General features: G+C 47.3%; 59 protein-coding genes and 2 pseudogenes (2 of these 61 running past the window's edge). 38 read left to right on the top strand and 23 right to left on the bottom strand.

Annotated features, from left to right (window positions below):
* Positions 1–246, bottom strand: partial view of a hypothetical protein gene (locus tag C1H71_RS18700; RefSeq protein ID WP_130107915.1) — the start only. 498 nt of this gene lie to the left of the window's left edge; only the first 246 of its 744 coding nucleotides appear in the window; the start codon lies at positions 244–246; the stop codon falls past the left edge of the window.
* Positions 247–1,087: 841 nt separating this feature from the next.
* Here C1H71_RS18700 and C1H71_RS22065 point away from each other — a divergent pair.
* From C1H71_RS22065 to C1H71_RS18690, 3 genes and pseudogenes are all read left to right on the top strand, one after another.
* Positions 1,088–1,162: pseudogene (locus tag C1H71_RS22065) on the top strand (hypothetical protein); the annotation flags it as partial.
* A 27-nt stretch (positions 1,163–1,189) separates the two neighbouring features.
* A complete protein-coding gene (locus tag C1H71_RS18695; RefSeq protein WP_262488329.1) occupies positions 1,190–1,414 on the top strand; it encodes a hypothetical protein in 225 nt (74 codons plus the stop codon).
* 82 nt (positions 1,415–1,496) lie between these two features.
* Positions 1,497–1,928: a hypothetical protein gene (locus tag C1H71_RS18690; protein WP_188053421.1), complete on the top strand. Its 432-nt coding sequence runs from the start codon at positions 1,497–1,499 to the stop codon at positions 1,926–1,928.
* 95 nt (positions 1,929–2,023) lie between these two features.
* On the opposite strand, the gene C1H71_RS22060 is transcribed toward C1H71_RS18690, so the two are convergent.
* Positions 2,024–2,314, bottom strand: a complete 291-nt coding sequence (locus C1H71_RS22060; protein WP_374704463.1) for an Rrf2 family transcriptional regulator — start codon at positions 2,312–2,314, stop codon at positions 2,024–2,026.
* A gap of 124 nt (positions 2,315–2,438) precedes the next feature.
* Between C1H71_RS22060 and C1H71_RS18680 the strand changes: the two genes are divergently transcribed.
* The 5 genes from C1H71_RS18680 (at position 2,439) to C1H71_RS18660 (ending at position 5,631) form a co-directional block, all read left to right on the top strand.
* Positions 2,439–2,813: a hemerythrin domain-containing protein gene (locus C1H71_RS18680; RefSeq protein WP_130107913.1), complete on the top strand. Its 375-nt coding sequence runs from the start codon at positions 2,439–2,441 to the stop codon at positions 2,811–2,813.
* An 11-nt stretch (positions 2,814–2,824) separates the two neighbouring features.
* Entirely contained in the window at positions 2,825–3,202 is a 378-nt protein-coding gene (locus tag C1H71_RS21140; protein WP_223145928.1) for a hypothetical protein, read from the top strand.
* Positions 3,203–3,285: 83 nt separating this feature from the next.
* Positions 3,286–3,498 (top strand): hypothetical protein, encoded by a 213-nt coding sequence (locus C1H71_RS18670; protein ID WP_130107912.1) that lies wholly within the window; start codon positions 3,286–3,288, stop codon positions 3,496–3,498.
* Between the two features lie 296 nt (positions 3,499–3,794).
* Positions 3,795–4,238, top strand: coding sequence for a hypothetical protein (locus C1H71_RS18665; protein WP_130107911.1), 444 nt, complete (start codon positions 3,795–3,797; stop codon positions 4,236–4,238).
* Between the two features lie 406 nt (positions 4,239–4,644).
* Complete coding sequence (locus tag C1H71_RS18660; RefSeq protein WP_130107910.1) at positions 4,645–5,631, top strand: catalase family peroxidase; 987 nt, start codon at positions 4,645–4,647, stop codon at positions 5,629–5,631.
* Between the two features lie 150 nt (positions 5,632–5,781).
* On the opposite strand, the gene C1H71_RS18655 is transcribed toward C1H71_RS18660, so the two are convergent.
* The 7 genes from C1H71_RS18655 to C1H71_RS18625 form a co-directional block, all read right to left on the bottom strand.
* Positions 5,782–6,618 carry a methyltransferase domain-containing protein gene (locus C1H71_RS18655; protein WP_188053419.1) on the bottom strand — a complete coding sequence of 279 codons (837 nt, stop codon included), beginning with the start codon at positions 6,616–6,618 and terminating at the stop codon, positions 5,782–5,784.
* A gap of 227 nt (positions 6,619–6,845) precedes the next feature.
* Positions 6,846–7,784 carry an isocyanide synthase family protein gene (locus C1H71_RS18650; RefSeq protein WP_130107908.1) on the bottom strand — a complete coding sequence of 313 codons (939 nt, stop codon included), beginning with the start codon at positions 7,782–7,784 and terminating at the stop codon, positions 6,846–6,848.
* Positions 7,781–9,031, bottom strand: coding sequence for a cytochrome P450 family protein (locus tag C1H71_RS18645; RefSeq protein WP_223145927.1), 1,251 nt, complete (start codon positions 9,029–9,031; stop codon positions 7,781–7,783). Before C1H71_RS18645 ends, C1H71_RS18650 begins: the two co-directional genes overlap by 4 nt.
* A gap of 913 nt (positions 9,032–9,944) precedes the next feature.
* The gene (locus C1H71_RS18640; RefSeq protein ID WP_130107907.1) at positions 9,945–11,600 is read right to left on the bottom strand and encodes a lactate permease LctP family transporter; all 1,656 of its coding nucleotides are present in this window, start codon (positions 11,598–11,600) and stop codon (positions 9,945–9,947) included.
* Between the two features lie 75 nt (positions 11,601–11,675).
* On the bottom strand, positions 11,676–12,326 hold the full coding sequence (locus tag C1H71_RS18635) for a LutC/YkgG family protein (RefSeq protein ID WP_130107906.1): 651 nt from the start codon (positions 12,324–12,326) through the stop codon (positions 11,676–11,678).
* On the bottom strand, positions 12,323–13,756 hold the full coding sequence (locus C1H71_RS18630) for a LutB/LldF family L-lactate oxidation iron-sulfur protein (RefSeq protein WP_130107905.1): 1,434 nt from the start codon (positions 13,754–13,756) through the stop codon (positions 12,323–12,325). The genes C1H71_RS18635 and C1H71_RS18630 overlap by 4 nt, the downstream gene beginning before the upstream one ends.
* Positions 13,753–14,517: a (Fe-S)-binding protein gene (locus tag C1H71_RS18625; protein ID WP_130107904.1), complete on the bottom strand. Its 765-nt coding sequence runs from the start codon at positions 14,515–14,517 to the stop codon at positions 13,753–13,755. The genes C1H71_RS18630 and C1H71_RS18625 overlap by 4 nt, the downstream gene beginning before the upstream one ends.
* Before the next feature lie 304 nt (positions 14,518–14,821).
* Between C1H71_RS18625 and C1H71_RS18620 the strand changes: the two genes are divergently transcribed.
* On the top strand, positions 14,822–15,556 hold the full coding sequence (locus C1H71_RS18620) for an FCD domain-containing protein (protein WP_223145926.1): 735 nt from the start codon (positions 14,822–14,824) through the stop codon (positions 15,554–15,556).
* A 388-nt stretch (positions 15,557–15,944) separates the two neighbouring features.
* Here the strand turns inward: C1H71_RS18620 and C1H71_RS18615 are convergent, their stop codons facing one another.
* The 9 genes from C1H71_RS18615 to trxB form a co-directional block, all read right to left on the bottom strand.
* A complete protein-coding gene (locus C1H71_RS18615) occupies positions 15,945–16,988 on the bottom strand; it encodes a bifunctional UDP-4-keto-pentose/UDP-xylose synthase (RefSeq protein WP_130107902.1) in 1,044 nt (347 codons plus the stop codon).
* Between the two features lie 18 nt (positions 16,989–17,006).
* On the bottom strand, positions 17,007–17,939 hold the full coding sequence (locus tag C1H71_RS18610; RefSeq protein WP_130107901.1) for a formyltransferase: 933 nt from the start codon (positions 17,937–17,939) through the stop codon (positions 17,007–17,009).
* Positions 17,936–18,892, bottom strand: a complete 957-nt coding sequence (locus tag C1H71_RS18605; RefSeq protein ID WP_130107900.1) for a glycosyltransferase — start codon at positions 18,890–18,892, stop codon at positions 17,936–17,938. Before C1H71_RS18605 ends, C1H71_RS18610 begins: the two co-directional genes overlap by 4 nt.
* A gap of 57 nt (positions 18,893–18,949) precedes the next feature.
* A complete protein-coding gene (locus tag C1H71_RS18600; RefSeq protein ID WP_130107899.1) occupies positions 18,950–20,080 on the bottom strand; it encodes a DegT/DnrJ/EryC1/StrS family aminotransferase in 1,131 nt (376 codons plus the stop codon).
* Complete coding sequence (locus tag C1H71_RS18595) at positions 20,077–20,439, bottom strand: VanZ family protein (protein WP_130107898.1); 363 nt, start codon at positions 20,437–20,439, stop codon at positions 20,077–20,079. Before C1H71_RS18595 ends, C1H71_RS18600 begins: the two co-directional genes overlap by 4 nt.
* Entirely contained in the window at positions 20,439–20,810 is a 372-nt protein-coding gene (locus tag C1H71_RS18590; protein WP_130107897.1) for an SMR family transporter, read from the bottom strand. The genes C1H71_RS18595 and C1H71_RS18590 overlap by 1 nt, the downstream gene beginning before the upstream one ends.
* Positions 20,807–22,456, bottom strand: a complete 1,650-nt coding sequence (locus C1H71_RS18585) for a phospholipid carrier-dependent glycosyltransferase (protein ID WP_130107896.1) — start codon at positions 22,454–22,456, stop codon at positions 20,807–20,809. The genes C1H71_RS18590 and C1H71_RS18585 overlap by 4 nt, the downstream gene beginning before the upstream one ends.
* 106 nt (positions 22,457–22,562) lie before the next feature.
* Entirely contained in the window at positions 22,563–23,171 is a 609-nt protein-coding gene (locus C1H71_RS18580) for a Smr/MutS family protein (protein ID WP_130107895.1), read from the bottom strand.
* A gap of 69 nt (positions 23,172–23,240) precedes the next feature.
* Positions 23,241–24,194: a thioredoxin-disulfide reductase gene (gene trxB / locus C1H71_RS18575; RefSeq protein ID WP_130107894.1), complete on the bottom strand. Its 954-nt coding sequence runs from the start codon at positions 24,192–24,194 to the stop codon at positions 23,241–23,243.
* Positions 24,195–24,722: 528 nt separating this feature from the next.
* On the opposite strand from trxB, the gene rpsB reads away from it, so the two are divergent.
* The 22 genes and pseudogenes from rpsB to C1H71_RS18475 all read left to right on the top strand — a co-directional run bounded on the left by rpsB (position 24,723) and on the right by C1H71_RS18475 (position 44,330).
* A complete protein-coding gene (rpsB, locus tag C1H71_RS18570) occupies positions 24,723–25,445 on the top strand; it encodes a 30S ribosomal protein S2 (RefSeq protein WP_130107893.1) in 723 nt (240 codons plus the stop codon).
* Between the two features lie 153 nt (positions 25,446–25,598).
* Positions 25,599–26,474 (top strand): translation elongation factor Ts, encoded by an 876-nt coding sequence (tsf, locus tag C1H71_RS18565; RefSeq protein ID WP_130107892.1) that lies wholly within the window; start codon positions 25,599–25,601, stop codon positions 26,472–26,474.
* Positions 26,475–26,608: 134 nt separating this feature from the next.
* Positions 26,609–27,328 (top strand): UMP kinase, encoded by a 720-nt coding sequence (gene pyrH, locus C1H71_RS18560; protein ID WP_125972516.1) that lies wholly within the window; start codon positions 26,609–26,611, stop codon positions 27,326–27,328.
* A gap of 168 nt (positions 27,329–27,496) precedes the next feature.
* Positions 27,497–28,054, top strand: coding sequence for a ribosome recycling factor (gene frr, locus C1H71_RS18555; protein ID WP_130107891.1), 558 nt, complete (start codon positions 27,497–27,499; stop codon positions 28,052–28,054).
* A 61-nt stretch (positions 28,055–28,115) separates the two neighbouring features.
* Positions 28,116–28,868: a polyprenyl diphosphate synthase gene (gene uppS, locus C1H71_RS18550; protein ID WP_223146090.1), complete on the top strand. Its 753-nt coding sequence runs from the start codon at positions 28,116–28,118 to the stop codon at positions 28,866–28,868.
* Positions 28,862–29,686: a phosphatidate cytidylyltransferase gene (locus tag C1H71_RS18545; protein WP_130107889.1), complete on the top strand. Its 825-nt coding sequence runs from the start codon at positions 28,862–28,864 to the stop codon at positions 29,684–29,686. Before uppS ends, C1H71_RS18545 begins: the two co-directional genes overlap by 7 nt.
* Positions 29,687–29,980: 294 nt before the next feature.
* A complete protein-coding gene (ispC, locus tag C1H71_RS18540; RefSeq protein WP_130107888.1) occupies positions 29,981–31,192 on the top strand; it encodes a 1-deoxy-D-xylulose-5-phosphate reductoisomerase in 1,212 nt (403 codons plus the stop codon).
* Positions 31,186–32,538 carry an RIP metalloprotease RseP gene (gene rseP, locus C1H71_RS18535; protein WP_130107887.1) on the top strand — a complete coding sequence of 451 codons (1,353 nt, stop codon included), beginning with the start codon at positions 31,186–31,188 and terminating at the stop codon, positions 32,536–32,538. The genes ispC and rseP overlap by 7 nt, the downstream gene beginning before the upstream one ends.
* A 141-nt stretch (positions 32,539–32,679) precedes the next feature.
* A complete protein-coding gene (gene bamA, locus C1H71_RS18530) occupies positions 32,680–34,968 on the top strand; it encodes an outer membrane protein assembly factor BamA (RefSeq protein ID WP_130107886.1) in 2,289 nt (762 codons plus the stop codon).
* A gap of 18 nt (positions 34,969–34,986) precedes the next feature.
* Positions 34,987–35,481 (top strand): OmpH family outer membrane protein, encoded by a 495-nt coding sequence (locus tag C1H71_RS18525; RefSeq protein ID WP_262488328.1) that lies wholly within the window; start codon positions 34,987–34,989, stop codon positions 35,479–35,481.
* 16 nt (positions 35,482–35,497) lie between these two features.
* Complete coding sequence (lpxD, locus tag C1H71_RS18520; RefSeq protein WP_308418294.1) at positions 35,498–36,520, top strand: UDP-3-O-(3-hydroxymyristoyl)glucosamine N-acyltransferase; 1,023 nt, start codon at positions 35,498–35,500, stop codon at positions 36,518–36,520.
* Between the two features lie 5 nt (positions 36,521–36,525).
* Positions 36,526–36,978 (top strand): 3-hydroxyacyl-ACP dehydratase FabZ, encoded by a 453-nt coding sequence (gene fabZ, locus C1H71_RS18515; protein ID WP_223145925.1) that lies wholly within the window; start codon positions 36,526–36,528, stop codon positions 36,976–36,978.
* 16 nt (positions 36,979–36,994) lie between these two features.
* On the top strand, positions 36,995–37,771 hold the full coding sequence (gene lpxA, locus C1H71_RS18510) for an acyl-ACP--UDP-N-acetylglucosamine O-acyltransferase (protein WP_130107884.1): 777 nt from the start codon (positions 36,995–36,997) through the stop codon (positions 37,769–37,771).
* Position 37,772: 1 nt separating this feature from the next.
* Positions 37,773–38,942 (top strand): lipid-A-disaccharide synthase, encoded by a 1,170-nt coding sequence (gene lpxB, locus C1H71_RS18505; RefSeq protein WP_130107883.1) that lies wholly within the window; start codon positions 37,773–37,775, stop codon positions 38,940–38,942.
* A gap of 2 nt (positions 38,943–38,944) precedes the next feature.
* A pseudogene (gene rnhB / locus C1H71_RS18500) lies at positions 38,945–39,519 on the top strand (ribonuclease HII).
* A 122-nt stretch (positions 39,520–39,641) separates the two neighbouring features.
* Positions 39,642–40,079 carry a motility-associated protein gene (locus C1H71_RS21670; RefSeq protein WP_262488327.1) on the top strand — a complete coding sequence of 146 codons (438 nt, stop codon included), beginning with the start codon at positions 39,642–39,644 and terminating at the stop codon, positions 40,077–40,079.
* Positions 40,061–40,501, top strand: coding sequence for a MotA/TolQ/ExbB proton channel family protein (locus C1H71_RS21665; RefSeq protein ID WP_262488326.1), 441 nt, complete (start codon positions 40,061–40,063; stop codon positions 40,499–40,501). The genes C1H71_RS21670 and C1H71_RS21665 overlap by 19 nt, the downstream gene beginning before the upstream one ends.
* 22 nt (positions 40,502–40,523) lie before the next feature.
* Positions 40,524–40,769 (top strand): flagellar motor protein MotB, encoded by a 246-nt coding sequence (locus tag C1H71_RS21835; RefSeq protein WP_308418293.1) that lies wholly within the window; start codon positions 40,524–40,526, stop codon positions 40,767–40,769.
* The gene (locus C1H71_RS18490) at positions 40,766–41,419 is read left to right on the top strand and encodes an OmpA family protein (protein ID WP_308418292.1); all 654 of its coding nucleotides are present in this window, start codon (positions 40,766–40,768) and stop codon (positions 41,417–41,419) included. The genes C1H71_RS21835 and C1H71_RS18490 overlap by 4 nt, the downstream gene beginning before the upstream one ends.
* Positions 41,416–42,135, top strand: a complete 720-nt coding sequence (locus C1H71_RS18485; protein WP_130107882.1) for a class I SAM-dependent methyltransferase — start codon at positions 41,416–41,418, stop codon at positions 42,133–42,135. The genes C1H71_RS18490 and C1H71_RS18485 overlap by 4 nt, the downstream gene beginning before the upstream one ends.
* Positions 42,123–43,535, top strand: coding sequence for an HDOD domain-containing protein (locus C1H71_RS18480; protein WP_130107881.1), 1,413 nt, complete (start codon positions 42,123–42,125; stop codon positions 43,533–43,535). The genes C1H71_RS18485 and C1H71_RS18480 overlap by 13 nt, the downstream gene beginning before the upstream one ends.
* An 18-nt stretch (positions 43,536–43,553) precedes the next feature.
* Positions 43,554–44,330, top strand: coding sequence for a TrmH family RNA methyltransferase (locus C1H71_RS18475; RefSeq protein WP_130107880.1), 777 nt, complete (start codon positions 43,554–43,556; stop codon positions 44,328–44,330).
* Between the two features lie 159 nt (positions 44,331–44,489).
* On the opposite strand, the gene C1H71_RS18470 is transcribed toward C1H71_RS18475, so the two are convergent.
* On the bottom strand, positions 44,490–45,488 hold the full coding sequence (locus C1H71_RS18470) for a carbonic anhydrase (RefSeq protein WP_130107879.1): 999 nt from the start codon (positions 45,486–45,488) through the stop codon (positions 44,490–44,492).
* A 140-nt stretch (positions 45,489–45,628) separates the two neighbouring features.
* Here C1H71_RS18470 and C1H71_RS18465 point away from each other — a divergent pair, with 140 nt between their 5' ends.
* The 6 genes from C1H71_RS18465 to C1H71_RS20815 all read left to right on the top strand — a co-directional run bounded on the left by C1H71_RS18465 (position 45,629) and on the right by C1H71_RS20815 (position 50,367).
* Positions 45,629–46,135, top strand: coding sequence for a PilZ domain-containing protein (locus C1H71_RS18465; protein ID WP_130107878.1), 507 nt, complete (start codon positions 45,629–45,631; stop codon positions 46,133–46,135).
* Positions 46,132–46,806, top strand: a complete 675-nt coding sequence (gene ung / locus C1H71_RS18460; RefSeq protein ID WP_130107877.1) for a uracil-DNA glycosylase — start codon at positions 46,132–46,134, stop codon at positions 46,804–46,806. The genes C1H71_RS18465 and ung overlap by 4 nt, the downstream gene beginning before the upstream one ends.
* Positions 46,807–47,271: 465 nt before the next feature.
* Complete coding sequence (locus tag C1H71_RS21660; protein WP_262488325.1) at positions 47,272–47,733, top strand: cellulase N-terminal Ig-like domain-containing protein; 462 nt, start codon at positions 47,272–47,274, stop codon at positions 47,731–47,733.
* A complete protein-coding gene (locus tag C1H71_RS18455) occupies positions 47,661–48,962 on the top strand; it encodes a glycoside hydrolase family 9 protein (RefSeq protein WP_308418291.1) in 1,302 nt (433 codons plus the stop codon). The genes C1H71_RS21660 and C1H71_RS18455 overlap by 73 nt, the downstream gene beginning before the upstream one ends.
* Before the next feature lie 74 nt (positions 48,963–49,036).
* Positions 49,037–50,032: an ADP-glyceromanno-heptose 6-epimerase gene (gene rfaD / locus C1H71_RS18450; protein ID WP_130107876.1), complete on the top strand. Its 996-nt coding sequence runs from the start codon at positions 49,037–49,039 to the stop codon at positions 50,030–50,032.
* Between the two features lie 179 nt (positions 50,033–50,211).
* Positions 50,212–50,367, top strand: coding sequence for a hypothetical protein (locus C1H71_RS20815; RefSeq protein WP_188053402.1), 156 nt, complete (start codon positions 50,212–50,214; stop codon positions 50,365–50,367).
* A gap of 232 nt (positions 50,368–50,599) precedes the next feature.
* On the opposite strand, the gene glpT is transcribed toward C1H71_RS20815, so the two are convergent.
* From glpT to C1H71_RS18430, 4 genes are all read right to left on the bottom strand, one after another.
* Positions 50,600–51,982: a glycerol-3-phosphate transporter gene (glpT, locus tag C1H71_RS18445; RefSeq protein WP_130107875.1), complete on the bottom strand. Its 1,383-nt coding sequence runs from the start codon at positions 51,980–51,982 to the stop codon at positions 50,600–50,602.
* A gap of 81 nt (positions 51,983–52,063) precedes the next feature.
* Positions 52,064–52,768, bottom strand: a complete 705-nt coding sequence (locus C1H71_RS18440) for an MIP/aquaporin family protein (protein WP_130107874.1) — start codon at positions 52,766–52,768, stop codon at positions 52,064–52,066.
* Positions 52,769–52,818: 50 nt separating this feature from the next.
* A complete protein-coding gene (gene glpK / locus C1H71_RS18435; protein ID WP_130107873.1) occupies positions 52,819–54,324 on the bottom strand; it encodes a glycerol kinase GlpK in 1,506 nt (501 codons plus the stop codon).
* A 532-nt stretch (positions 54,325–54,856) separates the two neighbouring features.
* Positions 54,857–55,636: a DeoR/GlpR family DNA-binding transcription regulator gene (locus C1H71_RS18430; protein WP_130107872.1), complete on the bottom strand. Its 780-nt coding sequence runs from the start codon at positions 55,634–55,636 to the stop codon at positions 54,857–54,859.
* A 223-nt stretch (positions 55,637–55,859) separates the two neighbouring features.
* Between C1H71_RS18430 and glpD the strand changes: the two genes are divergently transcribed.
* Positions 55,860–56,895, top strand: the 5' portion of a protein-coding gene (gene glpD / locus C1H71_RS18425; RefSeq protein WP_223145924.1) for a glycerol-3-phosphate dehydrogenase. 467 nt of this gene lie beyond the right edge of the window; the window shows 1,036 of its 1,503 coding nt (coding positions 1–1,036); the start codon lies at positions 55,860–55,862; its stop codon lies beyond the right edge, outside the window.

Here is a 56,895-nt window from a genome sequence, read left to right as displayed (position 1 = left end):
TGCTTTGGCGATGCCCTGCTGTGAGCCGCTGCGCTGTAAGCCCCATGCCCCGATCAGTGCAAAACCGAGGTTGGATAATACATCGCGTAGATTCGCGATGCCTAAGCCCGCACGTTGATCCGCAAAATCATGATAATGCGCCTGCTGAGCAATCGGGCCGTACCACAGCATGAGCAGAGCGAGAATGATAAAAAGGTAGAGTGCAGGCTTTAGAGCGGGCCAGCCAGTGTAAGAAGTGTGGGCCATATGGTTTCTTGTGAAAAATATAAAAGAGTACAAGGCTAACTGCCCGCCTTGTTTTGACTCGTAGGCCAGTTGGGCAATAAAACGTGCTCGCAAAGCTTGAATAAAAGGTAAGCGGCCATTACCTCCAATGCCCCGAGTATCAGGAGGGTTTTCCAAAGCTTTGAAAGCGTATTGCTAGCAACTTAGACGGTCGAAGCGAAAAATCGCATGGTCGAGACCGGATTTTGCCGGATTTGCAGCGCCAATAACGAGTTATTGGTCAAAAATCTGGTGAAATATAGGCCGATCAGGTGATTTTGCAGCTGACTGATGCGAAGTCCGACAGGCTGCTAGGATCTGTTGACGTTTTATACACGGCTGCGTTTGGCACTTTTTTGGGGGGGGCTGATCAAGGAGAAAATTGCAACATGGTACAAGTACCATGAGCGATTTTTAACTTTAGTTCCGCCCCCAAAGGGGCTAAACCGCGAGGGGCGGGGCCGGAAATGCGTGATGCTCCTCGACAATAACCCGTTATTGCCTTTGTTACATGCCTTGTGCCTGGCCGTTTCTCGGCTCAGCACTATTGTAAATGAAACGTCAACAGACCCTAGCTTGGCGATGGAAATTAAGCGTTGCTAGCTCAGTCATTGATAAAGTGGGCTAGGCGCAGATTTAAGTTAAACAAAGCTCCCCACAAGTGTTAGAGCCCTTATTTTACGCATAGGCACGTTGAATAGTTGCTGTTTCTCGTGCAGGGTATTTTTGCTATTAATAATGCTGAGTTGGGTGATGGCCATCGCGGGTTTGACGACGCTTTCGTATCTAAGCGTGGTACTCAACTCCTTAGGCGCTTACATTAAATGCGCAAAAAATAGATAACCAAGCGGGCCATATTCAGGCGGCGGATCTGACGGTTAAAACACCCAACCAACTGGATAATCGCCAAGGCACTTTGCAATGCGTGCAAAAGCTACAAAACAGCCAAGGAAAAATCGCCAGTGCCGCAGGCAAAGTCACGCTGAATATGCCCCTAAACAGCAAAAAATGCCCCTATGAAAGCTTGCACTATTTGCGGATTCCTTGTCGTTTATTGCAAGGTGCACAAGATTTACCATCAGAAGGATTGCGTAATATTATGATGATTTTTAGGGAGGATTACTGTTTGCAAAGCAGGCTAAATTTATAATAATTATGTCAAATGTAATACTTAATTTCTTAGGCTTAAGTTTGAAAGTTGGAAATGTACTACTTATTCAGGGAATGAAGCTATGGAAATAGATTACGAAAAAACTGTACGATATATAAATACAGATTTGGTGCTCACGGCTCCAGTCGATTTGACTTCACTCGCGGAAGTTATCTCTCCTGAAAGTGAATCTCCTGACACTGCGACTATTACTCGTTTGCATGTTGGCTATATTGATGGCATTGGTTATCAAGCTACTTTTGAAGCGTTTGATCAGTATGGTAATTTTAAAACGCCTGAAGAAAGTATCAATTGTTTACTTAATTGCATTGAGCAGCTTCCGGTAGCACTGCAATCACTGTGGCGAGCATGCTCTAAAAAAACATTAGATATTGGATACAGTAGCGGGGTTAGTCCGCGTTACGTTATTAATCCCATATCTATTCACACTCTTGCGCGTATGCAATCGTTAGGAGTTGATATTTCTATTACGATATATTCGATGACCGAATGAAATTTAGGAAGGAGAAATATGGGGCTAGGCCTTATATTTTGCACAAGATATAATTTATAGTGGTTTGCAAGGCTGATAAATTAATTACATTCATGTCAAATGCAAGACCTGACCCTATAGGTTTCAACCAAAGACAGATCATGCTCCATATGACGAACAACATTATCAACACCAATCTCATTTAGCGAACCTTCCAAAGGTAATCCGTCCCCCTTGCCACGCAGCCCCTCAACATAGCCATGACGGATTAATTGATTCACAACCTTCATCATATGGCTGCGTGAAACGTCAAATCTCGTCGATCTTTCATGGATCGTTGCTAAGCGATGCTGGTTCGCCACCAAGTAAATCAAAACCATCAGCACATAATCAGCATGTTGAGTAATGTGTGTCAGTACCTCAACTCATGACAAAGATATAAATACCATAACTAAAAGATGAATATATTTTGACTATTTTAAATATGTATTTTATAGTCACATTTAACAACTGAGACTTAAGGAGATCAAGATGCGACGTGATGAGAAACTAATCAAGCTTTCTCGCGAGCATTATGCCTCGCTAAAGCTGGCGAACAGCCTAGCTTCTGCCCCAGTGCATACCATCTCTGAAAGTCTTAGTCAGCAGGTTAAAACTGCAAGAATTGAACTGAGTGCGCATTTTAAGGAAGAGGAAGAAACCTTAATTCCTCAGTTATTAAGTTATGGCGAATTTGCACTTACAAACCGGCTGAAAATAGAACATCAGCAATTGCTTAGCCTGAGTGGAGATGAGACCAACTCAAATGCACTCAAACAATTTGGTTTGCTACTGAAAGCACATGTTCGCTTTGAAGAGCGTGAATTATTTACCGTTTTACAAGCGCATTGGGAAGCACAACCGTGAGGAGAAGAACCGTGACGACGAACGAAGACCTGCAACGAATTGGATTTCTGCCATTTGATACGGTGCGATCCGCTTTCAATCATCAATATGAAGTGAGCAAAATGAATGCAATCACCGCATGGCAAGGCGTAGAGCGCACGCAAAATTGGCAATTTATTTCAAATATCAAGCCGCAAACTGCGCTCAATCTAGGCCGCGCGATAATATCGCTCGCTATTTTTTGCATGCTGGCGGCGATTGCAATTGCTTATTTTTACGATGCATATTTCAGCATCAGCGAGCAAACCTGCGCCCATTTAACCGTGCTGATTTCAGCTGCTTTTTTTAAATTAGGCTATGTAGTTCGCTTAGCCGCCCACCATGCTCTGGGAAACTATAACGCAGGTTGATTGGGCTTTTACCAAAAATATGTACTTTTAATGAATATTAATACTTATTCCTAATTGTAAAAACACGAAACTCATAGTCTTCAATGGCGGATACCGTATATGGCTATACAGCAAATCTAAATCGATCTGAAATCGCCAAGCCTAACCTTAGCCGAATTGCACATAAGTACGCCAGCCTTGGTATTACATTAGGCCAGGACACGACCGTTGATTGTCACTCGATCGCCTCAATTGGTGAAGTGCTGGGTGAAGGAGTAAACAAAGAGGCTCTAGCCGCATGGAATGAGGCTTACTAGCTAATTGCAGCAGATTTAATAGCTCGCAAAAGCTGCGTCTATCACAGCACTTGGAAAACGGGGCAAGCATGGGAAAACATCATAGTGGTTGTTAAACAATTAGTCGTTCAAGCGCATCAAATTTGAGTCGGATGGATGGATGGACTTAGGGCCACTGAATACGCTTTTTGTTGTCGCCAATTATTGTTTATGCAGCCCACTCACACTCATGAAAGGACAACATCAGTGGCTAATTTTCGCAGGTGTGAGCCCAAAGTGGATCCGATACGAACCCTTTTTCACTGATGTATTTGGTGATGCATAAAGATATCACACGCGTAGCGATATTTTGTGCAGCCGCTCTACCGGCTGCTGCGTACTGGCATAGCCCAGCAGGGGGATTCCCCCTGGCCATTACGGTATTAATGTCAACAAGCCATCAAGTATCCTTTTACCGCAGCTTCAACGGTAAATTATTGGCTCATTTGTTATCCGCCATCGGGGAGGCCTTGCTGCTCTTTTTCATCACTCAAATGAAATTGACTCATTTTTACGAACAGACCTGCACCTGGATAATCGGATGTATTTTCTTACTCATTATTCAATCTTCATCAATACGCCATCCACCTGCACTCGCCACAGGCGGGGGTATCTTAGCGAGGGAGTCACTCATCGCCATTCTGTTAAGTTGCCTTTTTGCAGCATTAATTTTTGGCTTAGATCATGCCATATACAAACATTACAACCATAGGTCCAAATAAATGACAAATAGCCGCAATGTTAGAAACTATAAATGGCTCTGCCGAACTAGCTCAGGCTGACCATCAGGCTCTGTGGATAAGGAAGTGCCTATCGTGGTGCGGAAAATCAAGTATTTGAATAGCATTATTAATGCAATTCAGCGAATCACGCAGCCAATACTCACAGCATTTCACTCGGTGTAACGTGAGCTCGCTGGCATTAAGCAATACACACAATCTGCTAAGTGCAGAGGCTTCAGGATGAAGCCTAACCCACTACTGTTTGTCGACCAGCTTTGCACCTCGGCAGGAAAAATTCAACAAATTTTGAAATAGGGTGACAGGTCGACTTAGACTAAGCTTGTCCCCATGCAGTTAATGCGGCAGAACCAATTCACTTCATCAATAACATATAAGGAAAGTCATAATGAAATTCAAATCAACGATAGCCCTTGGTACGCTCACTAGCCTGTGTATAGGCGCTGCACTTGCCGACGAACCCAGCCCCGCAGCCTTGGTTGACGCATTGAATGGTGTGTTTGGCCGCCATGCCCATATGCGTGCCTCACATGCCAAGGGATTCTGTATCAGTGGCGAGTTTATTTCTAGTGGCGCTGGTGCTAAATTGTCTTCAGCCAAGCATCTGCAAGCTAATACCATTACCCCTATGATAGGCCGTTTTTCAATTGGTGGTGGCAACCCAAATGCGCCAGATAATGCCCGTAATTTGCGCGGCCTAACGCTTAGGTTCGACATTGCGGGTGGTGAGCGGCATGATCTCCTGATGATTTCATCACCGATGTTTTTTGCCCGCACGCCCAGCGAGTTTGTAGAATTCTTGGCGGTTCGCAAACCAGATCCAGCTACAGGCAAGCCCATCAAAGAAAAGTTGGATGCATTTAATGCAGCAAATCCGCATACATTGTTGCAAGCCAAGTATGTTGCCAGCCAGCCAGTTCCGGCCAGTTACGCAACCATACCCTATTGGGCAGTAAGTACTTTCTACCTGGAAAACAGCGCACACAAGAAAACAGCAATTCGCTGGCGCGCAGAGCCTGTGGCTAATCAACAGGGCTTGAGTGATGAAGAAGCCGCAGCACGCAGCAAGGCGTTCTTGGCAGATGAATTGACCAGCCGACTGGAAAATGGACCCGTCGAGTTCCAGTTGTATGCAATGCTTGCCCAAAAGGAAGACAACTTAATTGATCCAACAGAAGTCTGGCCTACAACACGCAAAGAAGTATTGGTGGGGAACATTCGCATCAAAGCGCAAACAGCCCAAGCTTGTGATACGACTACCTTCATTCCTACTGTCTTACCTGCGGGCATGCTGCCAAGCGCCGATCCAACACTACCAGTACGCGCGGCAGCCTATGCGACTTCATTGGGGCATCGCCTGAGTAGCCCCAAGTAAGCCTTCGTGCCTATGCTGAATTCAGAGGGAGCAACGGGGTCAGGCCTTACATTTTACGTCAGATAAAATGTACAGTAGTTTGTAAATCAGATTGAATTGATAGCTTCTCGTCAAATGTAAGCCATGACACTTTAGGTTCTATGTTAAGCGCTATAACGCGGATTGCTCATTGTGCACAGGCTTGAAGCCCCAGGTTTGGAACAAGAGGCTGTAGACAACGAAAGTATCGCGATGGCTCAGGTGATCGCTTAAGACGTGCATCAAGTCGGTGAGCTCGTCTTCCGTGCACAGCCTGTCCTCGATAATCTGCTCCTTGTGGATGCCAGCAAAGACGATGGGGAGGTTCTGATGCAGGTCGCCGGACCTCCATATTGGTGCGAACGCCTTCATCTGCACATCGACGAGTCCCAATTTGTGGAGCATACCCGGTACGCGGCGGCCGATGAAAACGTCGAGCCCACGTGCGCGTCGAACCGCTGTCAGTATCGAAATCAGCCGATCCCATTTCGGATGAGGTGGCTCGCACGTCCAGGAGATCCAATCGACATCCTGAATAGCGACCACGCCCCCCGGACGAACGAGTGCCGCCGTCTCGCGGAGCACCTCTTCGGGGTTCGGCACGTTGATAAGCACAAGGCGAGCGTGGGCAAAATCGAAGTATGACCTCGGAAGACCGCTTGAGGCCGCTTCCCCTAGCATTAGCTGCACATTCTGCAGACCGAGTTCGGCAACAGAATGTCGCCCCATCTCCAGCATGCGCGGCTCGTTGTCCAAACCTACGACCGCTCCACTCGGACCCACCCGATCAGAGAGGAGGTTGAGGATTCCAAGCGGTCCGCATCCAACGTCGACCGCGCGCCAGCCCGGTTGCACTCCGATTTGGTCCAGCAGCCAGACCGCCTCGGGTTCGTGCGCTGCACTCTGTCTGATTAACCGCTCACGTTCCGAATCACTAGAGCCTAGGATGTATTTCGGTTGTTCAGGCATGCGCGCTTTTGCGCAGCCCCTCTCCACTGACGGGTTATGCGGCATTTGGTGCACTATGCCTCATGCGAATTGCCATATGGACTGTGGTCAATTTTGTTACTCCGAAGGTGCCAGTTATTAATTGATTGGTTAATTGATTGCTTCATGTCAAATGTAAGACCTGACCTTGTAGGTTTTTTTAAGACTGACTCTGTAGGTTTTTTCTGGCCCCAGTTATTTTTAAAGCATCAACATCGATACTCATTTGGAATGACGTAGTGACTGGGCCGTCCATTCTCTCGGACCAGATTGCCAATCTGTTTCGCTTCGCGATGCTTCATCAACAAAGTACTATTGCCACTATCTACAAGCACTGCGTGCCATGGGGTTACCCAAGTATCGGTGGCGTTGAGCAGCATGATGCCTAATTTGGCCGAACCCGGCGGTTGCGGATGAATTGAAAGTCGCACGGTGCATGGGTGATGATGCGCAATTAAATTGCCCCACGCTTCCGAGCGCTGCATGACGGCCAGTGCTCGTGTCTTGCTAAGGCGTTGTAAGGCAGATTTGCTCATGCCGACTGATAAACACGCATCCTCCAGTAGGAATCGCGTTATGCCGCGGTACAGTTTGTTTTGGTACTCGTTAGATGTTACTTCCTCGCGCAGAACAGGAAGCGGTCGCGCCCATTCTTCGACAAGCAATGCGCGCTGCGTATCAAAATCAACTTGATGGTATACATGACCTAACTGGAATATGTCGATGCATGAAATCTGCTCTGTATTGATCATATCGATCAATCCAGCGGTGTAGCCATTAATCGTGGAATCATTCACTTGGATCAGATCACCAAAAACATGACCATCTGAACAGATCAACACACGAGCGCCAGCCACATAAACCTTTTCAATTTCATCGCACAGTTGTTTTAAGAACCGCAATGACATGCGTTCGGCCATATCTGGCAAATCACCCAGCACCTTGTCGGAATTGGGTGATTTGCAGGGAAATGCCGGCAATGTCAGTTGTATTGTCTCGCCGGTTTGTACCAACCTGCGTATCTGTTCCTGTTGCGGTAAATATTGATGCCGCGCATTGGGATAAAGTTCGCGTCGGTGCCGTAGCAAGATATTCAGAATGGCTTTGGTTGTGTTGGCAACGGAGTCGTGTTTGAGTGGAGGTATCATGATCTTGATGCTCCAAGAGTATATCTCACCGGCAGTGCCAACAGTCCACGTGCCAACACCGCATTAATCCAGCGCAATTCTCTGTCGGTGCAGGCCAGTTGGATGTTGGGCAGGTATTCTAAAATTGCTTGAATGCTGACTTCGAGCTCCAACCGTGCTAATGCAGAGGCAGGGCAGTAGTGATGGTCATAGCCAAATGAAAGTGGCTTGTTTGGTTCACGCGCAAAATCAAGCTTGTGAGGACAACCGAACTGCGCCGAATCGTGATTGGCCGCGTTGAGCCCGACGATCACCGAGTCGCCCGCAAAAACAGTTGCGCCCAACCATTGAGTTGTTTCGGTAAAAAATCGCCATGTGCTTAATGCAAACGCGCCATCGTACCGAAGCAACTCGGTCATTGCTCGGTCAATACGTGTTGAATCCTCCCGTATTTGTTTGAGTTGCTCGGGATGCTGCAGCAATGCCAGCATGGCATTGCCGATTTGATTGGTCATCGGCTCCTGACCAGCAACCAGTAATTGAAATAACACCGAAGTGAGCTCGTCACGGCTTATCTTTTTCCCGTCATAGGCGGCGATAAGTTGAACGATCAGTCGATCGGAATCACCGCCACGTGACTCAACAATGACGGTGTCAATATAGGATTGCAACTCAGTTAATAATCCAATGTACGCTGCTCGCCCGACGTCGTTAGGGCCAACAGGCTGCACTACCTTACACCAGACAGGTTTGAATTGTATGCGGTGCTTGTCAGAAAGCCCGATTACTTCGCTCAATACCAGCAAGGGCAGTTGCGATGCAAAATCGGCGATCAAGTCACATTCCCCAGCTCTTTGGAGCGGCTCAAGCAAGCGCTGTGCTATCAGCGCGATTCGCTCACGAAATCGATCAATCCGCGAAGCGGAGAACGCCTCCATGATTAAAGCGCGCAGAGCTGTGTGTCTGGGCGGATCCTGATGTAACAGGTGCGACTGTAGGGTGGTGTGCTGCGGCTCTGGCATGATTGACGCGAGTGAGCGCCAATGAGCATTGCCCAGTTTGTGGTTTTTACCTATGTTTGGGTGCGTGAGCGTTTTCATCGCCGCATCGTAACCGGTGACTAGCCAGCCGCATACTCCGCTGGGGAACTTGACGTAGTGGATTTCGCCCTTCTCCATGAGCCGTTGAAAGCTGGCATAAGGATTTTGATAGAAGGCAGGGTCGTAGAACGAGAGTGGTTTAGTCGTGATCATTTTTAATTTCAACATGGTATGGTCGAACAAAGCGGCAGCTACCCGATTTGGATTTCAAGCCAGCGACAATGTTCTCTTGATAGTAAAGTGATGGCTATATTCAATTTAAGCGCTGACAGACTGTCTTACTTATGAAAGGATGGAAAGTAAATGGGTTGAAACTTACATTTTACATAAGATTAATCGGAAGACAATGTGGTAAATCCTTACGTTTTATACAAGATTTCGCGTGAATTTCATTTGAATTGGATATTTTGCAAGCAAATGCAATATGGAGTGATGGGGCAGGTCTTCTTGAGTTATTTCTTCTGCGGTATTTTTGCGGGGCAGGGGGATCATCTGTTGCGACTTGTGGTGATGACCTTCAGTGGGGCTTAGTGGATAGATTTAAGCCCCTCACGCATGGGGTGCAAGGCTGAAGAAATTAAAGGGTTAAGTGGACGTTTAATTGTTTAGTCGAGAATTCTGTTTTTTAGAAATGCGTTGTGTTTTTTATGCCAATGAGTAACTGGGGTTAGAGCAAACTTAAATCCTACTATGGTTCATACCCTCAGCGCCGGAGAAAGCAGATTTAACTTTACTCTGACCCCAGTTATTATTCATGCGCTCAATGTCTTTAACGATAAAGGTGATATGACTTAATCCCTGAACAGATAATTTTGGTCCCTAAGTAAATGAATAGGTGGAGGTGTGGTGCATAACTGGAAAGAGATGGTAAGGCATTGGCTAAAGCGCGCTGTTGTCTTGTTGGGGATTTTTGGTAATGCGCTGATTAGGCTTGTTCCCAGTATTGGGGGTAGTCCAAATACTGGGTTTTTGTACGGGATTAACAAAACAATCAGCGTTTCTTTATTTAATTAAGTTTATCCGGAGCATAGCGCCTTAAAAGAGAAAACCATCTCTGGTTTTCTCTTTTTTAATTAAAGACTCATCCTGGAATCATGCCGGTCAGGTAATAGGCTTGGATATAGGTCATGATGCAGAGTAGTAGCAAAAACATAAAACTCCATTTAATGGTAAAGCGAAATAAATCTGACTCGCGACCAACCAACCCGACTGCGGCGCACGCTACGGCGATGGATTGAGGGGAGATCATTTTTCCAGTTACGCCACCGGTGGTATTGGCAGCGACTAGCAAGACTTCGCTCACCCCAATTTGTTGGGCGGTAATGGATTGCAGACTGGAAAACAATGCGTTGCTAGAGGTGTCCGATCCGGTTAAAAATACGCCTAACCAGCCCAGTACTGGTGAAAAAAATGGGAAGAACTTTCCAGTGGAAGCCAATGCCAACGCAAGGGTGGAGGATAGACCAGAATAATTGGCTAGATAAGCAAAGCCCAGCACGCAGGCAATAGAAAATATCGGACGGAGCAGCTCTTGCAAGGTTTCTGCAAAGACGCTGATACCATCGCTAATACGGATACGCAGTAAGGCCATCGTGATTAATGCTGCGAGTAAAATGCCTGATCCTGTGGCTGAAATCAGATCAAATTTATACTCGGCAGCATAGGGCGTATCACTAGTGACAATCGGGGTGGTTTTAATTACTAGGTTATCCAGCCCCGGCACATGAAAACTGAATACCAAGCTGTATAGAGCGCCGCCTTTGGCAAACAGCGCTTTAAATTGCGGCAGGCTCCAGATAATGACAATGATGGTTAAGACAATAAAGGGCGACCATGCTTTCAGGATTTGGCTGAGGCTGTAATGGGTTGGGGGTGATTTTTTTCTGGGCTGGCAGCGATCAATGCCAAAAGTAAACGCCTCTTTGGGTTGCCAAAATTTGAGGAATACCGAAAGCGCCAGCATGCTGACCAAGGCTGAAGTGATGTCAGGTAGTTCTGGGCCGATATAGTTTGAGGTGTAGTACTGTGCAAGGGCAAAGGACAGGCCGGCAACCAATACCGCAGGCCAGGTTTGACGTACGCCGCGGTAGCCATCCATTAACCAGACGAGGAAAAATGGCACAAACATAGAGAGCAGTGGCAATTGACGTCCGGCCATCATGCCAATCAGCATCGGGTCAATTCCCGTTGTTTTTCCTGCAACCAGAATAGGAATGCCCAATGCGCCAAACGCCACAGGTGCAGTATTGGCAATTAAACATAAGCCTGCGGCATATAATGGCTGCAAACCTAAAGCAACCAAAATCCCAGCGGTAATAGCCACTGGTGCGCCAAAGCCTGCCGAGCCTTCTAGAAAGGCTCCAAATGAAAAGCCAATTAAAATAACCTGCAAACGCTGGTCGTCAGTCACCGATATGACTGAATCTCGGATAATCTCAAATTGTCCAGATTTTACCGATAATTTGTATAAAAATACGGCCGTGATAATAATCCATGAAATAGGCCATAGCCCATACCACATGCCATTAAAAGTGGCCATTAAAGCCATTCCTATCGGCATTTTATAAAAGAATAAAGCGACGGCTAAAGTCGAGATAATGGTGCCTAAACCGGCAATATGCCCTTTAAGCCTGAAAACCGTTAGCGCTAAAAAGAAAAAGATAATAGGAATCGCGGCAATTAGTGCCGATAAGCCGATATTGCCCAATGGATCATATGTCTGAGTCCAAGTCATGATGAATACTCCTTGATACGTCGATGAACCTAGCCACAGCGATTTCTGTAGCTAGGTGTTTTTACAGGTAGGCAATCGTTAAACCATAATCAGCAAAACCAGCTCCTTAGGGCCGTGTGCGCCATAAGCGAGGGTTTGTTGAATATCTGCGGTTTTGGATGGGCCGGAGATCAGCAAAGCATTGCTGGGCATAGCGGCGGCCCAGTTTTCTGCCTGCATCACTTCGGTGAGAGAAGGGTAAATATTATGGGCATCCAGTAACACAAAGTGCACCGGTGGCACCAAGCTCATTAGCCTAGGCTCGGCAGGAGATGGCCACAGTACCAAGGAGCCGGTTTCAGCAATGGCCGAGCGGCAGCTAGTTAAAGCCGCATCAACAGAAAAAAACAGCTCTTCTTTTCCGCCGGAATGGTGTAAATCGTATTTCAAAGTTACACCATCTACTGGCCACTGCGCTTGCAATTGCTTGCCCAGCGCAGTTTTTGGGGCAATTAGCAAATTGTTTAGATTTTTGGCCTGAGTAAGTTCTGCCACTTTCTCAGGCCAGTTCTCGCTACTGACTTCATGGATTTCGGTATGTGCGGCTGCCATCATTGTTTTTAGCTGGGCCAGTTGGTCTGCCGCGTTGATAGTGCGTGGCGGATTGGTTTTTAGAGCAACTGGAGCGGGCCAGCCTGGTTGATCATGGCTAGCCGTGAGTTTGGCGAGAATATGGGCGCGGGCGCTCATGATTTTTGCTCCTGATGGGCTTTGATGAGCTCATGCAAGGATTGCGGTGCGATTTTTGGCATGACTCGCGCCTGTGTCCAAGCTTTAACGGAAGGGATTAGATGCCGCAAACCCGCAGCGCTGCGACGGGATGCCAAATACAGCGCTGGCGTAGTATTGAGTAAGCTCCATGCCTGCCAAGCTAATTTTTCACTTAAGCGATATTTGGCTCCCTGACCACGCATCACTGCTGGGTGATCTTTTGTTCCCGCGCGAGTTACGTTTTCAACCCGTAGGCGCAGCAACAGTTCAGGAATCGGTATTTTGACGGGGCACACATCGCCGCAGGCCCCGCACAGCGTAGAGGCCGATGGCAAATCGCGTGTTTCTGCTAAGCCGAGTAAATGGGGCGAGATAATCGAGCCAATCGGCCCAGGATAAGTGGTGCCATAGGCATGGCCGCCAATCCGCGTGTAAACCGGGCAGTGGTTCATGCAGGCCCCACAGCGTATACATTGCAGCGTTTGCCGTAGCTGTACATCGGCATAGGCTTGGCTGCGGCCATTATCCAACAGCACAATATGTACTTCCTCTGGGCCGTCTTGTTCATCGGCGCGGCGCGGGCCAGAAATCAAATTCACATAAGTGGTAATGGGTTGCCCAGTAGCAGATCGGGTTAGCAAAGTGAGTAAAGTCGGCAGGTCGGCGAGGTTTTCTAACATCTTTTCAATGCCGGTAATGGCAATATGCACGCGGGGGCAACTGGTGCTTAAGCGGCCATTGCCTTCATTTTCAACGAGGCAAAGCGTGCCGGTTTCGGCGATTGCAAAGTTCACGCCAGATAAGCCCGCATCGGCATTAAAAAACTGCTGGCGCAATGCCTGTCTGCCAATTTGGATGAGTTCGTCCACGTCTTCGGTATAGGGGGTGTCGTCTATTTCTGCGGCAAATAGCGCAGCAATTTCTTGTTTGGATTTATGGATCGCAGGCATGATGATGTGTGACGGTTTTTCATCCGCCATCTGGACAATAAATTCACCCATATCCGATTCCAGAGCCTGAATACTGTGGGCCTGTAGGTATTGATTTAGTTCGATTTCTTCGCTGACCATGGATTTGCCCTTGATCAGTGTGCGCACCTGTTGTCGCTGCAAAATGCCATGAATAATCTGATTGGCTTCTAGCGGTGTTTCTGCCCAATGTACGGTCATGCCATTTTGCTGTGCTTTTTGCTCGAATTGAACGAGTAGTTTGGGTAGATAGGCGAGAGCGCGCTGGCGAATTTGCTGGCCAGATTCACGTAGCTCCGCCCATTCGGTGGGGTCGGGAAACTGAGCTGCACGCTTGGCAATTAGAAAATCCATTGCTGAGCGAAATTTGCCCCTTTGTGCTTCATCGGCTGTAGCTGCGCGGCTACGCGACGTAAAATTATGCAAGATTTCAGTTTTCATTGTGACTTGCCACCTGTGCGCTGCCAGATTAATTCGGCGATATGCAGGCCAGCAAAGGCTGTTTTGTTTTCGGGGTGAGCTTGCTGTTTTTGCAGTGCGCCGGTGATATTTAGTAAACAGCCGCAATCTGCGCTAATGACTTTGCTTGCGCCACATTGGCGCAGGGCTGCCGTTTTATCTTGCACCATGGCTGCCGAAATATCGGGGTGGCGCACGGAAAAAGTTCCGCCAAAACCGCAGCATTCGGATTCGTGATCGTGTGTTTTTAAGTCGATTTTATCGAGACGTCGCAGTAGCTCGCGGCCATTTTGCAAAGTGCCCATCTCACGGCGAGCCGTGCAAGAGGTATGCAAAGCAACGCTTTCGGCGGGGCCAAGATCATGAAGCTCAATATTCAACACCTCAAGCAGATAGGCCGTGAATTCAATAATCCGTTTAGAAAACTGCCGCACGATTTCTTCTTCGGGCATTCCTTGGAACAAGGTAGGGTAATGGTGTTTCATCATGCCGGCACAGGAGCCGGATAAAACCACAATCGGGTCTTCGCCCGGAAATGCCGCAATTTGTGCGAGAGCCACGCGGCGCGCTTCATCCGAATAGCCCGAGGTATACGCGGGTTGACCACAGCAGCTTTGCGCTTGTGGATAATTCACTTGAATGCCTTCGCGCTCTAAAATTTTTAGCGCGCTCATTCCGGCTTGTGGAAAAAAAAGATCCACTACACAAGTGCCAAACAGAGAGATCGATGAGTTGCTATGCATATGTCCGCCATGAAATTGGTAAGACCAAGATAAATCTTGCTCTTACTAAGGTACTACCAAGTTTATGAGGGTCAATATGTGGGTAATCCGCAGGTAAATTGAACTGGTATGCATTGCAATGCAGTAAATTTTCACCAAAAATAAAGGTATTTGTTGGTGTTTATGCTTTTTTTCGTGATTATAGTGCGAATGACAATGCTGCGATGAGCGGATAACTGGTCTGGTTTATGCTGAAATAAACATGCTTACAGTATCAATACACTATGATTAAATAAATTGGTCATACCAAATAGAGGCTGGAATAATGCGAAAAACACCAAGGGTTGCAGATCTAGTGATGCAAGAATTGGAGGCCATGATGCTCGATGGACAACTTAAAGCCGGAGAAAAACTACCGCCGGAACGCACCTTGGCCGAGCGGTTTCAGGTCTCTCGACCTAGTATTCGCGAGGTGATTCAAAAATTATCGGCCAAAGGTTTAATTGATAGTCGACAAGGGGGGGGGCACTATATTTGCCACAATATGGGGGTTTCGTTTTCTGATCCCTTGCATACCTTGTTGGAAGGGCACCCAGAGGCTCGGCAGGATTTGCTGGAATATCGCACCACGATTGAAGGTGCCTGTGCTTGGTTTGCCGCTTTACGTGCCGATGAACATGATTTGGCTCGACTGACTGAATGTTTTACGGCGCTGAGTTTGGCGCATGAAAAAGACGATAGGCAGGATGAGGCTGAAGCCGATGTGCAGTTCCATTTGGCGATTGCTCAGGCCAGCCATAATGTGGTGTTTTATCAGATGATGAAGGGCTTATGTGTCTTGCTAGAGCGCAGTTTATTGCTGAATATCAGCGGCCTTTATCAACGGCAAGAGACGCGCAATCATATTTTTGAACAGCATAAGGGCATTTATGAGGCGATTTGTGCCGCCAAGCCGGAGGCTGCAAAATTAGCCAGTGAACAACATTTGGGTTTTGTGGGCATCAGTCTGAGTGAAATGCAACGCGAAAAAAACCGACTGGCTCGAGCTATATTAGTTTGATAACAGAAAAGTAGGTTTGAGTAGCGTTTTTTTGAGGACTGCGATGATGTTTGTCCACGTGGGGCCACTTGCGAAGTTGATTACGCCAATGATAGCAACGGTAGTTTTATAGAATAGTTTGCCGGTTCGTTTATTTACCCCATTAAGAATGCGGCCTCGAAGGCCGCATTCTTAATGGGGTTTACTAACAGCCTGTCGGACTTAAGACTGATCTGCTACGGAAAAGCCGGATTTGGCCATGTTTCACGCATTTTCTCGTTGAATAGCCAGCTATTCGTCTCAAAAACCCGCGAAATCTGTCTCAAACCGGTCTTTCCCTCGCTACGATCGCTTAAGTCCGACAGGCTGCTAGGGTGTGCGTGACTTTTCTTATACAAGTACGCGGGAATTAATTAACCAATTCACGCGCTGCAGCAACTTGATCTTTGTAAGCATCAAAAATGCCGCGCAAGGAGTCTTCCATAGTGGTGCTTGGAGCCCAATTCAGGTCGGCCTTGGTATTGTCGATTTTAGGCACACGGTTTTGTACGTCTTGGTAACCCTTGCCGTAGTACTCGCCAGAGGTCGTTTCTAGAACAGTCACTTTGGCAGCCATTTCTGCGTATTCAGGATAGGTTTTAGCCAGATCCAGCATCATGGTTGAAAGCTCACGTACTGAGTAGTTGTTGACTGGGTTACCGATGTTGTAAATCTGGCGGGTGGCTTTGCCGTCTTTATTATCGATAATCTTAACCAGCGCTTCGATGCCGTCGGTGATGTAGGTGAACGCCCGTTTTTGTGCGCCGCCATCCACCAGTTTGATTGGCTCGCCACGAACGATATGACCCAAGAATTGGGTAATCACACGGCTAGAGCCTTCTTTTGGGGTGTGGATGCTATCTAAGCCTGCGCCAATCCAGTTAAATGGGCGGAATAGGGTGTAATCCAAGCCTTCTTGCTGGCCGTAAGCTGCAATTACACGATCCATTAGCTGCTTAGAGCAAGCGTAGATCCAACGTGGTTTGCTGATCGGGCCGTACACCATATTGGATTCTTCTGGGTCAAACGCTTCGTCTTCACACATGCCGTAAACTTCAGATGTAGAAGGGAATACCACGCGTTTTTTGTACTTTACACACCATTTGATAATTGGCAGATTCGCTTCAAAATCCAATTCAAATACGCGCAGTGGCGCTTGTACATAGGTCGCAGGTGTTGCAATAGCGACTAATGGCAGAACCACATCACATTTTTTAACGTGGTATTCAATCCATTCTTGATTAATGGTGATATCGCCTTCAAAAAAGTGAAAGCGTTTGTTATCCATAAATTCAGAAACTTTATCGCTGTACATATCCATCCCAAAAATTTCCCAATCGGTATTTTCAAGGATATGTTTGGATAAGTGATGGCCGATAAAACCATTTACGCCAAGGATGAGGACTTTTTTCATTTTGTTTTCCCGGAGGTATTAATGTAAATCTATTGAAGATGCGCCAAAGTGATGAATGAAATTCTCACCCGTTAGCGTTTCCCCTGCGAACTCTGCATGCAGCACTAAAAGTGCCGCACCATCGCTGCAAAGCAGGATGATTTGTTTGCCATCAGCATACATGAGCGGCGTAATGGGTTCGATCTCTGTCGTCTGGCTTGTGAATATTTGCCGTGTACGCCAGACAATCAACCTTTTTCCACCAATGTCACTAAATGCACCCGGATAAGGCACGGTTACCGCACGCACCAAATTATGGATGTCTTTTGCGTTTTTTTGCCAGTCTATCTGCCCGTCTTTGGCTGTACGGCCACCATAGTAAGCGCCCTGACTTAAATCTTGCTGCTTAAAATCAGTGTTTCCAGCAATAAGCCTAGGCAACGCATGGCTTAGGCACATTTCCGCAGCCACGGTGACTTTTTCAAATACTTCTTGTGCCGTATCGTCAGGAAAAATTGGCACGGCTTGTTGCGCTACAATCGGGCCGTTATCTGGCTTGATATTCATTACATGCAGCGTTGCGCCGGTTTGGGTTTCACCATTGATAATTGCCCAGTTGATCGGCACGCGGCCACGGTATTTTGGCAGCAAAGAGCCGTGCATATTAAACGCACCGCTTTTGGGCGCGGCAAGTAAAGCTTCTTTTAGCATATTGCGATAATAAAACGAGAACAGAAAATCAACGTTTAGTGCCGCAATCTTTGCCTCAACTTCCACCGTGTTTGGGTCATCTGGTGTGATGTAGGGGATGGCGTAATCTGCCGCTAATTGTGCGACCGAGCTAAACCAGATGTTCTCATTTGGATTGTCTTGATGCGTCACAATGAGCTTGATTTCAATGCCTGCGGCGAGTAGTGCCTTGATGCAGCGCACGCCAACATTGTGATAGGCAAAAACAACGGCAGATTTCACGCTTCATCCTTTTTTTCTAGCGGGTCTTTTTGCAATATCGACGCGATCAAATAACGTGGGCGCTGGCGTACTTCATGATAAATACGGCCGATATATTCGCCAAGCAAACCAATGCCAAATAGGGCGATGCCGATCAGGAAGAAGACAATGGCGAATAAGGTAAACAGCCCACCCACTTCTGGCCCCATAAAAATACGACGTAAGACCAGCAATAAGAACAGCGCGCCAGAGCCCAGCGATACAGAAATCCCCAACATAGAGAATAACTGTAGAGGCAAGATTGAGAAGCCGGTCATCAAGTCAAAATTAAGGCGAATCAAGCTGTACAGTGAATATTTAGATTCACCGGCAAAGCGCTCTTCGTGCCCAACTACTACTTCAGTTGGGTTCTGCGAGAAAGAGTAAGCCAGCGCAGGGATAAAGGTATGCATTTCTTGACACTGATTAATGGTGTCGATAATACGGCGGCTGTAGGCGCGCAGCATGCAGCCCTGATCGGTCATTTTTATTTTGGTCAGCTTTTCGCGCAGATTGTTCATGCTGCGGCTGGCAATGTGTCGCCACCAGCTGTCATTGCGCTGACGACGAATCGAGCCAACATAGTCGTGGCCCTTATCCATTTCTACTAGCAAAGTGCCGATATCTTCGGGTGGGTTTTGTAAGTCGGCATCCAGCGTAACGATGCGCTCGCCGCGTGAATGCTCAAACCCAGCCAAAATGGCGCGATGTTGGCCAAAATTGCCATTAAACAGAATGACGCGGGTTACATCTGGGCGCTTGTCGTATTGGCTGCTTAAGATGCCTGCTGAGCGATCGCGGCTGCCATCATTAATAAATAGAATTTCGTAAGGCGTGTTTAATGCGTCAAGTGCAGGATACAGTCGATCAAACAGCGCTTGTAAGCCGTCTTCTTCATTGTAAACAGGGATTACTACTGAAACGATGGGATTCATTGATCTCTCTGGCTAAAAACCTGCCAACAGCCAGCAGGCTTTGTTGCAAATAAATATTTAAAGCGGGCGGGCTGCGCGGATCACTTCACTGAGTGCTTTGCATACACGCTCAACATCGGCGATTTCCATGGCGGGGAAGAGCGGTAGCGTAATAGTGGCTGCGCCAATATGCTCCGCGTGCGGATACATGCCTTCCGTGTAACCTAAGTTTCGGTAATAGCTAAATAGATGCAGCACTGGGTAATGCACACCAATGCCTATGCCTTTTTCTTTCATCTGCGCGATAAATTCACCACGGCTGATTTCCATTTCTGCCAATGGCAGTAGCGGCTGGAACATATGCCAGTTACTGTCTTCAAAGTTGGCGGGCGGCAATTCTAAGCCTAATTCAGGATCTAGCAAACGGAAATACGCTTTTGCTAACTCTTTACGCTTGAAATTAAATCCATCCAGCTGCTTTAATTGTCCCAGTCCGATGGCTGCTGCTACGTCGGTCATATTGAATTTTCCGCCGAGTAAATCCACATCCATGCTGCCGTCGGGGAAGCGCGTGACCCCTTGCAAGCGCCACTTTTCAAATAACGCCGCCTCGGCTTCGTTATTCATCACCAAAGCGCCACCTTCGGTGGTGGTCATGTTTTTATTGGCATGAAAAGAAATCGAGCATAGATCGCCAAAGCTGCCGATTTTTTGCCCTTTCCAAGTTGCGCCCTGTGCCTGTGCTGCGTCTTCTATTACGCGTAAGCCGTGTTTATTCGCAATGGCATAGAGGCGATCACGATCGACCGGTAAGCCCGCTAAATCAATCGGGATGATCGCTTTGGTGCGTGGTGTAATAGCGGCTTCGACTAAATCTAAATCAATATTGCGGGTCAGCGGATCTACATCTACTAGCACCAGCTTGCCACCGGTATTGAGTACAACATTTGTGGTTGAAACCCAAGTCATTGGGGTGGTAATGACCTCATCGCCCGGCTGTAGATCAATTAAACGCAGGGCGATTTCCTGACCGCCAGTTGCAGAGTTAACCACACGCACAGGTCGGCCACCAAAGTAGCTGGATAGCTCCGCTTCAAAGGCTTTGACCTTTGGGCCGCTGGTAATCCAGCCAGAACGCAGCACATTGGCTACGTCGTTAATGGTTTCTTCGTCAATGCTTGGGCGGGTAAAAGGGAGAAAAGCGCTCATGTTTTGTCCGTTTTTTTTCTTAAAATAGAAGGCAAAAATCGCAGTAAGGCCAGCGCTAGTAGTGTGCCCAGTAGCGCACCACAGGCATTGGCTAGCATGTCATGGGGGTCAAAACTACGGTAGGGCGTTAATGCTTGGGCAAATTCAATCGTCACGCCCATCAGGCTGGCTAGCAAGAAGATCAGGCTTGGTTTTTTTTGACATGCCAACCCAAACCATAGTGTTAATAAGCCATAGGCCAGAAAGTGGCCTATTTTGTCGCTATTAGGCACGTCTGGTAGGGTGATCGGAATCAAAGACATGATCCAGATAAACGCCACATAGGCCCAGCCAAGGCGTGCTAAATAAATGCGCAACATTAGCTTTTTGCCACCAGCAGTACGCCCAGCATAATAATGCCGATTCCAATCAGGCGCATGGGCGTAACCGCTTCGCCAAATAGCCACCAAGCGAGGCCAGCATTGACAACGTAACCGATTGATAGCATCGGGTAGGCAATACTGACTTCAACGCGGGATAGTGCCAAAATCCAGACCACTACGCTGATCACATAGCAGGATAGCCCGCCAATAATGTGTGGGTTGCTGGCTACTTTTAGCCCAATAGGCCATGCGTTGGCCATGGAGAAATCGAATTGTCCAATGGTACGGGTGCCTGCTTTTAATAAAAGCTGCGCACCGGCATTGAGCAATACGCCAAATAATATTAATCCAAATTCAATGGCTTTCATGGTTTAGTGATCACCAATCTACGAGCGTCTTGGGCAATAATTTTCATTTTTAGCCCACGTTCTTGTAGTTTTTTGAAGGTATCGCTTTCTGCTTCGCTATCGATAAAAGCCACGGGATGACTGTCCATTTCCCATTGAAGGACAAAGTTATCCATGCTCATAAATTTATCGGGCTCGACTTGTTGGCCCATTTTAAATTCATCGACATATTCAACAAATTGCAGGGTTTGTTTTAAATAAAAGGGCAGGGATTGGTCGTAGTAATGCACGGCATAAAGCTTGCTATCTGGCTTAAGCAGTGGTTTTACTGTGGCAACGATATGGTAGCTAGAATTGGTATAAGCATAAGACTCATGCCCAACCATTGGTAGCTGCCCACCAATTAAGCCTGCCAGAGCCATCGTCGCAATGGCGGCTTCTTTTTTGCCTTTGCCCGCCAAAATAAAGCCAAATACAGCACCCGCAGTTAACACGACACCCGCTGCAACTAACCAGAGCGCATAGGCTGCGTTATAGATTTGCGGGGTGCCACTGCTCTCCATTGTGCTCACCCAAGGGTAAGCGCCAATCAAAATTAGCCCAGGGATAGCAATCCAAAGCAAGTGCCAGCGCAGGGCCTTGCCGCTGATATCCATCAGCGTTTGCGCCATCAACATCGCTAATGCTGGGAAAATCGGCAAAATATATGAAGGCAGTTTGGAGCCTGATTTAGAAAAGAAGGCAAAAATAAACACGGCCCAAATCAACAAAAAGCGATTTACTTTAAATTGACCGTCTGCTTTCCAGCTCTTTTTAAGTGCTTGCGGCAAGAGGCTAGTCCACGGCAATAGGCCAATGGCTAAAATGGGGAGAAAGTAGTAAATCGGGCCTTCACGGCGGTGTTCCGTGCTTAAAAAACGCTCAAAGTGTTCATGAATAAAGAAAAACTGCGCGAATTCTGGATTGGCTTTAGATACGGTCAAGAACCAAGGCACGGTAATCAGTAAGGCCAGTGCTAAGCCTTTAAATAGATGGAGTTTGGTCCACAGCTTAAGATCTCGACAAATAATGGAATACGCCACGATGGCGATACCAGGGAGAACCAGCCCGATCAAGCCTTTGGATAAAACGGCCAGACCAATCGCAGCCCAAGCCATCAGCATGCCATTACGGTTTTCTTTGGCACTGGCGCCATCACGCTGGGCGAGTAAGAAACCGCATAGGCTAAACGTTAGAAATGCACTGACGCCCATATCCAGCGTTAAAAAGTGGCCATTGCCTATCCACCATGCGCTACTGGCCAAAATGCCGCCCGCCAACCAAGCAGTGGCTTCGCCCCAGAGTTTGCGGCTGGTAAAAAATACGGCTAACAGCCCTAAAAAGCCGGTAATACCTGGCCAGATGCGCGCTGCAAAATCTGATTCGCCAAGAATCTCAAAGCTGGCCGCCGTGGCCCAGTATTGTAGCGCGGGCTTTTCAAAGTATTTGATGCCATTTAGGCGAGGCGTATTCCAATCACCACTGACTACCATTTCGCGGGCGATTTCAGCGTAGCGACCCTCATCTGGCGTAATGAGCTTGCGATAGCCCAAGGTGCCAAACCAAAGTACGGCAAGAAGTAGGAGTGCCAGCCATTTAGCTGCGGGACGATTAATCAGACTATTCATGCGAGATTTTCATGGGGGATTGAGCGGTGCGGCATTGTACATTAAGCCGCATGGATGGGTGAAACGCTGAGGTGTATAGAATTTGTAGGTAAAGATTTGGCTTGTTCTAATCTTTGCGTGTGCGAATCAAAACCAGTACCGCACCACCCCCTCCTTCATGCTGTGGCGCTTGGCAAAAGGCCAGCACTTCGTCTCTTTGCGCCAGCCAGTTTTTAAGTTTTTGTTTCAAAATGGGTTCGCCATTTTTTGAGCCCATTCCTTTTCCATGCACGATGCGCACGCAGCGTAAGCCGGCAGCATTAGCTCTTTGTAAAAAATGCGTGACGCTGACCCGCGCTTCATCGCTACTTAAGCCGTGTAAATCTAAGTGCCCCGTAGTGGGCCACTGACCTTTGCGCAGGCGTTTAAGCGTGTCGAGCTTTTGCCCAGGCTTGCTATACAGCAGCTCTTCTCCGGGGGCTAGCTCATCCCATGGCCAAAAATCAGTCATATCATCAAGCGGGCTCATATGCTCGGCCTGTTGTTTGCGTGGCCAAGGGCTAATAACAGGGCTGGGGTGGATATATTGCTGGATTTTAAGTGGCTTAGTGCCTTTTACTGCCCGCATAAAGAGCGTGTGATCGTCGAGTGTCTCTGCTGGAGGATGACTGGCGGGTTTGCTCGCTTGCGGTGCTTGATTTTTGAGTGCTTTTCGCAGCTGGCGGAGCTTATCCATCGTGCTTACCTAAGGAATAAAAAAGGGCGCTGTGCGCCCTTTCTAAAAACATCTGATTAATTCAAAATCTTAACGTAGCGAATCTAAATATTTATCTGCATCTAACGCGGCTTGGCAGCCGGAAGCGGCAGAAGTCACGGCTTGGCGATAAATATGGTCTTGCACGTCACCAGCAGCAAATACACCAGGGATGCTGGTGGCTGTTGCGCCACCATCACGGCCGCCCTTGGTAATAATGTAGCCTGTGGCATCCATGTCGAGCTGGCCCTTGAAAATATCGGTGTTCGGCTTGTGGCCAATCGCAATAAAGACGCCGGTTAGCTCTAAATCACGCGTCGTACCGTCTTCTGTTGATTTGAGTCGAGCGCCCGTTACACCACTTGCGTCACCCAGTACTTCATCAAGCGTGCTATTTAAGGCGAGGGTGATTTTACCGGCTTCTACTTTTTCCATTAGATGATTAATCAGGATTTTTTCTGAGCGGAAAGTGTCGCGACGGTGCACCAGTGTAACGTGTGAAGCAATATTAGATAGATAAAGCGCTTCTTCAACTGCCGTATTGCCGCCGCCCACTACGGCTACTTTTTGGCCTCGGTAGAAAAAACCATCGCAGGTTGCGCAGGCAGAAACACCACGGCCAGCAAAGGTTTCTTCACTTGGTAGGCCAATGTATTGCGCGGATGCACCTGTCGAAACAATCAGTGCATCACAAGTGTATTCACCCGAATCACCCACTAAGCGAATTGGTTTTTCATTGAGGTGGGTGGTGTGGATATGATCAAACAGCATCTCTGTGCCAAAACGCTCGGCATGCTTTTGAAAGCGCGCCATCAGTTCTGGTCCTTGTACGCCATCTGCATCTGCTGGCCAGTTGTCTACATCAGTCGTTGTCATTAGCTGGCCGCCTTGAGCAAGGCCCGTAATCATGACCGGATTAAGATTGGCACGTGCGGCATAAATAGCGGCAGTATAACCAGCAGGGCCAGAGCCAAGAATCAGTAAACGAGCGTGTTGAGTAGCCATTGCGTAGCTTCCTATGTGGATGGGCGAATAGAGTAAAGTATGAATTGGGCAGAGTTTACGTCTTTCGCACGCAGCTTTCTAATCAAAAATGCCTATTGGAGCGATTGATAGACGTTCCATTGTAGTGACTGAATTGATTTTTATGGCGAAACGGGAGCGCAAGCGTATCCATCTTTGTTGTGTGTGTTGCACTCAATATATACGCAATGATGTTGCGTTATCTTTGGCTTGTCGTTGCTTGCGCTTGGGGTGGGTAGTGCGGAGAGAGGTATTCATTTAGGGGTAACCGACCCACGCGTGCGACTGTAAAGGCGGTTTTTTAGGATTTAAAATGTATTGCGGATTTGTTTTATTGCCATAAGCAAGACTTTACCTTGAATAAATAGTCATGAAGCGGCTATAATCTTGCGTTCTGTGGGCATGGTGCCTGCAGATAATTTTGGTGCTCACCCCGTTAAGGGTGCTCAAAATCCGTGATTTTGAGTGTCGTGTGAGTGCTAGATGTAACCCTTAGCTTGGAGTTTTACTATGTCCGTTAGCATGCGCGATATGCTTGAAGCCGGTGTCCACTTCGGTCACCAAACTCGTTACTGGCACCCAAAGATGGGTCAATATATTTTTGGCGCACGTAACAAGATTCATATTATCAACCTCGAAAAAACACTGCCATTGTTTGAAGAAGCGGTTAAATACGCTCGTCGTATTGCTGCAAACAAAGGGACTGTTCTGTTCGTAGGTACAAAGCGTCAAGCTCGTGAAATCGTTGCTGAAGAAGCAGCGCGTTGCGGCATGCCTTTCGTTGATCACCGCTGGTTGGGCGGTATGCTGACTAACTACAAAACAGTTAAGCAGTCAATCAAACGTCTGGAAGAGTTACAAGTTATCGTTGCTAATGAAAACAGCGGCTACGGTAAAAAAGAATTGCTGGACATGAACCGTGAAGTTGAAAAGCTCAATCGTAGCCTAGGCGGTATCAAGGATATGAAGGGTCTGCCAGACGTGATTTTCGTAATCGACACGGGTTACCAAAAGGGTACTTTGGTTGAAGCTAAGAAACTGGGCATCCCAGTTATCGGCGTGGTTGATACCAACAACAACCCAGAAGGTATTGATTTCGTTATCCCTGGTAACGATGATTCAAGCCGCGCAATTCGTTTGTACGCTCAAGGTATGGCTGATGCTGTGCTTGAAGGTAAAAACCAATCAGCACAAGAACTTGTCGAAGCAGCTGCTGCAGCAACTGCACAGTAATATCGTAAAGTTAATATGCGAAAAAGGGGCGTTTAGCCCCTTTTTTGTAAATGATAGATAAGTCCCTCGGCTATATTTTTCAGAACGCGCCTATTTGCTAGGGCAAAATGAAAAAACCGTGTGACTTCTTACTCAGTTTCAGGAGAAATAATCATGGCGGAAATTACCGCGAAGATGGTTGCCCAGCTGCGCGAGCTGACTGGCCTTGGCATGATGGAATGCAAAAAAGCTTTGGTTGAAGCTGATGGCGACATCAAAAAAGCTGAAGAAGTAATGCGAATCAAATCCGGCAACAAGGCGTCCAAGCTGGCTGGCCGTACTGCTGCTGAAGGTATTATTGCTTCATTTATTTCCGCAGATAAAAAAATCGGCGCGGTACTTGAAGTGAACTGTGAAACAGACTTTTTGGCTAAAGACGAAGGTTTTATCGCGTTTGCTAAGCTAGCGGCTCAAGCCGTCGCGGATGCTAATCCAAGCGATGTGGATGCCTTGTCTCAGGTTGTGGTTGACGGCAAAACTGTTGAAGAAATTCGTAAAGATGCTGTGGCCAAACTGGGTGAAAACGTTACATTGCGTCGCTTTGCGCGCTTTGAAACAGAAGGTCAAGTTGCAGTTTATCTGCACGGCAACAAATTAGGCGTGATGCTGGATCTTATCGGTGGTGATGAGCAACTGGGTAAGCAAATTGCCATGCACATTGCGGCAACTAAGCCTAAGTCACTCGATGCAAGCGGTGTGCCTGCTGAATTGATCGAAACTGAGCGTCGTGTTGCAACTGAGCGTGCTAAAGAAGCGGGCAAGCCAGAAGCAATGCTGGAAAAAATCGTTGAAGGTACTGTTCAAAAGTACCTGAAAGATGTTGTTTTGCTGAGCCAGCCATTTGTAATGGATGACAAAGTAACCATCGAGCAGTTGCTCAAAACCAATTCTGCAACAGTAAAAGCATTTAATCTGTTCGTCGTTGGTGAAGGCATTGAAAAAGCAGTGGTTGATTACGCTGCTGAAGTGGCTGCTGCTGCAAAGATTTAAGCATTAAAAGTATTACACTTATCTTGCTTGGCTCACCCTGGGCTGGGTAAGTTGCAAGATAAGTTGTATTATGCGCCGCACGGTAACGTGCGGCGTTTCCACAATTCGCCCCTCCATGGATAAGGAATCCTCGCATGAGCCAAGCACCCAAATATAAACGCATTTTGCTGAAACTCTCCGGCGAAGCCCTCATGGGTGAGGATAGCTACGGCATTAATCGCGTTACAATTGATCGTATTGTTGGTGAAATTAAAGCAGTATTAGATCTTGGTGTTCAAGTTGGTGTCGTTATTGGTGGTGGTAATATTTTCCGTGGCGTAGCGCCCGCCGCTGCAGGTATGGATCGTGCTACTGCTGATTACATGGGGATGTTGGCCACGGTGATGAATGCGTTAGCCTTGCAAGATGCCATGAAGCGCGCTGGTATTGTAAGCCGTGTTCAATCCGCACTGACAATTCAACAAGTTGCTGAGCCTTATGTACGTGGCAAAGCGATTCGCTATCTTGAAGAAAACAAAGTGGTTATTTTTGGCGCGGGAACAGGCAACCCTTTCTTTACAACCGATACTGCTGCGGCCTTGCGCGGCATGGAAATGGGTGCGGATATTGTACTGAAAGCCACCAAGGTGGATGGTGTTTACACCGATGATCCAAAGAAAAACCCAGATGCCGTACGTTATCAAACACTGACCTTTGATGAGGCCATTGGCCGCAATCTAAAGGTGATGGACGCCACCGCATTCGCGCTGTGTCGCGATCAAAATATGAATTTAAGTGTCTTTAGTATCTTCAAAGCAGGCGCATTAAAGCGTGTAGTTCTTGGGGAAGACGAAGGGACGCTGGTACACTGCTAAGCCTTCTTAAGCAGTGGCGGTCATTGGGCTTAGGTTTGATGGCTGTTAGGCGCTTACTTACGTTTTTTATGGAGGCCTGCATGGCCAGTAGTAAGTGCCGCACCATTAATAGTATGAGTTAAAAAGACGAGTGCATACTTGTCGTTTGAGCAAATAAGGGGATGCATTATGATTGCAGATATTAAAAGCAATACCGAAACAAAGATGCAAAAGTCCGTAGAAGCTTTACGCGTGAATTTAGCAAAGGTTCGTACTGGCCGTGCGCATGTTGGTTTATTGGATCACATCAATGTTGATTACTATGGCTCACCTACTGCGATTAATCAGGTTGCCAATGTAACTTTGATTGATTCAAGGACTATTGGCGTTCAAGCTTGGGAAAAAACCATGCTTTCCAAGATTGAAAAAGCGATTCGTGATAGTGATTTGGGCTTGAATCCATCTACCAATGGTGATGTGATTCGCGTGCCAATGCCTGCACTCACGGAAGAGCGCCGTAAAGATTTAACCAAAATTGTGCGTAATGAGGCAGATGACGCCAAAGTGGCGGTTCGTAATGTACGCCGCGACGCAAACGAGCAATTAAAGCGTTTGGTTAAAGACAAAGACATCTCTGAAGACGATGAGCGTCGTGGTACGGATGATGTGCAAAAACTAACTGACCGCTATGTTGTTGAAGTAGATCGTTTGTTGGCAGAAAAAGAAAAAGAACTCATGACGATGTAATCATTTATTGGCCAATACAATCTTTGTATTGGCCAATAAACGCAAGGGGTTGGGTGTGGCCATATTCAGTAGTTCGACCAAAGAAATACCGCAAGAAATTGCAACGGTTCCACGTCATATTGCCGTGATTATGGATGGCAATGGTCGTTGGGCTAAAAAACGCATGATGCCACGTATTTTTGGTCACAAACGTGGCGTTGAAGCGTTACGTGAAACGGTGCGCGCATGTGATGCTTTAGGTGTAGGTTACTTAACCGTATTCGCATTTAGCAATGAAAATTGGCGCCGCCCGCAAGACGAAGTTTCTTTTCTAATGGGCTTGTTTCTTAAGGTGTTAAGCGGTGAAATCACACGCATGCACGATAATAATATTCGGTTAAAAATTATTGGTAATCGGGAACACTTTAGTCCTGAATTAATTGCTTTGATTGATGCTGCAGAAGTAAAAACAGCAGAAAATACTGGCTTAACGTTATCCATTGCCGCTGATTATGGTGGCCGTTGGGATGTCATGCATGCCACGCATTGCTTATTGGCAGATCACCCAGAATTATCGACTACCTTTGCCGAGGAAGATTTAACCCCTTATTTAGCAATGGCCTATGCGCCAGAGCCAGATTTGTTTATCCGGACCGGTGGCGAGCAGCGAATTAGTAATTTCCTACTCTGGCAATTGGCCTACACCGAATTATATTTCAGCGATATGTTATGGCCCGATTTCGATCGCCATGCATTAGCTGCGGCCATTGATTGGTATCACGGGCGTGAACGCCGCTTTGGTCGCATCAGCGAACAACTTCAGTCCTCATGCTAAAAACACGTGTTATTACCGTCTTATTGCTGCTGCCGTTAGTATTGGCTGCTATTTTCTATTTACCCCAGTCAGGATCAATTGGCTACCTAGCATGGATCTCATTTTGCGGGCTGATTATGGTTGCCGCTAGTTGGGAATGGCAGCGTTTATCCGGCATGCAAGGGCTTGTTGCTAAAATATACCCAATATTAACTGCAGTGCTGTTTGCCGTGCTTTGCCAGTTGATGTATGCCTCGGTTTTGCTTGGCTTAATGCTAGCGGCAAGCTGTTTTTGGATATTTATTAATCCCGTATGGTTAAATAAAAAATGGCCATTAGCTGCTGCGGGTAATTTAAATGCTTTGTTGGGTTGGGCATTATTATTACCCGCTGGCTTGGCAATGATTGTGCTTCGTAGCGCTGGCCCTTGGGCTTTGCTGGCCGTATTGGCTATTGCATGGGTCGCGGATTCCGCCGCTTATTTTTCTGGCAAGGCCTTTGGTAAGCATAAATTAGCACCCAAAATTAGCCCAGGAAAAAGCTGGGAAGGGGTGGTCGGCGGGGTAGTTGGCGTAATGATTTATGTTTATTTCTTGCCTAAACATATATTTACACATGGTGAATCGTTGCCTTTAGTATATTGGCTATTTATTGCGGTGGTATTAACCGCAGCAAGCGTGATGGGTGATTTATTAGAATCCCTATTTAAGCGACAAATTGGCATGAAAGACAGTAGCAATTTATTGCCGGGCCACGGCGGAGTAATGGATAGAGTTGACAGTTTATTGGCCATCTTGCCGGTAGCTGCTGCGATCTATCTTGCTTTCTATTTGTTCTAAATTCAAACGAATGACACGCTTTTTTTGGTAATCTGAATGATCGTTATTCGTTCGGCGTTTTATGTACGTATTGAATTCACTATATGCTGAGTGGCATTTCTTATTGCTAAGTCATTAGACAATTATTTCCAGTCTGGCTGAGCTGTCTTACTATGATCGGGTGCACATAAAGCCGATTGGGCTGGTTGGAAATAACTATTCTCTAGCAAATAAGTGTTGTTAGCTTATGTATATGTCTTAGGTGGCTTCGGTTTTTCTTTTTAACCGACCAATAAAGCGCAAGGCCATATCAACATGTCCTCTAAACAAATTATCACTATTCTTGGCGCAACAGGCAGCATTGGAGTGAGCACGCTCGATGTGCTGGCGCGCTATCCAGAGCGTTATGAAGTTTTTGCTCTCACCGGGGCAAGCCAGTTAGAAAAACTTGCTGAGCAATGTGTGCAATTTAAACCACGTTATGCCGTGGTTTTAGATGCTTCCTCGGCTCAGCAGCTGTCCACTATGCTCAAAGATCATGGCTCGGCAACTGAAGTTTTATGGGGCGAAGCAGCGCTTAGTGATGTTTCAACGGCTCGTGAAGTAGATTTCGTCATGGCAGCCATCGTTGGCGCTGCAGGTATGCGCCCAACGTTGAATGCTGCCAAGGCAGGAAAACGTGTTTTACTCGCCAATAAAGAAACCTTGGTCTTGGCGGGCGCTTTGTTTATGGATGCGGTGCGCGAATCTGGTGCAGTGCTTTTGCCCATTGATAGCGAGCACAATGCCATCTATCAAGTATTGCCTCAGGCCTATCGCGAAAACCCATATGCAGATCGCCTGCAAAACGTTGGAGTAAAACGCATCTTACTCACTGCATCTGGTGGACCATTTCGCAAGATGGCGGCGCAAGACTTGGTCTTTGTCACGCCAGAACAGGCATGTAAACATCCTAATTGGTCTATGGGCCGCAAGATATCTGTTGATTCTGCGTCGCTGATGAATAAAGGCCTTGAGGTTATTGAGGCCCGCTGGTTGTTTAATGCGGCCGACAAAAATGATATTGCTGTCATCGTACACCCACAAAGTGTGGTGCATTCCATGGTGGAATACATGGATGGCTCGGTACTGGCGCAGCTAGGAAACCCTGATATGCGCACACCGATCAGCTATGGTTTGGCTTACCCGGAGCGTATCGAGGCTGGGGTAAAATCGTTGGACTTCTTTAGTGTTGGTCGCCTAGATTTTGAGTCGCCAGATCTTACTCGCTTCCCTTGTTTGCAACTGGCTTTTGATGCCTTAGCAGCAGGAGGCGCTGCCCCTGCTATTTTAAATGCTGCAAATGAAGTGGCTGTCGACGGTTTTTTAAATAAAGCGCTACGATTTACGGATATCCCTGTTTTGATTGAGTCCGTTTTGGAGCAGTGCGTTGCGACTAGTTCGACTGAATCGCTTGAGGCCTTGCTTGGGGCAGATCAGGCGGCGCGACAGGCTGCTCGAGCTTGGCTGCAGGGGCATTCATGCTAATTACTTTGCTGGCCTTTGTGATTGCGATGGGCTTATTGGTGTCTGTCCATGAGTACGGGCATTATCGCGTTGCTAAAAGCTGCGGTGTAAAAGTGTTGGTGTTTTCCATTGGTTTTGGCAAAACGCTTTGGCAGTGGCAGCGTGGGGAAACGCTGTGGAAAATCGGCATGTTTCCACTCGGTGGTTACGTCAGTATGCTCGATGAGCGGGAAGGCGAACCTATTGCCGCTGCAGAGCTACATCGCGCGTTTAATCGTCGTCCTCCCTTGGCCAAAATGGCGATTGTCATTGCCGGCCCGTTGGCTAATTTTTTGCTCGCAATTTTGATTTATTGGGGGCTCTCTTTGTCTGGTGTTGAGGCATTAAAGCCGGTGATCGGCTTTGTTAGCCCTGCATCTACGGCTGAAAAAGCAGGCTTTGCCAAGGGTGATGAAGTTATTTCATTGTCTGGCGCGCCCATTTTTAGCTGGGATGAGCTGCAATTAGGGTTGTTAGAGCACAGCGGTAACGCGGTAACAGTACCCTTGCAGCTTCGATCCATTAATGGGTCAGCGCGTGATATTTCCCTGGATTTAAGCCGTTTAAGTAAAGATGAAATTGATCAGCAGTTGTTGGCGCGCATCGGGATCTCCCCAGTTCCTTTGAGCTTGCGTATTGCTCAAGTCGTCGCTAAAAGTGCAGCGGACCAAGCTGGCATTATGGTGGGTGATGTGCTGCTGGCTATTAATGGCGTACCGCTGCGAGGCTGGGGTGATGTGCAGGCCAAGGTGTCGGGCTCAGCGAAGCAAACCCTCGTGATAAGTTGGAAACGTAATGGGCAAGTACTTGAACAAACAGTCTTTCCTCAGGCGGTCGTTGAAAAGGGCCGTACCGTTGGCAAGCTTGGACTGGCTCCATTTCCGGATGTAGACGCGTGGCAAAACCAAAAAATAGTGCGTCAATTTGGACTGGTTGAAGGCCTGCAATATGCGGTAGATAAAACATGGCAGGGTAGCCGGCTTACGGTGATTATGTTCTGGAAAATGCTTACTGGTTTGGTTTCGGTTAAGCAAGTGAGCGGCCCGATTACTATCGCAACGTATGCTGGAGATAGTGCTCGTTTGGGGGTAAATGCTTTTCTTGAATATCTATGCATTATTAGTATTAGTTTGGGGGTTTTAAACCTACTCCCCTTGCCGGTGCTTGATGGTGGGCATTTGATGTATCATACGGTAGAATTTTTGACGGGGCGGCGTTTGCCGCTTCAGGCTGAAGAATTTGGCCAGCGCGTCGGCATAGCGTTATTACTGGGTTTAATGTCCCTAGCGCTTTACAACGACATCTACCGACTTTTTCCCAGCCAATAGCAGCTCGCAGCTCGCAAATCGCAGTGATAAGTCCTATTGAAGCCCAGTTTTACAATTGTAAATCGGGTTTTTAATCTTTTTAACGTCGTGTGGGCTGAGCTTGTGTCATGCCTGCTAACTCATTAGTGACTCTTCAGAATAATGAAATTAAAATCGATAAACTTGTTGTTAGCGGCGGCGCTTGCCGGTGTTGCCTTACCTAGTTGGGCGGTTGAGCCATTCGTGATTCGCGATATTCGCGTTGAGGGCTTGCAGCGTACCGATGCAGGTACGATTTTCAATTACCTACCCGTCAAGGTAGGGGATCGCTTTGATGATGATCGCGCCCAAGAAGCGATCAAGGCTCTATTTGCCACGGGCTTTTTTAATGACGTGCGGGTTGAGTCAAATGGCCAGATTTTAATTGTTACCGTAGATGAGCGCCCAACCATTGCACAGATTAATGTCAATGGTTCCAAAATGCTGGAAAAAGACCAGATCAAAACTGCCCTTAAAAGTCAAAGTTTTGCTGAAGGGCGAATTTTTGACCAGAGTGTTTTAGACGCGGCCGTTCAAGAAATTAAACAGCAATATTATTCGCGTGGTCGCTATTCTGTGGTGGTAAAAACAGAAGTGACTAAATTAGAGCGCAACCGTGTTGGCGTGCAGTTAGATATATCTGAAGGCGAAGTCGCACGCATTCAGCAAATTAATATTGTGGGCAACAATGCTTTTTCTGAAGGTGATTTGCTGGACATGATGACGCAAACCACCGGTGGTTGGATGACTTGGTACACCAAGGCTGACCAATATTCCAAACAAAAACTATCTGCCGATCTAGAGCGCCTTCGTTCTTGGTATATGGATCGCGGCTATATTGAATTTAATGTTGAATCCACCCAAGTGGCTATTTCAGAAGATCGGGAAGGTATTTTCCTGACACTGAATATCTCTGAAGGCAAGCAATATGAAGTAAGTGACGTTAAAGTAATTGGCGACACGGTGCTTGATCCTGCCATCTTGAAGAAAATGATCACCTTGAATGCGGGTGAAACCTTTTCGCGCGAAAGTTTAAATCAATCTACAGCGGCCATAACGGATGCCTTGGGTAATGAGGGTTATGCCTTTGCCAACGTTAATGCAGTGCCGGAAATTGATCAAAAAAATAATAAAGTTGCGTTCACTTTTTATATTGATCCGGGCAAAAAAACCTATGTACGCCGGATTAATGTGAGTGGCAATTCTCAGACCCGCGATGTGGTGGTGCGCCGAGAATTACGCCAATTAGAATCTGCCGCTTACGATGGCTCAAAAATTAAACGCTCAAAACAGCGCCTAGAGCAATTAGATTATTTCGGTGAAGTTGTGGTTGATACCCCCTTGGTGCCCGATACGGCAGATCAAGTGGATATGAATGTGACGGTCACTGAGAAAAAATCAGGTAACTTTAATATTGGTGCAGGTTACGGCCAGAGTGAAGGGATTGTTTTAGTGTTGTCACTATCCCAAAATAACTTCTTAGGTAGCGGTAAGCAATTCGCCGTTGAAGTGAATTCAAGCTCATCTAATAAAGTGTATTCTCTGGGGGTCACTAATCCCTATGCCACGCCAGACGGCGTATCTGTAGGTTGGAATCTGTACCGCCGCGATACCGATCCTTCTAAGGTTGATTTGGGCAATTACACCACATCCTCTTATGGTTTTAATTCAAGAATTAGTTTGCCTTTAACTGAAACCAATCGAGTCGGTCTTGGTTTGGGTTTTGAAAGCCTTGCTATTCAAGCTGATGCGACTGCACCTCAGCATGTGCTTGATTTTGTAAATAACCAAGGAGCAAGAAATAAAACTTTCCCTGTCTCTGTGGATTGGGGGCGGGACACGCGTAATAGCGGTTCGTACCCAACATCAGGCTGGTTGCTGAGCTTGAACGGTGAAGTGACTGCGCCGTTCTCAGATGTCGACTACTACAAGCTGTCCACACGCAGCCAATACTTTATACCCTTTGGCAAAGAAATGAGCCTGATGTGGAATGTGGAGGGCGGCTATGGTCACTCTTATGGGGATAGCTTATATCCGTTTTATAAGAATTTTTACGCTGGTGGCGTAGGCTCTATTCGCGGCTTCCGTTCTGGCTCAGTTGGCCCTGTCGATAGCAAGGGCGATGGGATGGGGGGCGATAAGCGCATTATTAATAACTTTGAATTCTTCTTTCCAATCCCTGGTTTAAAAAATGATCGTTCAACGCGTTTAAGCGTGTTTGCTGATTCAGGTGCGGTATGGGGCGCAGGTAGCCGCCCACGTCTTGAAGAAATGCGTTATTCAGCAGGGGTTGCGTTCACTTGGGTTTCGCCAGTTGGACCGATCAAATTAAGCTGGGCAGCACCATTTAATGCTCAGCCAAATGATCGCGTTGAGCGCGGATTACAGTTCCAACTGGGTCAAGTATTCTGATTTTAGGAGTGTCTACATATGTTGAAATGGCCACGTGCGTTATTGTTTGGAATGGGCTTGGCATTCGTGTCCAGCGCGTTTGCTGCTGAAGTGAGAATTGGCTTTGTTGAGCCAGATCGTATTTTGCGTGAATCAGCGCCTGGCTTAAGGGCTGGCAAAAAACTAGACAAAGAGTTCGACGCCCGAAAAAACGAGGTGCAAAGACTTGCAACTCTAGGCAAAGCATTGCAACAATTGATGGACAAAGGTGCGATTGCTGAAGTTGATCGGCGTATAAAAGAGCGCGAGCTGATCAAAATGAATCAAGATTATCAGCGCATGATGCGTGAGCTAAATGAAGATATGAATACCCGTCGTAATGAAGAGTATTCAGGTTTGCAAGAGCGCGTAAGAACTGCAATTGAACAAATTGCTAAAAATGAAAAATACGATTTAATCGTACAAGATGCGGCTTGGTTTAACCCTAAAATTGATATCACCGATAAGGTGATAAAGCTTTTGGCGGATAAATAGACGCATGGCGCTTTCTTTGTCTTCTTTTATTGAATTGTTGGGTGGTGAGCTTCATGGTGCCGATGTCGCCATTTTGGGCGTTGCCTCTTTAGATCAAGCGGGTGAGGGGCAAATTAGCTTTTTAGCTAACCCTCGTTTGCGCGCCCAGTTGCAAAGCAGCTTGGCGGCGGCGTTTATTGTTCGCCCTACCGAAAGCGCTGCACTTGATCGCCCGCATATTACAACCCGTGATCCCCAGCTTTATTTTGCTAAAGTGGCTCAGCTGCTATACCCACAGCCTGTTGCCGTAGCGGGCATTCATCCGCGTGCGGTAGTGGATGAGTTCGCTATTGTTGCGGCTAGTGCACAAATTGGTCCAGGTGCCGTGATTGCTGCGGGTGCAAAGATTGGCGAGCGAACCATCGTGATGGCCAATGCCTATATTGGCGAGCAGGTTGAGATTGGGGGTGATTGTTTAATCCATCCTAATAGCAGTATTCATCATGGTGCTTTTATTGGGGACCGGGTCATTGTGCATAGCAATGCCGTGATTGCAGGGGATGGTTTTGGTAATGCGTGGGCTGGGGATCATTGGGAAAAAATCCCGCAACTTGGGCGTGTTTTGATCGGCAATGACGTAGAAATTGGTTCTTGCACTACGGTGGATCGTGGTGCGCTCAGTGATACTGTGATTGGCAATGGTGCACGTATTGATAACTTGATCCAAGTCGCCCATAACGTTGAAATCGGTGAGCACACCGCCATGGCCGCGTGCGTTGGGATTGCAGGCTCTACTAAGATCGGTGCGCGTTGCCAAATTGGCGGCGCAGTGATGATTTCTGGTCATTTAGAAATCTGCGATGGCACCACCGTATTGGGCGGCACTTTGGTGGCTAAAACAATTCGTGAACCAGGCGTTTATTCTGGCTCTTACCCGATGCAAACTCACGATGAATGGCGACATAATGCTGCACATTTGCGGCATTTGGACGATTTAGCTAAACGTATTAAGCAACTTGAAAAAGAACTACGGCATACTCAGTTGCCGGTTGGAGAATAAGAGTAATGAATCAAATTATGGATGTTTTAGAAATTGCTAAATGCTTACCACATCGCTATCCGTTTTTATTAATTGATCGCGTAGTTGAAATGGAGCTGGGTGTCTCTATTAAAGCAATTAAAAACGTTAGTATTAATGAGCCATTTTTTCAGGGCCATTTTCCAAACTATCCGGTTATGCCTGGTGTGTTGATTATGGAAGCGCTGGCACAAGCCGCGGGTGTTTTATCGTATAAAAGTTTAAAAGTACCTCCTTCGGAAGATTCGTTGTATTTCTTTGCAGGCATTGATAATGCGCGTTTTAAGCGCCAAGTGGTGCCCGGTGATCAATTGACTTTATGCGTACAAATCACGGCCAATAAGCGCGGTATTTGGAAATACAAAGCGCAAGCTTTTGTAGGCGACGAGCTGGCTGCTGAGGCCGATTTGATGTGTGCTCAACGCGACGTTAAGCGCTAATTATCAGAAGAATAAAATGCCTAAAATTCATCCTTCCGCCATTATCCATGACGGCGCAACGCTGGCAGATAATGTAGAGATCGGCCCATATTGCGTGATTGGCGAGCATGTCTCAATTGGAGCGGGTACACGCTTAGAGGCGCATGTTGTCATTAGTGGGCATACCCACATTGGCTGCAATAACCGCATCTATCCTTTTGCGAGTATCGGCTGCGATCCTCAAGATAAAAAATATGCGGGTGAACCTACACAGCTGCTCATTGGTGATGGTAATACCATTTTTCAAAATGTCACGATTTCTACGGGTACGTCTCAGGATAAGGGCATCACCCAAATAGGTAATGATAATTGGATCATGGCCTATGTGCATATTGCGCATGATTGCAAAATTGGCAATCACACCATTTTCGCCAATAACACGACCTTAGCGGGGCATGTGGAGATCGGTGATTGGGTCATTTTGGGTGGGTTTACCACCGTGCATCAATTCTGCAAAATTGCGCAACACGCAATGACGGCCTTTACTGCGGCGGTGGCGCAAGATGTGCCGCCTTTTGTATTGGCGGCGGGTAATCGCGCGGTGCCAAATGGCATTAATAGTGAGGGATTAAAACGCCGTGGTTTTAGTAGTGAGCAAATTACTAATATTAAACGCGCCTATAAAACGTTGTATCGCAAAAACATTCCTTTTGTAGATGCACGCCAAATGCTTGAGGAGCAGAGCTTGATTCAACCTGAGCTCCAGCCCTTTGTCGATTTCTTTGCAGCATCTACACGCGGAATTATCCGTTAATATGCAGCTATCCCATATTCAAGGTCGCCCGCGCATTGCGGTGGTGGCAGGTGAAGCCTCGGGCGATTTATTAGGCAGCCAGCTTATTTTGGCACTTAAAAAACGCCTCCCTCATGCCGAATTCTTTGGTATTGCCGGCCCTAAGATGCAAAGCGCAGGTTGTGCAACCGTTGTTCCAATGGAAAAACTGGCTGTGCGTGGCTATTTAGAAGTGATTCGGCATTTGCCTGAATTACTGAGAATTCGGCGGCAATTAAAAAAACAATTGCTCGCGAATAAGCCAGATTTATTTATTGGCATTGACGCGCCTGATTTTAATTTCTCTTTAGAAAAAGCCCTGAAACAAGCAGGCGTGCCCACTATTCATTATGTGGGCCCATCTGTTTGGGCTTGGCGCTCTGAACGGCTAAAAAAAATCGGCCAATGCGTTTCTCATATGTTGTTGCTATTTCCCTTTGAAGAGCAAATTTACCGAGATGCGCGTATTCCTGCCAGCTATGTTGGGCATCCGTTAGCTGAAATTTTTCCAGCAGAACCTAATCAGCTTGCTGTGCGTGAAGCATTAGAAATCCCCGATCAGCGTGCTGTATTTACTTTGTTGCCAGGTAGTCGGCAAAGCGAAGTAGAAATGCTGGCTACACTTTTTGTTGAAACTGCACAAAAACTTCTTGAACGCTATCCAAATGCGCTGTTTCTAGTGCCTTTTGTGACGCGCGAAACCCGCTTATTGTTTGAAAGAGCAATCTGGAAGCAGGGCGCGCAAGAGCTGCCGTTTCGCTTGATGTTTGGTCATGCACATGAGGCTATGCAGGCGGCGGATGTGATTTTGCTGGCTTCGGGCACCGCCACTCTGGAAGCGATGCTGGCCAGACGCCCGATGGTGGTGACTTATCGCCTATCGCCATTAACTTATCGCATAGTTAAAAGAAAATTACGCCTACCTTATGTTAGCTTGCCTAATGTATTGGCAGGGCAGTTTATTGTGCCAGAGCTATTACAAGACGATGCAACTTCTGACAACTTAGCGCAAGCGATGGCAAATTTATTTGATGATAAGCGTTTATCTAATGCATTAAGTGCCCGTTTTGCTGATTTGCACCATAGCCTGCGTTGTGATGCCGCCGAACGTGCTGCCGATGCAGTTTGCGCTGTATTAGGGGTGAAAATTTGAAGTTGATTTGTGGTGTGGATGAAGCGGGGCGAGGCCCTTTGGCTGGGGCGGTTTATGCGGCAGCGGTTATTTTGCCGCAACACTATGATTTACCAGGCTTAAATGACTCTAAAAAGTTGAGTGCTAAGCGCCGCGATGTGTTGTTTGATGCCATTAAATCTTGTGCGATTGCATGGTCGGTGGCGCAGGCCTCAATCGAAGAAATCGATGAATTAAACATTCTGCACGCCTCTATGTTAGCCATGCAGCGCGCCGTTGCTGGTCTTTCTGTTGTGCCTACGGAGGCTTTAATTGATGGCAATCGAGTGCCTAAGGGGTTAACCGTGGCGGGGCGGGCTATTGTGGGGGGGACGCGCTGGAGGCGTGTATCTCTGCTGCTTCAATTTTAGCCAAAGTGAGCCGTGATCGAGAGATCGAATCCCTTGAGGCTTTATATCCCGGTTATGGTTTTGCCCAGCACAAGGGTTACCCCACCGCACAGCATTTAGAGGCGCTAAAACGCCTTGGCCCTTGCCCCGTACATAGAAAAAGCTTTGGTCCGGTTATAAAGGCCAGCGCACAAGCTACACTTTGGTAAAAATCGATTAAATTTCATTCATTTCGTTTTAATCCATCTCATTGGTTGTAGCGCACTAATCAATATTCTAATATGCATCTTAAGTAAGTTATTTTATTAAGTCATCACAGGGAAGCTGACGCATGTTCGTCATTATTGGCTATATTTTCATGTGTGTTTGTATTCTGGGCGCTTACGCAGCACACGGCGGGCACTTGGGGACATTCTGGCAACCCTCCGAGTTGATTATTATTTTCGGCGGTGCGATTGGCGCGATGATTGCAGCGCAAGGCGCTAAGGGGATGAAGTCTACGATTGCGGCTTTGCCTCTTATGTTTAAAAGCTCACCATATAACAAGCCGTTTTATATGGATCTCTTTGCCATGATGTTTGAGATTCTCTCAAAAGTGCGTAAAGAAGGTTTAATGTCGATCGAAACTGACATTGAAGATCCCCATTCCAGCCCGATTATTTCCAAATATGCTTCCGTTTCACACGATCACCACTTAACCGAATTTCTGTGTGATTACCTACGCTTAATGGTGGGGGTAATCTTAATTCTATGGAAATTGAAAACTTAATGGATGTGGAACTAGAGGCGCACCACGCCGATGCGCATGTGGCCGTAGATGCGGTAACCAAACTTGCCGATGGTCTGCCTGCGTTCGGTATTGTGGCGGCGGTTATGGGGGTGGTTCACGTGATGGGTTCTTTACACTTACCTCCACCTGCCTTGGGTGAATTGATTGGTGCCGCTTTGGTGGGTACCTTTATGGGGATTTGGCTGGCTTATGGCTTTTTTGGCCCATTGGCAACCGTGCTAGAGAAGCAGGGGGCTGCCACTAGCATTGCTTTCCAAGCGGTAAAAGTGACTTTGCTGGCGAGTTTGAATGGTTATGCGCCGCAAGTTGCGGTTGAATTTGGCCGTAAAGCATTAAGTATTCACGAGCGTCCTAGTTTTAAAGAATTGGAAGAGCATGTTAAGAGTGCTAAAGGTAAGTAATCACAGATAGGTTGAGTGCAAAATGAGCGATGATTCACAACGCCCCATAGTTGTAAAACGCATCAAAAAAGGTGGGCATGGCCATCATGGCGGCGCTTGGAAAATTGCCTATGCCGACTTTGTAACGGCAATGATGGCGTTTTTCTTATTGATGTGGTTGCTGGGTTCGGTATCCAAAGGAACCATGAAAGGGATTACCAGCTATTTTGCCAACCCATTGAAAGTGTCGATGTCGGGGGAGATGGTGCAGGGGATGCTACGTCTTTGATTAAAGGGGGTGGCAATGATCTTACCCAGCAAGCAGGGCAAGTTAAGAAGGGCGATGTGGTTAGTGAATCCACTAAAGATAAAAAGCGCCTCTCCGAATTAAAACAAAAAATTGAAGCGTTGATTGATAGTAAAGTCAAAGAAAACTCTGCTTTGGCTAAGTTTAAAGATCAATTGAAGCTAGATATGGTGTCAGAAGGCTTAAGAATTCAAATTGTGGATGAGCAAAATCGGCCGATGTTTAAATCGGGCAGCTCAGAGCTTGAATCCTTTAGCCGTGGCATGCTGCAAGAAATCGCCCAGTTTTTGAATGAAGTGCCTAATTCGGTGTCTTTATCTGGGCATACTGATTCATCTAAATTTGCTGGTGGCGATAATGGTTATAGCAATTGGGAGCTCTCTGCTGATCGTGCCAATTCGTCGCGCCGTGAATTAGTAGCTGGCGGTCTGCCTGATAATAAAATATTGCGCGTCAATGGTTATGGTGACGTTGTGCCGCTAGACACGGGCAATATTTATAACCCTATTAATCGTCGAATCAGCATCGTGGTTTTGAATCACGATGCAGAAGATAATATTCGTGAGCAGGCGGGTAAAGGCCAAGAAGAAAAAGCCGAGCCTATTGCCACCATTCCAAAGCCGAGTAAATGACGCAGGCCGCTCGTTTTGCACTGATTCAATTAGGTGCAATATTAGGTGCTTCAGTATGCGTATTTTTTTTGCGGTTGCCCGCCTTATATTGGGCACTTATTGCGGGGGCTTTTTCTACTTTTGCGGCAATGCGTTGGCATGATAGAAAATGGTGGTGTCTAATTCACACGGCATTTCCCTTGTTTATCTTGCTGGCGATTAGTTTTTCAATTGACCCCCGCTGGTATTTGGCAGCATTTCTATTGTGTTGGATGGTTTTTGGTGGCGTATTACGCAACCGTGTGCCGTTATATTTGAGTAATAGCCAAGCCTTAGAACAGCTGGCCGAGCAAGTGCCACAAGGTGCACGCTTACTGGATATTGGCGCGGGTACGGGCACGGTATTAGCTTGGTTTATGCGCTATAGGCCCGATGTGCAAGCCGATGGGATTGAGTTTGCTTGGCTGCCTTGGTTGCTGGGTAGAATTCGTTTAGCCAATAGCGCAGCTGGCTGGCAACATGGTGATGCTTTTGCTGCCGATTTAGCAGAATACGATGTGGTTTATGCTTATTTATCCCCTGAGCCAATGGGTTTGTTATGGGAAAAAGCGCAAAAAGAAATGCGTCCTGGCAGCCTATTAATTAGCAATAGCTTTGATATTCCCAATGTGCCTCCACAGCGCGTCTGTAATATTGGAGACTGGAAAGGCAGCCGACTTTTAGTATGGAAAATCTAGCTCAAACTACTGCAAAAAGTAATGTTGCATGGCTTGCCTATTGGGCGCGTCGTGGCTTGCCTATTTTGCAATCTAGCAAAGAGCAATTGCAGGTGGCTTTGCGTCGTGCAGATCGGCTCCATCCTTCAGATTTGGCGGATATTGTTTTAAAGGATCCTTTGCTGACTGCGCAAGCGTTGCGCTATATTAATCTGCGGCAAAAAAATAGCTTGTCTGCGGATATCACCACTATCAATGGCATTGCGATGCTGATGGGTGTTGCGCCATTTATAGAGCATTTTATGAAAATGCCTATTTTAGAGGATATATTACAAGCCCATCCGCGCAGCATCGCCCGAATTCATAAGCTGATTGGCGACAGTCGCTTTATGGCTAAAATGGCGCGTGAGTTTGGTGGTGAGCGCTATGACGCGCATTTGGATGAAATTTTTATCTCTGCCTTGCTCAGCCGCATCCCTGAGATGCTAGAGCTAATTGCGCATGATACAGATGCAGCTGCCCCACCTGGACGAGATCACGCCTCTGCATTGTTCGCGGCGTGGTCATTACCCCCAACCTTAAGTCTTTTGCTAGCAGAGCCATCAGCGGACGCCTTGCCGCGGCAGGTGTTACAGCATGCTACTTTGCGCGTGGCTAGCTTGCTTGATCGAGGCTGGTGGCAAGCAGAGGCGAGGGGCTTATTGCAGCAGATGGCGGATGTGTTAAATACCAGTGTGGATGACGTTTGGCAGCGTACTAATCGCTTGATGCTGGTTTACGCACGTAATGAGCCACAAAAACAAGGTTGGCCTGCTGCACGTTGGTTGCCGATGTTACCAGGTGAGTGGCCTCTACCTGTTGCAGCTACACCTGCGGTGGCAACTCCCGTCGTTGCTGAGATAAAAGTTGAAAAAGATATTCTTGCGGAACGAATGCAAGCCTTGCATTTGGCTGGCGCTCAAGGTGCACCGGCTAATCAAATTATGACTTTAGCGGTGCGTGCGCTTGCTGAAGGGCTGGGCATGCGGCGGATTTTATTTGCACTCCTTGTGGCGGGCGAAAACGCGATTAAAGCGCGTTTTGCCCATGGTATCGATGCGACAGACCCAGCTCGCCAGCTGCATATCAAGTTGGATGAGCCGCATTTGTTGACGCGGCTTATGCTTAAACAACAAAGCATTTGGTTTAACCTTGGCAATGCCGCAACGCTAGCGCCGATGCTGCCCGTTGGTTTTCGTGAACAGGTTGGTAATAATGATTTTTGCGCCATGTCTATTTTTGTTGGGGACAAGGCGGTAGGGATTATCTATGCCGATCGGCAGGGTGGCGATAGCATCGCTGAAACCCACTATCAGCACTTTAAACAAATTGGCTTGCTTACTAGCCGTGCTTTATCTCATCATCCTGCACAGTCACGATGATTTTGTCTTAGGTTATCTATGCTTCTTATTTCTTCACGTCAAAATTCCTTTTTTAAAACGCTTTTAAAACTGGCTACAAGCCGCAAAGAGCGGCGTAAAACCCGACAAACCCTGTTGGATGGCACTCATTTATTGTTGGCATTGGCTGATGTGGGAGGTCAGCTTGAAAAAATTATTGTAACCCCCGCTGCCTTAGAAAGCCCTGAAGTGCAATCCTTATTGCAACGGTTTGCTGTGGCGCAAATCGTGTTAGATGAAGCCTTGTTTGCCGAATTAAGTGATTTACCCAGCACCACAGGTATTATGGGGCTATATGCCATTCCTGTAGCAATGGCCGCAAGGAAAGAGGGCTTTTGCCTGTTGCTAGATGGCGTGCAAGATCCAGGTAATGTGGGCACCATCTTGCGTACCGCGGCCGCCTTTGGCGTAGATCAAGTGCTGCTTGCGGATGAATGTGCGGATATTTGGTCGCCCAAAGTATTGCGTGCAGGCATGGGGGCGCATTTTGTTTTGGATATGCTTGAGCACATTGCCTTGCCTGCCTTTGCCGCTGATTTTAACGGCGCGGTCGCGGTAACGGTGCTCGAGCAGGCTGTGCCGCCTTACACTGTTCATCTTGCACAAAATTTAGCCTTGGTGCTTGGTTCAGAAGGGGCTGGGGTTTCAGCTGCCATGCAGGAGGTCGCCAACTTACGCCTAACCATCCCAATGGAGGGGCAAATTGAGTCGCTTAATGTGGCTGCTGCTGCTGCGATCCTTTGCTACGAGCGGCAAAGGCAGGTAAGCCTAGCTTAAGGGGTGTTATATTAAACTGTATTGTTAACCCACAAAAAGCCCTAAGCATATAAAACACCTAATGTAATGCTTAGGTTTTTTTATGAGGTCGTAGTGCCACATTTGCTCGTGACTTGTGTGCGTTTCTTTGGCAACGTATTTCTCAAGCCTGCAGAGTAACTACATTCCTTCCATCACATTTCGAGCATTAATCGATTGAATTGGGCGGGCGTTCATTGGGAATTCTTTTCTAAATCGGGCAATTTGACGGGCTGAAATACTCAAAGGGTTTTTCATCACTAGCCAGCGTACACCTTCAGAGCAAGGCGGGGTGGTGAGTGAACCCATAAAAGTATAAAAAGATTGATCGAGGGGCAGCAATGCAGCGGGGCTATAAGTAAGCTTATCAAATGTGCGGGTCTCATTATGCTCGCTTGGCATTTTGTCCCACAGCGCTTCGACTAAAGGATTGTCTTGCCCGCCTTGCTGAATCAGCGCAGCGACTACGGCAAGCTTGCCGTCTTCACTTTTGTGTACCAAGTGGGCGACCATCGGGTAGCGAATCCCACCGATTGCTTCTTCACTAGGGGTATGAAAGTGGAACTGTAAGAGTTGATATTTAGTCCCTAGGGCTTCAATAAAACTACCTGGATCAATGTTTAGCTGGATGGTGTGGCCGTTGTTAACCACCGTAATCTTAGTCATGCCATAGTTGAATTTTATCTTCTCCATTTCTTGCGCATAGCTGGTCGTAATATTAATAGGGGATTGCTCACGACCTTCTTTACATAGGGAAAAAGAGGGGCTCATCCCTCCCCAGTTTTCTGGTCCTGTACTTCCTTCATAGGCCCAGTGCCCGCCTGCATGCCGCGATGATGCATGGGCCGTACCATGAGCGGGGGCATGGCTTGATCGTTTTTTTGGGGCATGGCTAACGCTTGGATTGGGGATACCATGCCTACCTAGTGGGGGAGCTGCGTGAACGGGGGGGGTAAGTATTTCGCGGGCTGGCGGCTCTGCAGCGCTGGCCTTTGGTGCTTCTTTAGCCACTGCTTCATGGCTGGTTTTGGGGGGCTCATGACTAGGCTTACTCTCTGCTTTGCTTGGCGCGGCGTGGCTAGGCTCATTGCCCTGAGCGGAAGAAAAGATCAAACACAAAAACAGTGCGAAGTGGCGCATAACATCAGTTCCAAGTCAATATTGCTCATGTTTTTATAGGCTCTTTTGCAAGGAACTGTTAACGTTTGATGCAAATAAGCTAACAAAATGGCAAGATTGCCGCGTTATAATTTGTAAAACAACATTTGGGTTGAAATTTTATGAGTCAGCTTCCTATTCCTGATGGCGTACATTTTTTTGCTCACTTGCCGCTAGCTTGGCATGCCACTTTGCAGCAAAGCACATTTGAGGCCACTCGCTATCTGGCCGTGCTGGCTGAGTTTGAAGCCAGCAGCGACGAGCGTAATCATGCTCAAGAGGCGTTACATGCCAAGCTGGATTTGATGTTGCTTTGGACTGCCAAGCACCTAAGCCAAGATTTGCCTCCGGCTAAAGACGCTGTTATTGCTTTGGAAACGATTTCTTGGCTGGATGCAACGGCTTTGCCGATGGGCGCTCATGGCGCGCTGACGCTAAGCCTTTCGCGTATCTTTCCTTTTTCCCTGCAATTACCTGCTGAAATTATTTCATGTGCAGTGAGTGGGCAAGGCTATGCCATCACTGCTCGCTTGCAGTTAAAAGAAGAAGCCTTGCGCGATTGGTTTGAGCGCACCGTCTTTAGAAATCACCGTCGCATCGTGCATTCGGAACGCGGAGCCGCCGCATGATGCGTTTGCCGGATAAATGGCAGGATTTGGCGGGTGAGGTGTTGGTCAGTGCTAAATGGCAGCAGCTGAATGCGTTTTTAGCGGCAGAGCTTGCTGCCGAAAAAACCGTCTATCCACCGCGGCCTCTTTGGTTTGCGGCGCTCAATAGCGTCGCGCCTGAGGACGTTAAAGTAGTGATCTTGGGGCAAGATCCTTATCACGGCGCTGGGGAGGCGCATGGTTTGAGTTTTTCGGTGCCTATTGGTGTAAAAACGCCACCATCTTTAGTCAATATTTTTAAAGAAATTGCGCGAGATTTGGGGCACAGCCCACCACAGCATGGCAACCTAGAAAGCTGGGCGCAGCAGGGTGTTTTGCTCTTGAACTGTGTATTAACGGTGGAGGCGGATCAAGCCGCATCGCATGCGAAGCAGGGCTGGGAAAGTTTAAGCGATGCATTGATCAAATCGCTGGCCAAACGCTACCCGCATTTGGTGTTTATGCTATGGGGTGCTTACGCACAAAAAAAACAAGCGCTCATCGATAGTAGCCAGCATTGCATCTTATGCTCCGCCCACCCATCGCCACTATCGGTATATCGAGGGTTTATTGGTAATGGGCATTTCTCTGCGGCTAATCAGTATTTAATCGCGCAGGGTAAAAGTGCGATTGATTGGGAAATAAAAAATTAAGCCATTACTTGGCTCCAAGCTACGCTTCCTCTTTATTTTTAACAAAAATGTCTCATTGATGGATCAATGTTATGCCCTTGCCATCAGCAGCTTTGGGCTGATTGAGACAGATTTCGTGGGTTTTTGAGGCGAATAGCTAGCTATTCAACGAGAAAATGCGTGAAATGAGCCGGTGCTGTGCCCGTTACGGCGGAGGATAATGTCAATTGTGTGGTCTTGGCCGAAGACTGGGCGGGAGTGGCACAGGGTGTGTAAAATTTTTAGCTTTGGCTATTGGTGCGGGCATTGGTGGCCAGCAGCTATGGCCAGACTTTCAATCTATGACGCAAATAGGATTAGCTGCCGTGGCCAAATCCGGCTTTTCCGTAGTAGATCAGTCTTAAGTCCGACAGGTTGCTAGGAGCAGCACGAAACTGGCTGAATTCTAATTCTATTTAAGCGTCAAAAAAGAGAGTCGATAAAAAAATGAAAATACTTTTAAACCATCTTGGTTTTGAATTGGTAGGGCAAAAAAAAGCCATTATTGATGCGCCTGCTGATTTAATAGCTCGCCGTTTCAGTATCTACCTTGCTGGATCGCGCGAGCTGGCGTTTGCTGGGGAATTACAAAAAAGCGGTGGGGTGGATAATTGGGGAGCAGGAACTTGGCACTATTGGATTGCCGATTTTTCTGAATTAGCCGTTGAAGGTGAGTACTTTCTACTTATTGATGAGATCAGCCCGCCATTCGTGTCCGCCATGTTTGCCATAGCAAAGCGCCTATTTTCTGAGCAGATTCTGTCTGATCTTGTGCATTACATCAAAGGCCAGCGCTGCACGGGCCTGTATGATCAGGCCGATAAAAACCGCCCAAAGTGGGGGGGGAAGAGCGCCGTGATGTGCATGGAGGCTGGTACGACGCTTCGGGCGACTGCTCTAAATATTTAAGCCATTTGTCTTACGCTAACTTTATGAATCCACAGCAAACGCCGCAGGTGGTGTGGAATTTGATTGATGGTCACGCACAATTACCGCAGCAATCCAAATGGTTTAACGAAAGAATCGTCGATGAGGCGCTGCACGGCGCAGATTACCTGCTGCGTATGCAAGACCCCTTAGGCTATTTCTATATGACGGTGTTTGATCAGTGGTCTAAAGACGAAAATCGCCGTGATATTTGCGAGTATAAAACGCAAACAGGCGAGAAGTTTGATAGTTACCAAGCTGCATTTCGCCAAGGTGGTGGCATGGCGATTGCGGCGCTAGCGCGGGCTTCTGCGCTGCACCGCGACGGTGAATTTACCCGTGAGCAATATCTGCAAGCCGCCGAGTTGGGCTTTTACCATCTTGAGCAGCACAATATCGAGTACTTAAGTGATGGCACAGAAAATATAATTGACGATTACTGCGCCTTGCTTGCTGCTTGCGAGTTACTGTCTGAAAGCGGCAGCGCTAGCTACGCAGACGCCGCTGCACGGCGGGTTTTAAATCTGTTGGAACGACAAACGGTAGAAGGATGGTTTAAAGCCGATGCAATTGGCGAGCGTAGCTACTTTCATGCCGCCGAAGCGGGGCTGCCTTATATTGCCTTGATGCGTTTTATCGAAGTCGTTCCATCTTCGCCCTTAGTTGGGCGCATTAGAGAAGCACTACGGTTGGCTTACCAGTTTGAGTTCGCTATTACCTTTAACAGCGTGAATAACCCTTTTGGCTATCCACGGCAATTTGTAAAACAAGGGAATATTGGACAAGCGCAGTTTTTTATTCCACACGATAATGGTACAGGTTATTGGTGGCAAGGTGAGAATGCCCGTTTAGGCTCGATTGCTGCTGCGGCAGCAAGGGCGCAGCGTGTATTTTTTACAGAATTGCCCCTAGTCACACAATTGGCGCAATACGAGCAAGCTTGTTTGGATTGGATCTTAGGAGCAAACCCCTTTGATGCCTGCATGCTGCAGGGCTGGGGGCGTAATAATCCACGTTACGAAGTGGGCTTTTATAATGCGCCAGGCGGCGTATGTAATGGCATTACCAGTGGATTAGATGATCAAAGCGACATTGATTTTAAAACATCAGAGCTTGCCACCATGGCAAATAGCTGGCGCTGGACAGAACAATGGATGCCGCATGGGGCATGGCTATTCTTGGCGTTGAGTACACGAATTGGCAAAGATTAAATGTAGGGTGGGTACGCTTTTATGCCCACGCACCAATATATATACGACACATTATATTTAAAAAGGAATATGAAATGGCGATTGTAGTCACCGGAGCCGCAGGATTTATTGGCTCAAATATTATTAAGGGTCTGAATGCTCGTGGTGAAACCGATATTATTGCGGTGGATGATTTAAGCCTGCCCGATCAATTTAAAAATTTAGTGGATTGCCAAATTAGCCACTATGCCGATAAAGAAGATTTTATTGCGGATTTAAGCGATGGCCATTATGACGACGAAATCACCGCTATTTTCCACCAAGGGGCGTGCTCGGACACAATGGAGCATAATGGCAAGTATATGATGGATAATAACTATCAATATACGCTAGCCTTGTTCGATTGGTGTCAGATTGAGGAAGTACAGTTTTTATACGCTTCTAGCGCAGCAACTTATGGTAATGGCGATCATGGCTTTATTGAAACGCCTGATTGCGAAGCGCCATTGAATGTATATGGTTATTCTAAATTGCTATTCGATCAAGTATTACGCCAGCGGATGAATGAGTTAACTGCGCAGGCTGTTGGTTTTAGATACTTCAATGTTTACGGTCCGCGTGAACAGCATAAAGGCCGTATGGCTTCGGTGGCGTTTCATCACTTTAATCAATATAAAGAGAGCGGTAAGGTTAAATTATTTGGCGAATACGCTGGTTATGCCAATGGTGGACACACCCGTGATTTTATTTCGGTTGAAGACGTGGTGAAAGCCAATTTATGGTTTATGGATAACCCAGAAATATGCGGCATTTATAATCTAGGTACAGGTAAATCCCAGCCATTTAATGATGTGGCATTGGCGGTGGTGAATACTTGTCGTGTGCATGAAGGTAAAGCAGCTTTAACTTTAGAAGAAATGGTGACCCAGGGCGTGCTGGAATATATCGAATTTCCTGATGCTTTAAAGGGTAAGTACCAGAGTTTTACTGAGGCGGACACCACGCTATTGAGGGAGTCTGGCTACGATGAAGATTTCTTAACGGTAGCAGAAGGTGTAGGCCGTTATGTGGGCGTTTTACTGCATAAGTAGCAACTCAAATAAACTCAAAAGCCGGGCCATTTGCTCGGCTTTTCCCTTCTATATAGCACTTCGGGTCGCGTTTTTCGCGCTTGATTCCTCAGCTTTTACATTTTGTCGCTTACACCTACTCAACCCTGCTTTTGCCTATTACATTGCCATTGTCAACACAGTGTAATGGAGTAAAAATCATGCGGCTCACTTCACATTTACTTGTTTTGTTTATTGTTGCTTTGGTGCACATTGCCATCTATATGGCCATTGTTAATGCGCATGAAGAAAACATGAGAGACGCTCAGGCTTCTACTAATCCTGCTCAGTCTTATCAAGTTGCTTGGCATAAATAAAGGGCTCAATGTAGGCTGATGCACTCGCGTGCATAAGTCTATTTGGCGAGCGCTTAAGGCGCATTCTCAGGTTATGGATTACATCAGTTTGGTTGCCAGCAGGGAGGCAAAAAATATACGGCTCCGCTCGCCAAGAGTGGGATGCTTGCTTGCTGTCAGAGCCATCCAAGGATTGTACCCATAAAAAATGCCGCACTTTATAGGGTGCGGCATTCGTTTTCCTCACAGTTTGTTAGGCGCTGGCGCTAGCCAATGTTGGTTTGAGCATTTTCTCTTCACGTTTGGTTTTGTTGGCGGGTGTGTCGTTCAACATAGTCAGTGCCAGTAAAACCATGGCTGCGACACATGAGCCGATCAGCAGCATAAAGCCGCCATCCCAACCAAAATGATCCACTGTGTAGCCAACTACTGCGCTGGCTGCTACCGATCCGCCAAGGTAGCCAAATAGACCGGTGAATCCAGCGGCTGTTCCCGCTGCTTTTTTGGGGGCTAGCTCTAAAGCATGCAGGCCAATGAGCATGACTGGGCCATAGATAAAGAAGCCAATGGCAATCAGGGCGAGCATATCAACTGTTGGGTTACCCGCTGGGTTTAGCCAGTAAACAATGGTGGCTACGGTGACTAAACCCATAAAGAACAGGCCAGTTGCACCGCGGTTACCTTTAAATACTTTATCGGACATCCAGCCGCAAAGTAGCGTACCTGGAATGCCTGCCCATTCAAACAGAAAATATGCCCATGATGATTTATCTACTGAAAACTGCTTGGCTTCTTTTAAGTAAGTTGGGGCCCAATCTAATACGCCGTAGCGAAGTAAATAGACAAATACATTTGCAAAGGCGATATACCAGAGCAGTTTATTAGGCAGGATGTATTTTTTAAAAATCTCTTTGGCGCTCAGCTCAACTTCATGCTCAGCGTTATAGTCTTTTGGATAGTCGTTTTTATATTCTTCAACCGGAGGTAGGCCGCAGGATTGCGGCGTATCACGCATCACCACAAAAACCAATACGGCAATGGCGATGGCCGCAGCAGCAGGCACATAAAATGCCGAGCGCCAATCGTTGAACCAGCCCATGCCTAAAATAAACAGCGGGCCTATCATGCCGCCGCCCACGTTATGCGCGCAGTTCCATACCGAAACAACCGAGCCACGTTCTTTTTGGCTCCACCAGTGCACCATCGTGCGCCCACACGGTGGCCAGCCCATGCCTTGTACCCAGCCATTCAAAAATAGCAGGACAAACATAATCGTGACGCTGGACGTAGCCCACGGCACAAAACCCATAAATAGAAAAATAGCCGCAGAAAGGAGCAAGCCCAAGCATAAAAAGACGCGGGGGTTAGAGCGATCAGAAACCGCACCCATTAGGAATTTAGATACTCCATAAGCAATGGCGACGCCCGACATGGCAACGCCTAAATCGCCACGAGAAAACCCTTGCTCAACTAAATAAGGCATGGCAAGTGAGAAGTTTTTACGTACTAAGTAATAACCAGCGTAACCCAAAAAAATACCGAGGAAGAGTTGCCAGCGCAGCCTTTTATAGCTGCTATCGATTTTTTCTTCATCCATACGTGAGATATGGGGGGCGGGCTTTAAAAATTTAAACATTTGAGCGCTCCTTGTTCATTTGTCATGAAAGCCACATTGCTTAAGCGAGGAGTGGGCCAGCCAAGCAGCTGGCTGGAAAATTTAGTGAATACCGTGAGCCAGTGCAGCAAGTACCGCACCGGTGATTGAGCCCACTACAGGCACCCATGCGTAGCCCCAGTCGCTGTTTCTTTTTCCGGAAATAGGCAGTAGCGCGTGCATGATACGTGGGCCTAAATCACGGGCTGGGCTCATGGCATAGCCCGTTGTTCCGCCGAGTGATACACCAATTCCCAGTACCAATAAGGCAACGGGCAGGGCATCCATCGCACCGAGGGACATTTTTGGTGAAACCATGCTTAAAATCGCAAATACCAAGACAAATGTCGCGACGATTTCAGAAACTAAATTACCCGGTAGGCTGCGAATGGCTGGGCCGGTGCAAAATACGGCTAGTTTTAGATCGCTGTCTTCGGTGCTTTCAAAATGCTTGCGGTACATTAGCCACATCACCAATGCACCGGCCATGCCGCCTAACATTTGCGCGATGATATAACCCGTTACATCGTTCCAAGCAAACTTGCCCGCTACCGCTAAGGCAATCGTTACGGCTGGGTTTAAGTGTGCGCCGCTAATGGCTGCAACGCTAAATACACCAATAAACACGGCCATCGCCCAACCAAAGGCAATCACGATTAAGCCGCTGTTTTGCCCTTTGGTTTTATTCAGTAGTACATTGGCCACGACGCCGTTGCCTAATAAAACGAGTAGAGCGGTGCCAATAAACTCGGCAATTAATGGAGTCATTTTGCATATCCTTAGTATCTTGCCCGCAGGGCAGAGCTCGAATAAGTAGATTAAATCGCTTCGTGATTGGCCCAAGTTTTGGTTGCTTCAACCGCGCGATGCCAGCCTTTTAGGTATTGCTCGGCTTTTTCTGTTGGCATTTCGGCGCTAAAACGCTTGTCTAATTGCCACTGGCTTTGTACATCGTCAATGCTTTTCCAGTAACCCACGGCAAGGCCGGCTAGGTAAGCCGCGCCTAGTGCGGTGGTTTCGGTGATTTTTGGGCGAATCACGTCTGTGCCCAAAATGTCGGCTTGAAATTGCATTAACAGTGGGTTGACGCTGGCACCACCGTCGACGCGTAATTCTGGAATGCTAATGCCTGCATCGGCTTCCATTGCTTTCAGGACGTCAGCGGTTTGGTAGGCAATGCTATCTAGCGCAGCGCGCGCGATATGAGCGGATTGAGTGCCCAGTGTTGCGCCAAACAGAGAGCCGCGAGCGTCTTGATTCCAATGTGGCGCACCAAGCCCCGCGAATGCAGGTACTAAATACACGCCATCGCTATCACTGACTTGGCCCGCCAGTTCATTAACTTCGGATGATTTGCTGATCATGCCAAGGCCGTCACGCAGCCATTGCACCACTGCGCCGCCAATAAAAATACTGCCTTCTAATGCGTATTCCACACGGCCGCCAATTTGCCAAGCGATGGTGGTGATTAGGTTGTTGTTAGAAATAATCGGGGTTACACCGGTGTTCATCATCATAAAGCAGCCCGTACCGTAGGTGTTTTTAACCATGCCGGGGCGGGTGCATTGCTGACCAAATAGCGCCGCTTGTTGATCGCCTGCGATGCCAGATAAAGGCACGCGGCTGCCTAGTGTGGATTCATGGGTGTAGCCGTAAATTTCACTGGAAGAGCGGACTTCTGGCAGCATGCTGGCGGGGATATCCATCAACTCCAATAGGTCTTTATCCCAAGCTAGGGTTTGGATGTTAAATAGCATGGTGCGGGAAGCATTCGATACATCGGTCACGTGTACTTCGCCGTGGGTGTAGTTCCAGATCAGCCAGCTATCTATCGTGCCAAACGCCAGCTTGCCCGCATTGGCCAGCTCGCGTGCGCCTTCTACATTATCTAGAATCCACTTGATTTTGCTGCCAGAGAAATAAGCATCAACCGGCAGGCCAGTTTTGCTGCGGATGGAGGCTTCTAAGCCTTGGGCCTTGATCTCGTCGCAATAATGCGCGGTGCGGCGGTCTTGCCAAACAATGGCGTTGTATACCGGCAGGCCAGTTTCGCGATTCCACACCACGGTGGTTTCGCGTTGGTTGGTGATGCCGATACCTGCCAGCTGAGCGCTATCAATATTGGCGCGGGTAATGGCTTCGTGTGCCACGGTAGATTGACCGACCCAAATCTCAAGTGCGTCGTGTTCAACCCAGCCCGGCTGGGGATAGATTTGTTTGAATTCTTTTTGCGCCATCGAGATGATGTCGCCTGCCTGATTAAACAAAATTGCGCGTGAACTGGTTGTACCTTGGTCAAGCGCTAAAATGTATTTTTCTTTCACTTTTATCCCCTTTATAACTGTGCGGCAAGCGATGAGCGGTCGGTGTGTGCTTGTTGTTTAAATGCCCCCGTATCTCTGGCGGACGAGTGGGCGAAAGGCAAGGAAATTGGCTTTGACTGATAAATGTTACTTTTTGATTGTTTTTGATTTTAATCGTTGCAACGGTGATTAAAATTAGGGAATGCCGCAGCTTGTAATCAATTTTTTTTGACTACAAAAGAACTAGTACGCGTGTTTTCAACGGTGTGCGGATCTGGGGCGTGTTTTTTGTTTGTTGCATATTTATGCAAAGTGAGAGAAATTAATTAAAAAAAATGGCTGAAATCGTGTTTAGCATGAGTGGAAAAAGGGTTGGCGCTGGGTCTTGCCGAGGCGCACGGAGGAATATGACTGCTTTTTGGTGTCATATGAAGCCTGATACCCTTGAAAAAGTGATGGGTATCTTGTAAAGCCACAATTCAAGAGGGGTGTTTTATGGAGCGCTCTAGCTGAATGGGTTTTGCAAGTTTGATGAAAAAGTCATCAATAAAAACTAGCTGACATTTGGCTCTGCCGAGGCAACGTAGAGTTGGGTTTTTGATTCTTTAATCACGTTTTCCATCGCTATATCGACGGGCTTATCGGTAAATAACGCGGTAATTTGGGATAGGTGGCCTTGGCGTGCCAAAGCTGGGCGGCCAAATTTGGAGTGATCGGCCACCAAAAACACGTGGCGCGATTGCTTAATTATCGCCTCGGCGGTACGTACCTCTCTAAAATCAAAATCGCGCAGCGTGCCATCGGCCTCAATGCTAGAAATGCCGATAATGCCGTAATCCACTTTAAATTGATTAATAAAGTCGATGGTGGCCTCGCCAGTAATGCCACGATCTCGCCCCCGCACCATACCGCCCGCAATAATCACCTCGCAATCGTGATAAGTGCACATCATCGCCGCAACATTCAAATTATTGGTAATCACATGTAGACCGTGATGATGGCGCAATGCTTTGGCTACTTCCTCTGTTGTGGTGCCTAAATTAATGAATAAAGAGGCGTTGTTAGGAATGTGGGCGGCAACTTGTTCGGCAATGCGTTGTTTTTCTTCGATTAGCAACACTTGGCGTGCGGCATAGGCCACGTTTTCTACGCTGGAGAGTGTGCTGACACCTCCGTGTAGTTTTTGCACTAGCTTGTTTTCAACCAGCTGATGAATGTCACGGCGGATGGTTTGCTGGGTGACATTAAAGTGCTCTGCCAGCTTGTCTACGCTGACATACGCTTCTCTTTGCACCCATTTTAAAAGTTCTTGTTGGCGTAAATTAAGAATCATACAGGGGTCTCAGTGGCAAGGCGGTGTGAGTGATAGGGGGTAATCGTTTTTTGCTAGTTTATCAAGCCCACGCAAGCTGCGCGATGAGAAAGTGTTTTTGGGTATAGGGGTTTTCCATAAAAACATTTGCGAAAAAATAATGTTAGTATTTTGTTGTTTTGTATTTGTTTGTGTATAAATTCAGCTAATAATTAATAGAGTTCATCGCATCTGGGGCAAAAGCGTGGAAGAGAAAATTTACGATGTACTGGTGGTTGGCGGGGGGATTAATGGGGTCGGGATCGCGCGGGATGCGGCTGGCCGTGGTCTTTCTGTTTGCCTGTGCGAAAAAGACGATCTGGCGCAGCATACGTCCTCCGCCAGCTCTAAGCTCATTCATGGTGGCTTACGCTATCTGGAATATTACGAATTTGGCTTGGTGCGCAAAGCGTTGCAAGAACGCGAAGTGCTGCTTGATTTAGCGCCGCACATTATTTGGCCTCTGCGTTTTGTGATGCCTCACGATCCTGAAGGTCGCCCTAAGTGGCTGATTCGTACTGGATTGTTTCTTTATGATCATTTAGCCAGCCGAAAAATATTAAAGGGCACTGAAACCATACGCTTTGATCGCCACGCTTCGGGCAAGCCATTAAAAACAGGGTATACCCATGGTTTTGCTTACTCAGATGGCTGGGTGCAAGATGCGCGTTTAGTGGTGCTTAATGCCATGGACGCCGAAGAGCGGGGTGCGGTGGTTTATACCCAAACGGCTTGTGTGGCAGCTAAGCGCGAGCAAGATTTATGGCACTGCACCTTACAAGGCGGGAGCGGTGTGCGGACGGTAAAAGCCCGCACCGTAGTGAATGCGGCAGGGGCCTGGGTGGAGTCCGTACTCAAAAATGTAGTTGGGCAAAGATCAGTACATGCGCTGCGTTTGGTAAAAGGCAGCCATATTGTGGTAAAAAAACTCTTTGATCATGCCGATGCGTATATTTTTCAGAACCCAGATAAGCGCATTATCTTTGCGATTCCTTATGAAAAAGACTTCACTCTCATCGGCACAACCGACGTTGAGTACAGTGCCGACCCAGGTAAGGTAAGTATTGATAAAGACGAAATTGCCTACCTTTGCCAGATGAGTAATCGCTACTTTGCGCAGCAAATCAGCCCCCATGATGTGGTAGCCACCTTTTCTGGCGTGCGCCCTTTGCTGGATGATGCCTCCGGCGATGCCGCTAGCGTGACCCGTGATTACTCTTTGGAATTCGATGAAAGCCAAG

This window comes from Iodobacter fluviatilis (assembly GCF_004194535.1).
Lineage (GTDB): Bacteria > Pseudomonadota > Gammaproteobacteria > Burkholderiales > Chitinibacteraceae > Iodobacter > Iodobacter fluviatilis_A.
The sequence above is the reverse complement of the archived record's forward strand: the minus strand, read 5'-3'. Positions and strand labels throughout refer to the sequence as shown.

Coding starts and splice junctions, on each gene's coding strand:
- C1H71_RS18690 (WP_188053421.1), top strand. CDS start 1,497: ATGGAAATAGATTACGAAAAAACTGTACGATATATAAATACAGATTTG.
- C1H71_RS18680 (WP_130107913.1), top strand. CDS start 2,439: ATGCGACGTGATGAGAAACTAATCAAGCTTTCTCGCGAGCATTATGCC.
- C1H71_RS18670 (WP_130107912.1), top strand. CDS start 3,286: ATGGCGGATACCGTATATGGCTATACAGCAAATCTAAATCGATCTGAA.
- C1H71_RS18665 (WP_130107911.1), top strand. CDS start 3,795: ATGCATAAAGATATCACACGCGTAGCGATATTTTGTGCAGCCGCTCTA.
- C1H71_RS18660 (WP_130107910.1), top strand. CDS start 4,645: ATGAAATTCAAATCAACGATAGCCCTTGGTACGCTCACTAGCCTGTGT.
- C1H71_RS18655 (WP_188053419.1), bottom strand. CDS start 6,618: ATGCCTGAACAACCGAAATACATCCTAGGCTCTAGTGATTCGGAACGT.
- C1H71_RS18650 (WP_130107908.1), bottom strand. CDS start 7,784: ATGATACCTCCACTCAAACACGACTCCGTTGCCAACACAACCAAAGCC.
- C1H71_RS18645 (WP_223145927.1), bottom strand. CDS start 9,031: ATGTTGAAATTAAAAATGATCACGACTAAACCACTCTCGTTCTACGAC.
- C1H71_RS18635 (WP_130107906.1), bottom strand. CDS start 12,326: ATGAGCGCCCGCGCCCATATTCTCGCCAAACTCACGGCTAGCCATGAT.
- C1H71_RS18630 (WP_130107905.1), bottom strand. CDS start 13,756: ATGAAAACTGAAATCTTGCATAATTTTACGTCGCGTAGCCGCGCAGCT.
- C1H71_RS18625 (WP_130107904.1), bottom strand. CDS start 14,517: ATGCATAGCAACTCATCGATCTCTCTGTTTGGCACTTGTGTAGTGGAT.
- C1H71_RS18620 (WP_223145926.1), top strand. CDS start 14,822: ATGCGAAAAACACCAAGGGTTGCAGATCTAGTGATGCAAGAATTGGAG.
- C1H71_RS18615 (WP_130107902.1), bottom strand. CDS start 16,988: ATGAAAAAAGTCCTCATCCTTGGCGTAAATGGTTTTATCGGCCATCAC.
- C1H71_RS18605 (WP_130107900.1), bottom strand. CDS start 18,892: ATGAATCCCATCGTTTCAGTAGTAATCCCTGTTTACAATGAAGAAGAC.
- C1H71_RS18600 (WP_130107899.1), bottom strand. CDS start 20,080: ATGAGCGCTTTTCTCCCTTTTACCCGCCCAAGCATTGACGAAGAAACC.
- C1H71_RS18595 (WP_130107898.1), bottom strand. CDS start 20,439: ATGTTGCGCATTTATTTAGCACGCCTTGGCTGGGCCTATGTGGCGTTT.
- C1H71_RS18590 (WP_130107897.1), bottom strand. CDS start 20,810: ATGAAAGCCATTGAATTTGGATTAATATTATTTGGCGTATTGCTCAAT.
- C1H71_RS18585 (WP_130107896.1), bottom strand. CDS start 22,456: ATGAATAGTCTGATTAATCGTCCCGCAGCTAAATGGCTGGCACTCCTA.
- C1H71_RS18580 (WP_130107895.1), bottom strand. CDS start 23,171: ATGGATAAGCTCCGCCAGCTGCGAAAAGCACTCAAAAATCAAGCACCG.
- trxB (WP_130107894.1), bottom strand. CDS start 24,194: ATGGCTACTCAACACGCTCGTTTACTGATTCTTGGCTCTGGCCCTGCT.
- rpsB (WP_130107893.1), top strand. CDS start 24,723: ATGTCCGTTAGCATGCGCGATATGCTTGAAGCCGGTGTCCACTTCGGT.
- tsf (WP_130107892.1), top strand. CDS start 25,599: ATGGCGGAAATTACCGCGAAGATGGTTGCCCAGCTGCGCGAGCTGACT.
- pyrH (WP_125972516.1), top strand. CDS start 26,609: ATGAGCCAAGCACCCAAATATAAACGCATTTTGCTGAAACTCTCCGGC.
- frr (WP_130107891.1), top strand. CDS start 27,497: ATGATTGCAGATATTAAAAGCAATACCGAAACAAAGATGCAAAAGTCC.
- C1H71_RS18545 (WP_130107889.1), top strand. CDS start 28,862: ATGCTAAAAACACGTGTTATTACCGTCTTATTGCTGCTGCCGTTAGTA.
- ispC (WP_130107888.1), top strand. CDS start 29,981: ATGTCCTCTAAACAAATTATCACTATTCTTGGCGCAACAGGCAGCATT.
- rseP (WP_130107887.1), top strand. CDS start 31,186: ATGCTAATTACTTTGCTGGCCTTTGTGATTGCGATGGGCTTATTGGTG.
- bamA (WP_130107886.1), top strand. CDS start 32,680: ATGAAATTAAAATCGATAAACTTGTTGTTAGCGGCGGCGCTTGCCGGT.
- C1H71_RS18525 (WP_262488328.1), top strand. CDS start 34,987: ATGTTGAAATGGCCACGTGCGTTATTGTTTGGAATGGGCTTGGCATTC.
- fabZ (WP_223145925.1), top strand. CDS start 36,526: ATGAATCAAATTATGGATGTTTTAGAAATTGCTAAATGCTTACCACAT.
- lpxA (WP_130107884.1), top strand. CDS start 36,995: ATGCCTAAAATTCATCCTTCCGCCATTATCCATGACGGCGCAACGCTG.
- lpxB (WP_130107883.1), top strand. CDS start 37,773: ATGCAGCTATCCCATATTCAAGGTCGCCCGCGCATTGCGGTGGTGGCA.
- C1H71_RS21670 (WP_262488327.1), top strand. CDS start 39,642: ATGTTCGTCATTATTGGCTATATTTTCATGTGTGTTTGTATTCTGGGC.
- C1H71_RS21665 (WP_262488326.1), top strand. CDS start 40,061: ATGGAAATTGAAAACTTAATGGATGTGGAACTAGAGGCGCACCACGCC.
- C1H71_RS21835 (WP_308418293.1), top strand. CDS start 40,524: ATGAGCGATGATTCACAACGCCCCATAGTTGTAAAACGCATCAAAAAA.
- C1H71_RS18485 (WP_130107882.1), top strand. CDS start 41,416: ATGACGCAGGCCGCTCGTTTTGCACTGATTCAATTAGGTGCAATATTA.
- C1H71_RS18480 (WP_130107881.1), top strand. CDS start 42,123: ATGGAAAATCTAGCTCAAACTACTGCAAAAAGTAATGTTGCATGGCTT.
- C1H71_RS18475 (WP_130107880.1), top strand. CDS start 43,554: ATGCTTCTTATTTCTTCACGTCAAAATTCCTTTTTTAAAACGCTTTTA.
- C1H71_RS18470 (WP_130107879.1), bottom strand. CDS start 45,488: ATGCGCCACTTCGCACTGTTTTTGTGTTTGATCTTTTCTTCCGCTCAG.
- C1H71_RS18465 (WP_130107878.1), top strand. CDS start 45,629: ATGAGTCAGCTTCCTATTCCTGATGGCGTACATTTTTTTGCTCACTTG.
- ung (WP_130107877.1), top strand. CDS start 46,132: ATGATGCGTTTGCCGGATAAATGGCAGGATTTGGCGGGTGAGGTGTTG.
- C1H71_RS21660 (WP_262488325.1), top strand. CDS start 47,272: ATGAAAATACTTTTAAACCATCTTGGTTTTGAATTGGTAGGGCAAAAA.
- rfaD (WP_130107876.1), top strand. CDS start 49,037: ATGGCGATTGTAGTCACCGGAGCCGCAGGATTTATTGGCTCAAATATT.
- C1H71_RS20815 (WP_188053402.1), top strand. CDS start 50,212: ATGCGGCTCACTTCACATTTACTTGTTTTGTTTATTGTTGCTTTGGTG.
- glpT (WP_130107875.1), bottom strand. CDS start 51,982: ATGTTTAAATTTTTAAAGCCCGCCCCCCATATCTCACGTATGGATGAA.
- C1H71_RS18440 (WP_130107874.1), bottom strand. CDS start 52,768: ATGACTCCATTAATTGCCGAGTTTATTGGCACCGCTCTACTCGTTTTA.
- C1H71_RS18430 (WP_130107872.1), bottom strand. CDS start 55,636: ATGATTCTTAATTTACGCCAACAAGAACTTTTAAAATGGGTGCAAAGA.